Source organism: Nitratireductor basaltis, from assembly GCF_000733725.1.
Classification (GTDB): domain Bacteria; phylum Pseudomonadota; class Alphaproteobacteria; order Rhizobiales; family Rhizobiaceae; genus Chelativorans; species Chelativorans basaltis.
Window position 1 is genome coordinate 851,977 of the sequence record NZ_JMQM01000001.1, and the last position, 57,436, is coordinate 909,412.

Consider the following 57,436-nt stretch of genomic DNA (forward strand, 5'->3'; position numbering starts at 1 on the left):
GATGGCAAAGACGATGTCCAGGAAGTCGAGGCTATCGATGCCGAGATCGTCGATCGTGTGGCTTTCCGGCGTGATGGTATCGCGGTCGATCTCGCTGGTTTCAGCAATGATGTCGGCTACTTTGTCGAACGTGGTGGTCACTGTGCGTCCCCAAACAAGAGGCTACTGAATTAATAAGGGTGAAGGGGGCTCTGTAATCGGTTTTTCGTGGCAGGAAAAGGGCTCGTGGCCACGCGTCAGTTGAACCTTATCCGCGCGGCAACCGATAATTGCTCTGCGCCGCGGGACAGGATCAGCGCTTCACCGTCACGCACGCGCGCGCCCGTCAGTGCCTGGATGACCTGTTCCTGGGTGATGAGAAAGAGATTTCCCGAACCTGAATATGCGTCGATCCTCTCCTTGATTGCGGCGACGTTCTCTTCAGCAGCCGCACTTTCGGGTTCAGAATTGTTCAGGGCCGGCCAAATTTCGATATCCTCATCTCCGAAGGCCAGGAAACCGGTGTCCCTCGAGCGGCAGTGACTGCTTGTCACCACCTCTTCCACCGGGGCCGCGCGTGCGAAGATCAGCGCGCCGATGCGCTTTGCCTGCTGGCGACCGCGTGCGGAAAGGTTTCGCTGGGTCGAGCAGACCTCGATGTCGAAATTGGCGGGTTCCGAAGTGCCGTTGGTGGCTGCGCTGTTCAGGAGGACGACCTGGCCGCCATCGCGCAGCAAGGCCCAGCCGGCTTCGGTTGCCATGACCGGGTGAACGGTCAGAAGGAGAGCGAATAAGGCAATGAGACGGTACATGGCATGTCCTTGTGCAGCAGGACATTCATATAGGTAAGGCTGGCTTAACGAAACAGTCGCTTTAGCCGCAACCGTGGCTTGCCGGTCTTGCGAAGTGAACATATGCAGGCAGACATGTCCTCTCTCGTCGAAACAATCGGATATGTCTTTGGTCTTGTCGCGCTCGGTTATCTGACCGGCTGGCTTCGCCTGTTGCGTGACGATGCCGGCGAGGTGATGACGAGCTTCGCAGTCACGATTGCAGTGCCGCTTCTCCTGTTTCGCACCATGTCCAATGCGCAGTTCGGAGAGGGGCTGCCATGGGGGCTGTGGATTACCTACTTCACGGCCATCGCCATCACCTGGACGGTTTCTCAGCTATCGCTCGTCCACATCTTCAAGCGTGACGGACGCGCAGGCGTCGTTGCCGGATTGGCCGGCAGCTTCTCGAATCTCGTGCTGCTCGGCATCCCCTTCATGCTGGGTGTGCACGGTCAGGCGGCTTTCGAGCAGCTCTCACTCATCGTGACGATCCATCTGCCGATCATGACCGGCGTTTCCATCCTTCTCTACAACCTGCTCGATCCGCAGAAAAAGGGCTCGTTCTCGCTGCTGTCCGTGTTGAAGGGGCTCTTGCAGCGTATGCTGACCAACCCGCTTATCATAGGTATCCTGGGTGGATTGATCTGGCGTGCCGGCGGGCTGGAGCTGCCTTCTCTGGCCGAAAGGCTGGTGGATTCGCTGGCGAATGTGGCGGGGCCCGTCGCACTGTTTGCCATGGGTCTCGGGCTGCGCAGCTACGGTATCAAGGGGGATGTACGCCCAGCCATCCTGATCGCGTTCTACAAGCAGATGCTTATGCCCGCGATTGCGCTGGGACTTGCCATCGCCCTCGACCTTTCGACGATCACCGCCATAGCCGTGGTGACGGCAGCATCGTTCCCTTGCGGTGTTAATCCCTATCTCATCGCATCGCAGTTCGGCACTGGCCAGCGGCTGGCGTCCAACGCCATGACCATCGGAACCGCACTGGCTTTCCTCACCACGGCTTTCTGGATTGCCGTTACGGCGTCTGTCTTCAGCTAGCCCCTTGCCGGTTTCCGCTGGGGTGCTAGCTTTGAGCGTCGGTACCGAAGATGCTTGCAGCCCGGCTGCCGGCTGGAATGCTGCAGAAGGCAGCCGAGGAGGATTTCATGCTTCAGAAAACGAGCCACTTCCTGCGGGAAGCCAATTACATAGATGGCGCCTGGGTCTCTGCTGACAGTGAGGCGGTGATCGATGTCACAAATCCGGCCAACGGTCAGCGTTTGGGCGGCGTGCCCAAATCCGGTCGGGCGGAGACAAAGCGGGCGATTGACGCTGCACAGAAGGCTTTTCAAACCTTCAGCAAGACGACCGCCAACGAACGTGCGCAGATACTTCGGCGCCTGCATGATCTGATCCTGGAGAATCAGGATGCCCTGGCAGAACTTCTGGTTCTGGAACAGGGAAAGCCATTGGCGGAAGCCAAGGGTGAAGTCGGCATGTCAGCGGCCTATGTGCTTTGGTTCGCAGAAGAGGGGCGGCGCATTTACGGCGACACCGTGCCTTCTCCCTGGGCCGACCGGCGCATCTTGGTCACAAAGGAACCGGTGGGCGTGATCGGCGCCATCACACCATGGAATTTCCCTTCTTCCATGCTGGCGCGAAAGATCGGCCCGGCCATTGCCGCTGGCTGTACCGTTGTCGCCAAACCTGCTTCACAGACACCATATTCGGGCCTCGCCTGGGGTGTCCTCGCCGAGGAAGCGGGCATTCCCGCCGGCGTGGTCAATATCATTACGGGTTCGGCCTCGGAAATCGGCAATGAGCTTTGCGAGAACCCGCTGGTGCGCAAGATCACCTTCACGGGTTCGACGGATGTCGGCAAGATCATGATCAAGAAGTGCGCCGACACCGTCAAGAAGGTCTCCATGGAGCTTGGCGGCAATGCTCCATTCATCGTTTTCGATGACGCCGACCTGGATCGTGCGGTCGAGGGCGCGATCGCCGCCAAATATCGCAATTCCGGTCAGACCTGTGTGTGCACGAACCGCTTTTTCGTGCAGGCGGGCATCTATGACCGTTTTGTCGAACGGATGGTTGAAGAAACAAAACGTCTGAAGGTCGGATCGGGCCTGGAGGAGGGGACGCAGCAAGGGCCGCTGATCGACGGCGATGCCGTGGAGAAAGTCGAAGCCTTCATCAAGGACGCAACCTCAAAGGGCGGCAAGGTGGAAGCCGGCGGCAAGCGGCACGAATTGGGCGGTTCGTTTTTCGAACCGACGGTCATATCGCAGGCAACGCCCGACATGGACTTCATGCAGGACGAGATTTTCGGACCTGTCGCCCCGATCTTCCGGTTCGACACGGAAGAAGAGGGGGTTGCGATGGCCAATGACACTGCGTTCGGTCTCGCCTGTTATTTCTATACCAGCGATCTGGGACGCAGTTTTCGCGTCATGGAAGGCCTTAAATATGGGCTGGTCGGGGTGAATGAGGGAATCATCACCACCGTTGAAGCCCCGTTCGGCGGCTTGAAGGAATCCGGCCTTGGCAAGGAAGGCGGGCATCAGGGCATCGAGGACTATCTCGACACCAAATATGTCTGCATCGGCGGGCTCGGCCTGTAGCCAACAAGCCAGCGCCGCCGTCTGCAGGCGGCGCTGCTCATTGTGTTCCTAGCGATCCTTGACCGTCTCCATTGCCACGAATGTGGAGGTGTGGGAGACATGAGGGAGCGTCGAGATGCGCTCGCCCAGAATGCGGCGATAGCTTGAGATGTCGCGGGTGCGAACCTTGAGCAGATAGTCGAAATTTGCCGCGATCATATGGCACTGGTCGATTTCCGGAATTTCCATGATCGCCTTGTTGAACTCGGCCAGCGCGACCGATCGCGTATCTGACAAGGTCACCTGCACAAAGGCGATATGACCTTCGCCCATGCGTTCACGGTCGATGATGGCAGTATAACCGCGGATGAAGCCTTCCTTTTCGAGCCGGCGCAGCCGCGCCTGAACGGGCGTTTTCGAAAGCCCGACCTGTTTTGCCAGGCTGCTGACCGAGAGCCGCCCGTCTTTGGAGAGGGCATCGACGATATTCTGGTCGATTCGGTCCAATTGGGTTGTGGGCATATGAAAACGTCTCCCAATCCGTTCATTGGCGGGCTGAAATATAGATCAAAACGACTTTTGAAATCCATAATTCAGACCGATGCGCTCAGCGCAACATGTTAGAGTCAGTCAGTCCTATTAAAATTTGTACAACTTATAAATGTATCTCTGAGGAGCGCAATTCATGGGTTCTATGGACCTGTCCGTTGTCCGCGCACAAATTCGTGCAAACTACCTGGTGGAGGAGGAGGTCGCGCTGGAGCGGCTGGTTCGGTTGGCGGACCTGTCGGATGCACGGCGTGAAGCGATTAAAACCGACGCGATTCGCCTGGTGAAAAAGGTGCGGGCAAATTCGGACCTGCATCTTATGGAGGCATTTCTGTCCGAATATGGGCTTTCCACCAGTGAAGGTGTCGCGCTCATGTGCCTGGCAGAGGCTTTGCTCCGTGTTCCGGATGCCGAGACCGTTGACGACCTGATCCGCGACAAGATCACACCCCATGACTGGTCGGCGCATTCGGGTGAATCCGCTTCGATATTCGTCAATGCGTCAACATGGGCGCTCATGTTGACCGGGCGTGTTCTTGATGAGCGTGGGGCTGGTGTCGAAGCCGTTCTGCGGGGACTGGTGCGGCGGCTCGGCGAACCGGTCATCCGCACCGCCGTTGGCGCTGCCATGCGCGAAATGGGCGAGCAGTTCGTTCTTGGCCAGACCATCGGTGAGGCCTTGAAGAAGGGCCGCCCGCTCCAGGAAAAGGGCTATACCTATTCCTATGACATGCTCGGGGAAGCGGCGCGCACCGAGGCGGACGCGCTGCGCTACCACAAGGCCTATGCGGATGCGATCTCGGTACTGAAGGCCACGATCAAGAGTAACGACATTCGCGAAAATGCAGGCATTTCCGTGAAATTGTCGGCTCTTCATCCTCGCTATGAGGCGACGCAGAAGGCACGCATGCTTCCTGTAATGCATGATCGACTGCTTGAGCTATGCCAGGCTGCAAAAGCGGCGAATATGGGCCTCAACATCGATGCAGAAGAAGCGGATCGGCTGGACCTTTCACTGGATGTGGTCGAGAGCGTGCTGTCGGATCAAAGCCTTGAGGGCTGGGATGGTTTCGGGGTCGTGGTGCAGGCATACGGACCGCGTGCCGCCTTCGCCATCGACTGGCTATATGCACTGGCAACCAAGCTTGAACGGCGCATTATGGTGCGGCTGGTGAAAGGTGCCTATTGGGACACGGAGATCAAGCGCGCGCAGACGCTGGGGCTAGAGGGGTATCCGGTCTTCACGCGCAAGGAAAATACCGACGTCTCCTATATTGCCTGCGCGCAGAAGCTGCTCTCACTCACGGATCGCATCTATCCGCAGTTTGCCACGCACAACGCACACACGGTTGCTGCCATTCTGAATATGGGAAAGGACAAGAGCCTCTTCGAGTTTCAGCGCCTGCATGGCATGGGCGATGCGCTTCATGAGATCGTGCGCAAGCAGCATGGAACCCGCTGTCGCATCTATGCCCCGGTCGGTGCCCACGAAGACCTTCTGGCCTATCTGGTGCGTCGTCTGCTGGAGAACGGAGCGAACTCCTCCTTCGTGAACCAGATTGTGGACGAGGACGTGCCCGCAGAAGCGATTGCTGCAGATCCGTTCGACAAGATCGCGCGGAATGCGATCGCGCGGAATCCGGCGATCCCGCTGCCTTCCACCATCTTTGCCGAGCGGCGGGAGAATTCGCGTGGCTGGGATATCACGGATACGGTGACGCTTGGAAATATCGAAGCCGCGCGCGCGCCCTTTGCAGCGCCATATCAATGGCATGCGCGACCGCTTACGGGCGCGAAGGCAGAAGGTGCCAAGCGCGAGCTGACAAACCCGGCGCGGCGCGGCGAAGTCGTGGGTACGGTGGTCGAAGGCAACGCGCAGACCGTTGAAGAAGCTATCGGTATTGCCGTAGGGGCGCAGCCGGCCTGGGCCGCCCGACCGGTTTCACAACGCGCGGAAATCCTGCGCAGGATCGCCGCGCTTTACGAAGACAATGCCGGCGAAATCTTCGCGCTGGCAACGCGGGAGGCCGGCAAGTCGCTATTCGATGGCGTGGCGGAAATCCGCGAGGCGGTGGACTTCCTCCACTATTACGCGAATGAGGCTGCCGCAGCCGAGGCGGGTACGGAAGCGCGCGGGGTGATTGCCTGCATTTCGCCCTGGAACTTCCCGCTTGCCATTTTCACCGGCCAGGTGGTCGCGGCGCTGGTGACGGGCAATGCGGTCATCGCCAAGCCTGCCGAGCAGACACCATTGATTGCTGCGCGCGCTGTCGAAATGATGCACGAGGCCGGTATTCCGCGCGAAGTGCTGCATCTCATTCCAGGCGACGGCGAGCAGGTCGGTGCACCGCTTACCGCTGATCCGCGTATTGCCGGTGTCTGTTTCACCGGTTCGACGGAGGTTGCACGCATCATCGAGCGGCAGTTGGCCATGACAGCATCACCTGACGCCATGCTGATCGCCGAGACAGGTGGCCTCAATGCGATGATTGTGGATTCGACGGCCCTGGCCGAGCAGGCCGTGCGGGACATTGTCGCCTCGGCTTTCCAAAGCGCCGGGCAGCGCTGTTCTGCCTTGCGCGTGCTCTATGTTCAAAAGGATGTCGAAGACCGCGTCCTGAAGATGCTGCAGGGTGCAATGCAGGCGCTGGTCATTGATGACCCCTGGCATGTGCATAGCGATGTCGGGCCGGTCATCGACGATGAGGCCTATCGCTCGATCAGCGACTATGTGGAAAGCATGGAGCAGAAGGGGCGCCTGCTTGCCAAGGTGGAAGCGCCTGAGAGCGGCCGCTTCGTTGCACCCAGCGCCTTCAAGGTGAACGGCATTGGTGAGATCGAAAGGGAGATATTCGGTCCGGTTCTGCATGTGGCGAGCTTCGAGGCAGAAGATCTCCACAAGGTCATTGGCGACATCAATGCACGCGGCTTCGGCCTGACCTTCGGACTGCATACGCGCATTGATGCGCGGGTGCAGGATATTGTCGACCGGGTGCATGTCGGCAACATCTATGTGAACCGCAACCAGATTGGCGCGGTGGTTTCGTCACAGCCTTTCGGGGGTGAAGGTCTTTCCGGCACAGGGCCAAAAGCGGGTGGGCCACATTATCTTCGCCGTTTCCGTGCTTCGCGCTCCGTTCCCGCTCAACCTCCACATGGACGTGAGGTGTCTGCGGCCGAGGCCATGAAGCATCTGCCGGATCCGACTGCGAAGAAGTGGGATCAGAAGCTCGATCGGGTCAGCGAGCTTCGGCGCGCGTTGCGCGGGCGCTGGCCAGCTGTGCTCAGGGAAGCTGCCGCGCTCGATCTCGGTCCCATCGATCTCCCGGGACCGACAGGAGAGGCCAATGCCTTGCAGCTGGTTGCGCGCGGACGGGTGCTTTGCCTGGGGTCAGATGCGGAAACGCTGGCCGCGCAAGTGGTCCAGGCGCTCGCATCGGGCAATGGTGTTCTTGCCGTGCATCCTGAAGCCAGCACGGTGCTCAAGCCGCTGATGCGAAGCAATCTGCCACTTGCTGTTGTTGATGGAGTGCTGGAAACCAAGGCGCTCGAAGAGCTGCAGCTCGATCTGGTTGCTGCCAGTGGCGAAGCTGACTGGCTTAAGCAGCTGCGCCGGGCGCTTTCGCGTCGCGAGGGCACGATCGTGCCGCTGGTTACCGAGGTGATCTACCCGCAGGCCTATTGCCATGAGCGGGCGGTTTGCGTGGACACCACGGCTGCGGGTGGGAATGCGAGCCTTTTGGCTGCCGTATGACCTGACCAGGCCCGGCTCCTGCGCCGGGCCTGACTACCTCAGCGCTGGAATGCCAGCGGGATGGTGAAGGGCCAGCTGTTGCGGCCAGCCTGAGCGGGGATCCTGGGGAAGGGGGCCGCGCGCTGCACGGTGGCAATGGCCGCCTGGTCCAGAATGGACGAGCCGGAGCTGCGAACCACGCGGATGCCGCTGACGCCGCCATTGCGGTTGACGGTGAAGGACACACGCACTTCGCCACGCAGCTTCTGACGGCGGGCTTCGCGCGGATATTTCAGCGCGCGCCTTAGCCTGGACGCGACCTTGCCCGGATAATTGGAAACGGCAGCATTGCCTGCCGCAGTGTTGCGCGCTGCCGTTTTCTTGCCGGCGCGGCGTGCCGCTTGTGCCTGGCCCTGCGGTGCAGCCTGTTTTTTCTTCGGCTGAACCTCTGCCTGACGTGTCTTTGCCTGCGTTTGCGCCTGCACCTTCTTCTGTACCTGCTTCGCGCGCACAGCCTTTTTCTGTGGCTTCGGCGGCGGTGTATAGGCCGGACGTGGGGTGGGCAGCGGAATATTGGCAAGCGCTGTCACGGTTTCAGTAGGGGCGGCAGGTGCAATCCCGGTTTCCGGCGCAGGCGCAGTTGCAGTTTCCACCGGCGAGGTGATTGCCGCATCAGCGGTTTCCACTGGTGTCGCGGCGTCAACTGGCTCGGCTGGCTCGACCTCCAGCGGCGCCTCGACAGCTTCTGTCTCAACGGCTTCTTGCAACGCCTGATCGACAGGCGTTTCCACAGCCGCCTCTGCGCCCGAGCTTGCTGCAAGGGTGATCTCGGTCGCTCCGCCGCCTTCGATCCTGGTGCTCGGAGGTTCGCTCAAGAACGCGGCCGCGGTGGTCAAGTGGATGGCCGCGGAGACGACGAGCGCCAGAAGCCATTTCGGTGCTGTCCGGAACCTCATCGGCTACGCTCCGTCACCACAACGACCTTTGCCGCACCTGCCTCACGGAGCTTGGCCGCAACCTCGATCAAGCGTGCGGCGGGCAGATTGCGATCTGCCGCAAGCCTGATGGTGGCGCCCTCGTCCATGCCATCCAGGAAGTCCTCGATCGTTACCGGACCGGAGGCCTGCATCAGTTGGCCATCGCTGTCGACGAAGAGCGTATCCGGTGGCGCCGCGTTCTGCGCTTCTCTGGTCGTTATCAGCTCGAGCTGCTCGGGCTGCGGTGGCACGAGCGTCCCCGCAATAAGGAAGAAGATCAGCATCAGGAACACAATGTTGATCAATGCAATGGTCGGCTCGCCACGGTTGGCGGCTTTGGGGCGTGATAGACGCATGATCAGTTCGCCACGGTGAGTTGGAGCTGGGTTTTCGTGTTGATGGCTTCAACCGCATCAATGAGGGCCTGGGAGGTGACCTCGCCGCGCAACGTCAAGGCCGCTTTTTCTGCACCAGCAGCCTGCAAGTCAGCCAGGCGTGCGATCGCTTCTTCTGCTGCAACGGTAACCCCGTTGATCTGCCATCCATCTGCCATCAACCGGATGATGACGTCCGGCCGATCGGGAGATGCCGATGCGCCCTGTCGGCCTGCCGTCATTTCCACCTGTGCGAAGCGTGTGAAGCTGGACGACAGCATGAAAAACAGCAGCAGCAGAAAGATGACGTCGATCAGAGACGTCAAGCCAATGGGCCGTCTGCGGCGGACAGGTGTATCAATGCGCATGACTGGTCGCACCCGCGGCCGCCACATCGTTTCGCGTGGGGCTGCCGTGAGCATCAGTGCCATTGAGCAGCGCACCCGTGAGGGTCTCGATTTCGACCCGTTCATTCTCCAGGCGCGTTTCGAACCAGGCCAGGATCAGTGAGACGGGCATGGCGATGGCAAGGCCCGTGGCGGTCGTCAGCAGGGCAACCCAGATACCACCCGCAAGCAGCGACGGATCGACGGCATTGCCGGCTTCCTGAAGCTTGCGGAAGGCCTCGATCATCCCGAGCACGGTGCCGAAAAGGCCAAGCAGCGGAGCGACCTGGGAAATGGCGTCGAGCGCGCGAAAGCCGCGCTGCAGGTCGTGAAGCCGTGCGCCGGCCACGCGGGCAACTTCAGCTTCGATCAGGTTGCGCTCTGTCTGTCCGCTGGCGCGCAGCTTCATTGCTGTCGCTATGGCGGCAGATGCGGGTGCTCGATCATCCGCGATGAGCGTGCGTGCGGAAGCGTGTTCACCCGTCTGCCACTGAGCAAGCGCACGACGGGCCCGACCATGACGTCCGACGCGTTCGCGCCAGAACTGGGCCAGCTTCAAGAGAATGATGGCGAAGGCAAACACGGAAAGGACAACGAGAAGTGCCACAACCGGGCCGCCAAGGGCCATGAACGACGATATGGTCTGCAGAAGTTCAGCAGGCATGGGAAAGGCTCCGGTCATTGTCAGGTGCCGAATTCGATTTCGGCTTTGGTTGTTGCTTCCAACTGGTCAAGGCAGGCGGTGGGTTCTGCGCCCTCGCAGCTCTTCGCATCATTCACGAGAATGCGGGAGACGTTCTCGCAGGCGATATTCGCGAGATCGAACTGGCGCACCTTGGTGCGGCCTGAGGGGAGATCCTGGAAATCGAGGACGCTGAGACGTTCGACCAGGCCATCACTGTTGAAGATCGCAAATTCAAATGCGGCTTTGCCGATATCCTGCTCAAGCCCGTTCGTAGCGACGAAGGTCAGTCGGCATGCATTGTCGACAGGGGCGGCTGCGTTCAACTCGATCCTGAGCGCGGTCGATCTTGTCTGTGCGTCCTGTGCGGGTGCAGCACTTGCAACTGCCGACAGGATTGCGGCCGTAATGACAGAGGCATAGGTCCTCACGAATGAAACTCCCCGTTGCACTTACAGATCATGGATGGCGGCGGGTCCGCTGTCCGGCCCACCTGTGGTGAGCCTAGCCGGGCCCGTTCCAAAAAGACATTCTCGGCTGGAGCTATTTGTTGACTCATTTGCTCCAGTAATGCAATTTCTATAAAACATGAGTAACATGGTCAACAATTAGATGCGTTTTCCGGCATCTGGTTCTTGCGACTTTATCAGAGGTGCGAAGGAGGTATTGATGAACGCGATTGTCCAGCCCAACAAGTTTCACAGAAACCGAACCGAGATCGTATTCAAAAATGCCGCCGAGCCCAGGCCACGGCGCCAGAGCCGCGTTCTGAACAGCTCGGATCTTTTCGACGGACTGAAGGAGATCGAAATCGAGCATCATGGCGCGGTCTACCGGCTGAAAATCACCCGCCAAGGCAAGCTGATCCTGAACAAGTAGCCGCGATGTGATCAAACTAAAAGAAAAGGCATGATCGCGTTTTGCAATCATGCCTTTTCAGGTCGTTCGATCAGACTGTAGCTCAGTTGGCGACCGGCACCGCGCCTTCCAGGCTCAGGCCCAGGAGGTTGCGCATGTTTGGACGGGAATCCACCACGTCGCGGATCGTGTATCCAGCCAGCACCTCGAAAAATGCATTGAGCGCCTTGCGCAATGCTTCATTGACGCCGCAGGCATCAATCAGTGGGCACTCGCTGCCATCTTCGAAGCATTCCGCCATTGCGAAATTCTCTTCAGTCACGCGCACCACGTCAAAAAGAGTGATGTCGCCGGCATCCTTGGCCAGGCGCACACCGCCATTACGTCCGCGGACCGTCTCGACGAAACCGTGCTCGACGAGGGGCTGCAGGATCTTGAACAGAAACAGGTCGGACAGCGAATATGCTTTCGCGATGTCCGGCACGCGGCTCAGCTTGCCTTCATTGGCAGCGCAATACATCAGAATGCGGATCGCGTAATTTGTTTGTCGCGTCAGTCGCATATGATTCCTTTCAGCTTCGCAGCTAATATGGCCCATGGATTAGAATAATTCCAGATCAGCTGCGAAATAAGGTGATTAAACCTGTCATATTTTTTTGATTGCCTGCGGCTTTGTGCACCAGTCAGGCCGTCTTGCATTTCATGGTGCGCTGCACAATATTGGGCGGAATGGAGTCGACTGACTTGAGGGAGGAGCCTTGAGGAGTACGACTTGTGAGCAGCACAAGCAGCACAATCAATCATCCTGGACAGGTGCGCGGACTGCGTCCCTCTGAAATGTCGTTGTTTCGCGACCATTTGCTGAGGCTTGATGCAGAAAGTCGCCGGGATCGTTTCAATGGCACGGCCAGCGATCATTTCATCATGCGTTATGCCGAACGTTGCCTCCAGGACGGTACAACGGTTGTCGGTTATGTGGAAAACGGCCGCGTTCTGGGTGCCGCCGAGCTTCACGAACGGCCTGATCTGACGCCACCGACAGGCGAAATCGCATTCAGCGTGGAGCGCGAACTGCAGCATCGCGGTCTTGGCGCCGTGCTCTTTCAGCGCCTCGTCGCTCATGCGCGTGCGCTTGGCTATACGCGGCTGCGTGTCACAACCCATCCCCAGAACAGGGCGATGCGCTCGCTCGCAGCGAAATTCCATGCCCGTCTCACTTTCGAAGAAGGAGAAACGGTGGGACTGATCGAGCTTTCCCAGGATGACGGTGAGCCGGATCTGGTACCGCGTTCCATCGCACCGCTCACCCTGCTGGCACGCGCCACCGAAGCTGCCGCCTGATATTGGTGAGGCTTGACCTGCGCCTTGACGCGTTCCACACCGGATGAAGCAATTTCGGGAGGAACGTGGTGGCGCAGAAAGCTCAATCCATCGAGGACCTGCGAAAGCTGGTTGGGGTCGAACTCGGATGCTCTGATTGGGTCAGGGTTGATCAGGAAATGATCGATGCCTTCGCCAACATCACCGGCGATCATCAATGGATCCATGTAGATGAGGCGCGTGCGCGCGCCGAAAGCCCCTTCGGCGCGACCATCGCGCATGGGTATCTGACCGTCTCGCTTGTGACCCGTCTTTCCTATGAAATCGGCGCATGGCCGGATCATCTTGGCGCGATCATCAATTACGGGATCGACCGGCTGCGATTTCTCGCTCCCGTGAAAGTCGGGTCACAAGTTCGGCTGCGCTCCAGCCTCAAGGCAGTCGAAGACCGTCCCGATGGCTCGTTCCTTCTGCGAAACGACGCCCAGATCGAAATCGAGGGAGTGGAGAAGCCCGCTCTGGTGGTGGAGTCCCTGGTGCTTCTGGTGCCGAAGCCTGACGTTTGACCGCTTACTCATTCGGCATCGGGCTGATTTTCCGGCGCGGCCTTCTGGAAGGCTTCCAGTTTGAAACAAGCCGCGCTGATACGGTTGATTGTGGGATAAGCATCCATTTCAACATGGAAGCGCTTGTTATTCGTCACTTGAGCGGCAAGACAGATATCTGCCATTCCCGGCTCGTCGCCATGACAGAATTTACCGGTGTCCTCGCTTTCGCGCAGCATCCGCTCGAGCGGCTCGAAAGTCTCGTGGACCCAATGGCGAAACCATGACGCTACCGCGCTGTCTCCGGCCCCGAAACGCTCGCGCAGGGCATCGAGAACGCGCAGATTGTTCAGTGGGTGAATGTCACAGGCAATCATCTGGGAAAGCATGCGCACGCGAGCGCGACCTGCCGCGTCCTTTGGCAGGAGTGCCGGCTTGGATACCATCTCGTCGATATATTCGATGATGGCGAGCGACTGCGATATCATCGTGCCATTGCTCCAGACGAGTGCCGGTACAAGGCCCTGCGGATTGACTGCCAGATAGCCTGCCTGACGATGCTCCCCCTCTCGCAAATGATGCGCACGGTACTGGTAGGTGATGCCTTTCATCTCCAGTGCGATACGGACCCGGTAGGACGTGGAAGAGCGGAAATAGCTGTGAAGGACGGGCTTGCTCATGCCTTGCGCGCTCCGATCGTGATGTTGATTGCGCCGACGCCATCTATACCGCCATTCAGTCGATCGCCTTCGACGGTCGCGCCGACACCCTCCGGAGTGCCTGTCAGAATAAGGTCGCCAGGTGCGAGACTGATGCTTTGGCTACAGAAGGCGATGATTTCCGCTGGCTTCCATATCTGGTCGGAAAGGTCACCTTCCTGTCTCAGAGCGCCATTGACGTTGAGCCAGATGCGTCCGCTTTCGGGATGGCCCGTATCGGACACCGGCTTCAAGGCTGCGCAAATGGCCGAATTGTCGAAGCCTTTGGCCCAGTCCCATGGGCGCCCTTTTTTCTTGGCCTCCGCCTGCAGATCACGTCTGGTCATGTCGAGACCGACACCATAGCCCCAGACATGGCCCAGTGCCTGAGCGGCGGGAATGTTGCTGCCGCCTTCGCCGATTGCAATCACGAGCTCGATCTCGTGGTGCAGGTCCTGGGTTAGAGGCGGGTAGGGGATCGTGCCGCCATCGTCGCTGACGGCATCTGCAGGTTTCATGAATATGAAGGGCGGTTCGCGGTCCGGATCCGCGCCCATCTCGCGGGCATGGGCGGCGTAGTTTCGGCCGACGCAGAAGACGCGGCGCACGGGGAAGCGCTTCGTGTCACCTTCTATTGCAATGGATGGCGTTTCAGGTGGATTGATCGCGTATGCAGTCATGAATGTCCCTCCGGAACGCAAGACATGACGCGTTTGCGCGCTCCGCACAATGGGGCGGCGCCGACCTTTTGGACAGCGCCGCCCGATAGGCTTAACCGAAGACCTTTTTTACGGCCTTCGCGGTCGCATCGACAACCTTGTCTGCCTCTTCCCGCGTCAGGCAGAGCGGGGGCGCGAAGCCGAGAATGTCGCCTTGCGGCATGGCGCGGCCAATGACGCCATTCTCCAGGAGGGCGGCGGCCATCTGCGGACCGATCTTCTCGGAGGCGTCGAAGAAGCTGCGCGCGTGCTTGTCCTTGGCAAATTCGACGGCGCAAAGCATGCCTTCGCCGCGCACATCGCCAACATGGGCATGTTCGCCGACAGCATCTTTCATCGCCTGGACGAAGTAGTTGCCGGTCTCGGCTGAGTTCTTCACCAGGTCGAGACTGTCCACCAGCTTCAGATTGGCGATGCCTGCTGCCGCGCCGATCGGGTGGGCGGAATAGGTCCAGCCATGGCCGATGGGGCCGTTTTCATCCGTACCCTTCTCCAGAACTTCCCACATCTTCTTGCCGACGATGGAGCCGGAAAGCGGGGCATAGGCGGAGGTAAGGCCCTTGGCGATGGTGATGAGGTCCGGCTCAATGTCGTAGTGCAGCGAGCCGAACATGGAGCCGAGACGACCGAAGCCGGTCACGACCTCGTCGGCCACGAGCAGGATGTCGTGCTTCTTCAGGACGTTCTGGATCTCCTGCCAGTAACCTGCAGGTGGCGGAACAATGCCGCCCGTGCCAAGCACCGGCTCGCCGATGAAGGCGGCAATCGTGTCGGCGCCTTCGCGTTCGATCAGCGCTTCCAGTTCGGCCACGCAATGGGCGGTGAACTGTTCCTCGCTCATCTCCGCTTTCGGGCGGCGGTAGTAGTAAGGCGCTTCGGTGTGCAGAACCTGTGCGAAGGGCAGATCGAACTTCTTGTGGAAGAGCTCGAGACCGGTCAGCGAACCGGTCATAAGGCCGGAGCCGTGATAGCCGCGCCAGCGCGAGATGATCTTCTTCTTTTCCGGGCGACCCAGAATGTTGTTGTAGTACCAGATCAGCTTGACATTGGTCTCGTTGGCATCCGAGCCGCCAAGGCCGAAATAGACCTTGGACATGCAGTCGGGTGCACGGTCCAGGATCATCTTCGACAGCGTGATGGAGGCTTCCGTGCCGTGGCCCACATAGGCGTGGTAATAGGCCAGCTCCTTGGCCTGTTCGGCAATCGCGTCAGCAATTTCGGTGCGGCCATAGCCCACATTCACGCAGTAGAGGCCGGCAAAGGCGTCGAGCAGACGGTTGCCGTCGCGGTCTTCGATATAGACGCCCGAGCCGCCGGTGACGATGCGGTTGGCGCTTTCGCCGCGCGCATGCTGCGCCAGATGCGTGGACGGATGAAAGAAATTCTCGCGATCCCACTGGTCGAGCTGGTCATTTTTCAAAAGCATGTTTTTTCTCCTTCTCGGTTCCGGCAGGTCAGATCTGACGGCAGACATATTTGATGTTGGTATAGGCCTCCAGCCCGTGGCGCGAGCCTTCGCGGCCAAGTCCGGCCTGTTTCACCCCGCCAAAGGGGATGGGGGCGCCGGTGATCTTGGTACGGTTGACCGCTACCATACCGAATTGAAGGCCGCGCGACAGGCGCGCAATCCGTGACGGATCGGATGTGTGCAGATAGGCGCAAAGTCCGGTTTCGGTGTCATTGGCGCGCTCAAGGACATCATCTTCTGCATCGAAAGGCGTGAAGGCAGCGATGGGGCCGAAGGTTTCTTCACGGAAGATCTGTGCATCCTCCGGCACATCGGCCAGAACCGTTGGCTGGAAGAAATTGGCACCTGCTTCATGACGCTTGCCGCCTGTAACAAGGCGCGCACCGCGTGCCAGAGCATCGGCGACATGCTCCTCCTGCTTGGCAACCGCGCGCTCATGGATGAGTGCGCCGATATCGGGATCGGTCAGGCCGTTGCCGGTCTTCAACTGTTCCACCCTGCGGGTGAAGGCAGCAACGAAGGCATCATAGATGGGGCGTTCGATATAGAAGCGGTTGGCCGCCAGGCAGTCCTGGCCCGATGTGGCGAATTTCGCCGTCATTGCGCTTTCCACCGCGCGCTCCAGATCGCAATCGGCGAAAGCAATGAAGGGGGCATGGCCGCCCAGTTCCATCACCAGCTTTTTCACGGTCGGGGCCGACTGCTTGTAAAGCAGGCGACCGATTTCCGTCGAGCCGGTGAAGGACAGGATGCGCACATGGCGCGAGGCACAGATCGCGCCCACGACTTCGGCAGCTTTGCCGGTGACGATGTTGAAGACGCCTGCGGGAAGACCGGCGCGCTCGCCAAGTTCAGCTAGTGCGAGTGCGGAGAAGGGCGTCTCGGAGGAGGGGTGAGCGACCACCGTACAGCCTGCGGCGAGTGCGGCGGCAGCCTTGCGGGTGAGCATGGCGGACGGGAAGTTCCAAGGCGTCACCAGACCGGCAACACCCACCGGTTCGCGGGTGACCTGCATATCGGCATCGGGCAGGTGAGACGCGACGCTTTCAATTGCCACGCGCTTGGCTTCCTCGGCATAGAATTCGACGAAGGATGCGGCATAATCCATCTCGCCTCGGGCTTCCGACAGGGGTTTGCCCTGTTCGAGCACCATCAGGTGGGCGAGATCTTCGCGCGCTTCGATGATGAGCTGGTGCCAGCGCTTAAGGATGGCCGCGCGCTCCTGCGGTGCCTTTGCAGCCCATGCGGGGAAGGCGCGATTGGCTGCATCAATAGCTTTGAAAGTCTGATCCTCGCTCAGTGCTGGAACGCAGCCGACGCGCATTCCGTCGGCGGGATTGGTGACGTCGATGACTTGGTCATCCTCGCCGGCAACCCAGTGTCCATCCACATAGGCATATTCGCGAAACAGCCGCGGATCGGCCAGTTCTGCAAGCGAGGTCTTCTGCAAGGCTGCAAATGCATTCATGGCTCATCTCCATCGCGGGTGTTTTCGATGGAGCAATGATGGGGCCGGATGCGGCGAAGATTATTCGGGAGTTGAGGCTCGGCGCAGAAGAATCGGAGGAAAAATACCGTCTCGAAGCGCCAGTTCTTCTGCGGCTTCTAGTGCTCCTCGAACAGCACCTGCAGAGGCAGCGCGCCGGGGCGCTTCACGGGCTTCGTCACGATATAGGTGAAATAGCGAACGAGCCCCAGATGCGCCTCGAGAAGATGGTCGACGAGACGCTGATAGGTGTCGATGTCGCGAGCGATGATCTGCAGGATATAGTCGAAGCCGCCGCCAACCGCCCAGCAGCCATGGATCTCGTCGATCTTCTGGACTGCGCGTTCGAAGAGCTGGAAATTCTCCGCGCGATGCCCCTCAAGCTCCACCGCCATGAACACGGTGATGTGGGAGCCGAGTTTGCTCAGCGCCACTTCCGCACGGTAGCCGGTGATGATGCCGGCATTTTCGAGACGCTTCAGCCTTTCCCAGCACGGGGCAGGGGTGAGGTTCACGCGTTCCGCCAGTGCTGCCTTCGAGATGCGCCCCTCAGTCTGGAGAATCTGCAGGATCTTGAGGTCGCGGTCGTCGAGTTTCAGCATGGGCGAATCCGTTTCTAGATGCTGCGAGCCTATCAGCTCTGGATCACGCTGCCGAGTTTCGCCTCGCGCGCCATTTCCAGCGCATGGGTCGCAATCGCCGTGTCCTGTGCGCCGGTGCCCGTGAGGTCGCAGATGGTCACATCCTTTTCAGACCGGCGTCCGCTGGCCGTGCCGTTGATGATCTGGCCGAGCTCTGGAGGCATCGCGCCTTCCCAGAGGCCGGCCTCGATGCTGCTGCGCAATTCGCCAAGCTTCTCGCATTGGCTGACTCGGTCACAGACGAGAAGATCGGCAGCGCTCAATGCGCGCGGGTCAATCTCGTTCTTGCCCGCCTGATCGGAACCCATTGCGGTGATGTGGAGGCCTGGATGCAGCCATTCCGCTTTCAGGATCGGCTCGCGTGCCGGGGTGGTGGTGACGACCAGCTGGCTTTGGGCGACAAGGCGCGCGGGATCAGGTTCGGCAACGGCTTCCACGCCGAGGCGGGCGGCGATATCGGCTGCGCATGCCTCAGCCTTCGCCTCATCGCGTCCCCAGACAAGCACTTTGCGGAACGGGCGCACGAGATGGGCAGCCTCGATCTGCAGGCGGGCCTGGACGCCGGTGCCCATCACGCCTGCAACCTTCACCTCGCGTGGTGCCAGATGGCGCGCAGCAACGGCACCGGCGGCAGCGGTCCGGACATCTGTCAGATAGCCATTGTCGAGCAGCACTGCTTCCACGAGACCGGTGGTGGCCGAGAAAAGCATCATGAGCCCGTTCAGGCTTGGCAAGCCCAGCTTCGGGTTCTCGAAGAAACCTGGGCTGACCTTGATGGCGAAGCCTGCGAAGCCGGGAATATAGGCGGTCTTCACGTCCACTTCGCCATGGGCCTGCGGGATTTCCATGGACAGGATCGGCGGCATGATGACATCGCCCTTGCCGAGGGCGGCGAAAGCCTTCTCCACGACATCGACCGAAGCGCTATCGAGGCACACGCATTTGCGCAGATCCTGCTCGGTGAGGATGAAGATGTCACGCGCCATAAGGCTGCCCTTTCAGAACATCATTGCCCAACATCACGTCGCGACCGCTGACGATGTCGGTAAAGGTCTTCATGTCCACGTTTCGACCGGTGATGAGGGTGGCTGTTGGGCCATCAAGCCTGACCTTGCCGGCGAGAATGGCGGCAGCACCCACGGCGCTTGCACCTTCGCAGACCAGCCGGTCCTCGTAGTAGTGGAACTGCATGGCCCGATAGATCTCGCTTTCGCTGACGAGCACCACATCGTCGAGCAAGTCACGGCAAAGCTGCAGGGTGAGGGTGTTTTCCGTGCCTATTCCTCCGCCCAGCGAGTCGGCAAGGCTTGGCACTTCCTCCACGGAGACCGGCTTGTCGGCTTCGAGCGCGGCATGCATGGCTGCGCCGTTTTGCATGGAAATGCCGATCACGCGGATATTTGGTCTGATTGCCTTTGCAGCAAGGGCGATACCTGCCGCAAGACCGCCGCCGGATAGCGGCACGAGAATTGTGTGCAGGTCGGGCCACTGTTCCAGAAGCTCAAGCCCGATTGTGCCCTGGCCGGAGATGATATCCGCATGATCGAAGGGGGGGATTTCAGCGAAACCCTCTTCCTGCACGAGGCGAGTTGCCTCAATCTGCGCCTCATCCTGGCTGCGGCCGATGATGCGGGCTTCGGCCCCCAAGGCGCGGATGCCGTCAATCTTTGCCTGCGGCACGAGTTCGGACATGCATATGATCGCCTTCAAGCCGCGCCGTGCGGCGGCATAGGCAACGGCTCGCCCGTGATTGCCGGTCGAGCAGCAGGTGACGCCGGGCGCATCTGCCGGCAACCGGCTGGCGGCATTGGCTGCTCCGCGCAATTTGAACGCGCCGGTGTGCTGTCCGATCTCGAGCTTGAGCAGGACATCAAAGCCCGATCTTTCCGTAAGGGTGGGGCTTGGCACCAGTGGCGTGTCCAGCGCGGCCATCGCGCCGATTGCCTGCCGTGCGGCGAGTATGTCAGCCAGAACCGGAATCAATGCTATCTCGCCCTCTTGTATACATCGCATAGGGTATCTTGTTGTACGTGAACCAATCAATCACGAAAACGACCAGAAATGCCGCTATTGTTATGGAAGCGGATCGCGTGTTGTATACAAATGTGGTTGTTACCCATCGCACGGCTCTAGCGGAGATCGCCATGCCATCCACTGCCCTTCCTTTCAGTCAGATTGAATATGCCACCCGTCTTGCCAAGACGCGTGATGCGATGGAAGCAAAGGGGATCGACCTTCTTTTCGTCGAAGACCCATCCAATATGGCCTGGCTCACCGGCTATGACGGCTGGTCCTTCTATGTCCATCAGGGCGTCATCGTCTTCAAGGACCAGGACCCCATCTGGTGGGGGCGCTCCATGGACGGCAATGGGGCGGTGCGCACGGTCTATATGGATGACGACCGCGTGCTGCGTTATCCGGATCACTATGTGCAGGCCAACACGCTGCATCCCATGCAGCATCTGGCCGAGATCATCCGCGCCTATGGCTATCACAACCAGCGGATAGGGGTGGAGCTGGAGAATTATTACTTCTCCGCCAAGGCCTATCTGGTTCTGCAGGAAGAGCTTCCGGATGCGAAATTCGTGGATGCCACGGCACTGGTAAACTGGCAGCGTGCGGTCAAGTCCGACGAGGAGATCACCTTCATGCGCCGTGCGGCGCGCATCTCCGAAAAGATGATCGACGGCATTGTCGAGCGCATTGAGCCGGGCATGAAAAAGAATGATCTTGTGGCCGAAATCTATGCCGATGCGATTCGCGGTGTCGATGACGACTGGGGCGAGTATCCCGCAATCGTTCCGCTTCTGCCGTCAGGCTCGGACGCCGCTGCGCCGCATCTGACCTGGGACGGGCGCCGTTTCGAGGAGGGGCAGGCGACCTTTTTCGAGATCGCCGGGTGTTATCGCCGTTATCACGCGCCGCTGTGCCGGACCGTCTTTCTTGGTCAGCCGCCACAGCACATGCTGGATGCGGAGAAGGCGCTGGTGGAAGGCATCGAGGCTGGGCTGGAGATCGCGCGCCCGGGCAATCGGGCAGGGCAGATCGCCGATGCGCTCTATGGTTCGCTTGAAAAGGCCGGCATCAAGCGCGACGGGCGTTGTGGCTATCCGATCGGCATTTCCTATCCGCCGGACTGGGGCGAACGCACCATCTCCCTGCGTCGCGAGGACGAGACCGTCCTTGAAGCAGGCATGACCTTCCATTTCATGCCGGGTCTCTGGATGGCGGACTGGGGGCTGGAAATCACCGAGAGCATCCTGATCAAGGAAGACGGCCCGGCCGAGGCGCTGTGCCGCCGCCCGCGCGAACTGATCGTGAAGAACTGAGGCAGACATGGACCATCTTGCGCGCGCCAAGGGGATACTGGGCGAACTCATCGCCTTTCCGACGGTCTCGGCGGACAGCAATCTGCAGCTGATTGCCTATGCGTCCGAGTTGTTGTCCCATGTTGGTGCGCGCATCTCCGTGATGCGTGACGAGACCGGCACCAAGGCCAATCTCTTCGCCACACTGGGGCCTGAAGGTGACGGTGGAGTCGTTCTATCGGGCCATTCGGATGTCGTGCCGGTGGATGGGCAGAACTGGACCTCAGATCCCTTCGCCATGCGCGAAGAGGGTGGCCTGCTTTACGGTCGCGGTACCTGTGACATGAAGGGCTTCATCGCCTGTTGTCTCGCCATGGCACCCGAATTTGCCGCGATGGAGCTGAAGCGTCCGCTGCATTTTGCCTTCACCTATGATGAGGAGGTGGGCTGCATGGGCGCGCGTTCGCTCGTGGAAGAGTTGAAGCGCATGGAATTGCGACCGTCTGCTGCAATTATCGGCGAGCCGACATCCATGCGCATCATCGAGGGTCACAAGGGCTGCTTCGAATACACGACCGAGTTCACGGGCCTTGCCGGCCATGCTTCGCGGCCGGAGCTTGGGGTCAATGCGATCGAATACGCCATGCGCTATATCAACCGGCTCATGGCGCTGTCGGAAGAATTGAAGGAGCGCGCACCTTCAAACCGGTTCTCCCCGCCCTGGACCACACTACAGGTCGGGCGCGTGGAAGGAGGTGCGGCGCGCAATGTCATCGCTTCCCATGCGCGTGTCGAATGGGAAATGCGCCCCGTCGTCGATGCAGATGCTTCTTTCGTGAAGGAGAATATCACGTCCTATGTCGATGAGGTGCTGCGGCCGGCCATGCAGGCAATTCATGCAGAGGCGGATATCGTCACGCATGTCATAGGCGAGGTTGAAGGGCTGGAGCCGGTGGAGGAATCCGAGGCCCGGCGTATCGTTTCCGAACTCACGGGTCTGACCGAGGCGGAAGTGGTGGCTTTCGGAACGGAAGCAGGGCTTTTCCAGACCGCAGGCATGTCGGCGGTGATCTGCGGGCCAGGCTCCATCGACCAGGCGCACAAGCCCGACGAGTTCATCTCGCTTGCGCAGATGGACGCCTGTCTGGGGATGCTGGAACGGTTGGGAGCGCGGCTCTCGTGACGCAGGAACCCGGTACCAGTGAAGCTCGCGCCCGCTATGACAGGATCTACGCGACATTGCGCAAGCGCATATGCCTGCTCGACTACCCGCCTGGGCGGCGTTTGCGCGAAGAGGATCTGGCCGAGGAATTTCACGTCAGCCGCACGCCCATTCGCCGCGTGCTGGCACGGCTCGAGGATGAGGGGCTTGTGCAATCGGTTCATGGTGTCGGCACCATCGTCACCGACTTCGACATCGAGAGCCTGAGCGAAGTGTACCGCCTGCGCATCGAGCTTGCCGAATTGACGGGCAAACTGTCACCTGTTGCGCCTGACGAGGCGCTCATCCGGGAACTGGCGGAACTTGAGGGGCGGGCTCAGGACCTTCTGCGACTGCCCGACGCGCGGGAGTTCGCGCGTCTCAACATGGAATTCTTTCATCTCCTTCAGTCGCTGACTTCCAATGAGCCTCTGCGCCAGGTCAGCGAACGCCTCTATTTTCAGACCACTCGTATCTGGTTGAAAACGGCCTCTCGCCTTGGTCACTATCGCAATGTCCTTCGCGAGGAGGTGGATGCCTTCATCCGCGAGATGCGCGACGTTTCACTCGCATTGGAAAGCGGTGATCTGGCCGCGGTCGGCCACATCCGTCGCGCGCATATCTCGATGAGCTATTCACGCCTGCTGGCCAAGGCGCAGTCCTCGGCAGCACCTCCGGCAGCCAATAGTATTTGAGCAGGCTTGGTTTCTTGCGTGATTGCTGAAAAAATCAGCAGAAGATAGTGCATGGCGCATAAATGTGCATCAATATCGCGGTGTGGTGCTGCAGTGCAGCAGCCGAAACGCAGGAAAGTTCAGCAGTTTCGAGTTTGGCACGCTTCCTGCATGGTTATTGGCGAGGGTCCAGAGGGGACAACTCGAAGCGCCGGAAACAAGGCGCGATTGACCGCAAACAGGCTGCCGGAACCTCCTCCCTCCGGCAGCCTGTTTTTTCAGCTGCACCATGATTGCTTGTGGCCCCGCCATTTGTGGGCAAGGCCCTCGGCGACCAGATAATCGCCGACGGATCGACCCTTGTGAGTGATTTTCCTCAGCTTGCGGCCATAGACGTCCCTGTCCCGTCCGACACCGCTCTGCAGCTTTATCGGTCCCTGATTCATCAACTCCTGCAGCCGCTTTTGCGCGCGCGCGGCCAGTTCCGCCTCTCTCCTGCATTGGGGGCTGAAAAGCTCGGGAGTATTGATGTCGGAAAGCCTGATCTTGTCTCCACGCACATATACCGTATCGCCGTCCACGATACAGTTGACCCGCGGGCCGTGGCCGCAGATCCCGAAACGGGCATGGGTGGTATCTTCGGGCGTTGGTGCATAGGCGAGGAACGGCACGAAACGTGCGAGCTCGCCTGGCACGGAAAGATAGTAACCTGCGGCGAAGGCCATGCATGCGGCAAGCACGGCAAGGCCATAGAAGTCCTTCAGAATGCGCAATATGCCACTCTGGCTGCGCTTTCTATACCGACCTGCTTCTGGTTGGCGACCACGGCCCATCAACTCGCCCCTCCTTCACGAGGGGATGATGAGGCAGACCTTTTTCTGTTTGGTTCAGGAAACACGTGGAATTTTAACGACGCGGTCGGGCAGGGATAACCTCGTTACGCTTGTTCATTGGACGCGCTTCACCAGAGCGCCTAGAGTTTGGTGGCAATGCTGTTTGGGAGGCAGCTTCCATGATCAAGATCTATATTTCGGCCATACTCATCGTCTTTGGCGGCGTGGCAGCCTGGGCGGATGCCCACAAATCCGCTGATGATGACACCGAGACCTTTGAACTGTCGCTGAATGCGGAGGATGTGGATCTGGAGGCGGCGGAGGCGATCTTCAAGAAGAGCTGCCGCGCCTGCCACGGGAACAAGGCGCAGGGCGTCGCCAGCTATCCGAAGCTGACCGACAAGGAGCCCGAGCATATTGCCGACAGGCTCGTCACCTATCGTGCGCGGGAGCGGGTTGGCCCGAACTCCGCGCTCATGTTCCAGCCAGCGAAGAAGCTGAGCAACGAAGATATTGCCGGTCTCGCGGTCTATGTAACGAGCGCTTTCGACTGATCGCTACAAGTGCATGATCGGCGATGGCCGAACTGACTCGCTAGATTTTCCGGATGGGACTACACTGATGCCGGGCTTCGGTGCGGCAACGAACGTGAGTTCAAGAGCCCGGTCACGTTTGGAAAAATCCAAGGGAGGATAACATGGCTCATCTCAAGCCGTGGGTCGCATCACTATTCGCCGGTACAGCAATGATCATTGCGCCGGCCTTTGCCCAAAATGGAATGAACACAACCAGCCTTCAGCATGAAGTCGTGGTGGAGGGGTTGGAAAATCCGTGGGACATGGCGTTCCTCGATGATGGCACAATGCTCTTCACCGAGAAATGCAAAGGCCTTTCCGTGCGGTTGCCAGATGGCACCGTCAATGCCCTATACGGGATGGGCGACACCGAAGGATATGCTGCGAGCGGTACTGATCTCTTCTGTGAAGGTCAGGCCGGAATGATGGGTGTGGCGTTCGACCCGGACTTTGAAAACAATCGCCGCATCTATGTCTATGCCACCTCGAACATGTCCGACCCGCATACCAACCGGCTGATGCGGTTCACACTCAATGAGGACTTCACTGCCGTTTCCGACCGAACCGATATCGTGGACGATGTCCCGTACAAGATGGAGGCCTCTGATCACCCCTTCGGCGGGGCGGGGGCTCACAATGGCGGGCGCGTGCGCTTCGGGCCTGATGGTGCGCTCTGGCTGACGACCGGCGACAACCACAATGAGGAAGTGCCGCAAAGCCCGACGCTCATGGGATCCAAGGTGTTGCGCATTGACACGGACGGCAATGCCCACCCTGACAACAATCCGCCAGAAGGCTTTGACAAGCGCACCTACACCTATGGTCACCGCAATGTTCAGGGCATCGCCTTCCATCCCGAGACCGGTCAGGCGATCACTGCCGAGCATGGTCCCTGGCATTCGGATGAAATCACCGTGCTCGAGAATGGCGGCAATGCCGGGTGGGATCCGCGTCCGAACATGGCGGGCAGGGGCGATTGTCCCGATGACTATTGCGGGTACATGCCCAACCAGAACGAGGGCATGAACCGCTATGAGCGGGCCGCTTTCATGCCGATGACGGATCTCGAGACCTATCCGGATGCCATGCCACCGGTCTGGACGAACAATGGTTGGTCGCAGGGCACCTCATCGGCTGTCTTCCTGGAAGGCGAGCAGTGGGGTGACTGGAACGGTGCCATGGTCGTTGGCATCATGGGGATCGGCTTTGGCGGTACTCCGATCGGGCAGCGGATCGATGTCATCGAGTTCGCGGAGGAAGATGGCAGTCTTGTTGTCGAAGATGTCACCGAGATGACGCTTCCCATGGAAGCAGGGCGTTTCCGCTCGGTCGTGCTCGGTCCGGATGGCAGTCTGTATACTGCAGTGGATGAAGGCATGATCCACAAGCTTACGCCCGGAAGCTGATCAATCCTTTGGCCGCGCTATTCAGTTGGCGCGGCCATATCGCTCCGGATCATGCTCTGAGGGATCTCGAAACGCTGGTCGTCGACGCGAATTCGGTATGTGCCGTCGTCGAGCCGCCAGTCCGAATCCGTGCCCACACCCGACATGGTGGCGTTGCCGCGGACAAATCTCCCGTCAGTAAATGTCAGCATCCGCCTGAAGCCGCTCGGGAAGGTCACCACGATTGCCGCCGAATTCTGCACATGAGCGACTGCGGCCTTGCAGGTCGCCAGGGCATCGCCGGCATTCTGCGCACAGAATAAATCGCCGCGTCGATCGAAATCTCCGGACCTGGCCCTCTGTGAGGCAGCCATCGGGTCTGCAATTGCTGGGAACGACAGTAAAGACAATGTGAGGCTTGCGACCAGTCTTGTGAAGCGCATGGTTCTGCTTCTCCTAGGCATCAGGCACATCACGAAGCCTAACCCCACAAGGTGCCTGAAGGCGAAGCAATAATGTGTGGCAGCAAGCGGCCGCGCACAACGCGACGAGCGGCTACAAGGAAGCGCTGCTCAAAGAAAATGAGGAGGCGTGAGCCTCCTCATTTTTCACCCTAAGACCGTTGGACTGCGCGTACCTCAGCTACAGCCGCTCGTCGCGCCGCAGGTGTCGCATTTCTCGCAGGTGCCGTTTCTCACCATGGTGAAGTTCTGGCATTCCGAGCACATATTGCCGGTATAGCCCTGCATGATTGCAGCCTGGCGGCGGTGGGCTTCTACCTTCTTGGCGTCGGCGGCTTCGGTGGCTGCTTCGTCGGTGAAGACGGCATTGATGCCTTCTTCTTCGGCGATTTCCTCCGCCATCTCCTTCGCACGCTCCTCATAGTCGCGGCGGAAGGCGGTTGCTTCCTCGGCCATGCCGGAAGGCTTGAGTGCCGTGGCCCCGATGGAGGTGACATTGGAGGCCGTGGTGGCCTGCCGCTTCGGCTGGTCGGTGTTGGCGGCCTGGCCTTTCGGTTCGGCCTTGCCGGTCACGACCTTGAAGGGGGCCGCACCACGGGTGAGGCCGCGTGAGAAGGGCGTTGCCTTGCCTTCATTGATGCCGCGGCCAAGGGCCGTGTTGGTGAAGTCGGTCGTGTCGACATGGGCCAGATCAGAACGTCCCAGATAGGAGACGGCCAGTTCGCGGAACACATAGTCGAGGATCGACGTGGCGTTCTTGATCGCGTCATTGCCCTGCACCATGCCGGCCGGCTCGAACTTGGTGAAGGTGAAGGCCTCCACATATTCCTCAAGCGGCACGCCATATTGCAGGCCGAGCGAAATGGCGATGGCGAAGTTGTTCATCATCGCACGGAAGGCGGCACCTTCCTTGTGCATGTCGATGAAGATCTCGCCCAGACGCCCGTCATCGAATTCGCCCGTGCGCAGATAGACCTTGTGGCCACCCACCACAGCCTTCTGGGTATAACCCTTGCGGCGGTTGGGCAGTTTTTCGCGGTCGCGCACGACTTTCTCGACGATGCGCTCGACGATCTTTTCGGAAACCTTTGCGGCCTGGGCAGCCGTTGGCGCTGCTGCCAGTTCCTCGATCAGATCGTCCTCGTCATCATCCTCATCGGCCAGAAGCGAGGCGTTGAGCGGCTGGGAGAGCTTGGAGCCATCGCGGTAAAGCGCATTGGCCTTCAGCGCCAGCTTCCAGGACAGCATGTAGGCCGCCTTGCAGTCCTCAACCGTTGCATCATTGGGCATGTTGATCGTCTTGGAGATCGCGCCGGAGATGAAGGGCTGTGCTGCCGCCATCATGCGGATGTGGCTTTCCACCGAGAGATAGCGCTTGCCGATCTTGCCACACGGATTGGCGCAATCGAAGACAGGCAGGTGCTCGTCCTTCAGATGCGGTGCACCTTCAAGCGTCATCGCTCCGCAGACATGGATGTTGGCGGCCTCGATGTCCTTCTTGGAGAAGCCCAGAGCCGGCAGCATCTCGAAGGAGAAGTCGTCGAGCTGCTCATCCGTGAAACCCAGCGCTTCCTTGCAGAATGCTTCGCCCAGCGTCCACTTGTTGAAGACAAACTTGATGTCGAAGGCCGACTTCAGGGCGGTGTTAAGCGTCTCGATGACCTCGTCGGTAAAGCCCTTGGCCTTCAGGCTGGTCGGGTTGATGCCCGGTGCCTGGTTCAGATTGCCGTGGCCGACAGCATAAGCCTCGATTTCCGCGATCTGTGCCTCGGAATAGCCCAGCGTGCGCAAGGCTTCGGGGACGGCACGGTTGATGATCTTGAAGTAGCCACCTCCGGCAAGCTTCTTGAACTTCACCAGCGCGAAGTCTGGCTCGATGCCGGTCGTGTCGCAGTCCATGACCAGCCCGATCGTGCCGGTGGGCGCGATGACGGTCGCCTGCGCATTGCGGTAGCCGTGCTTCTCGCCAAGCTCGATGGCGCGATCCCAGGCAGCCTTCGCATGCTCCACGAGATCGGAGTAGGGGCAATCCTCTGCCTTGATCGGCACCGGATTGACCGCGAGCTTCTCGTAGCCGTCTGCCTCGCCATATGCGGCGCGGCGATGATTGCGCATGACGCGCAGCATGTTGTCCGCGTTGCGCTCATAGTCGGGGAAGGGGCCAAGCTCACCGGCCATCTCGGCCGAGGTGGCATAGGCAACGCCCGTCATGATTGCCGTCAGCGTCGCGCCAATCGCGCGGCCCTCGTCGGAATCGTAAGGGATACCCGACGTCATCAGGAGGCCGCCGATATTGGCATAGCCCAGGCCCAGCGTGCGGTACTCATAGGAGAGCCTGGCGATTTCCTTGGAGGGGAACTGAGCCATCATCACCGAGATTTCGAGCACCATGGTCCACAGGCGGACCGTGTGCTCATAGGCGGCGATGTCGATGGAACCATCCTTGTTGCGGTATTGCAGCAGGTTCATCGACGCCAGATTGCAGGCCGTGTCGTCGAGGAACATGTATTCCGAACAGGGGTTGGATGCGCGGATCGGACCGGCGGCCGGCGAAGTGTGCCAGTCGTTCATGGTCGTGTTGAAGTGCAGGCCCGGGTCAGCGGAAGCCCATGCGGCATAGCCGATCTTGTCCCACAGATCGCGCGCCTTCACGGTCTTGGCGACCTTGCCGTCGATGCGGTTGATGAGGTTCCACTCGCCGTCGGCCTCGACGGCACGCAGGAAGTCATCCTTGATGGAGACGGAATTGTTGGAGTTCTGGCCGGAAACGGTGAGATAGGCTTCCGAATCCCAATCCGTGTCGTAGGTCTTGAACTCGATATCCGTATAGCCCTGCCTGGCGAACTGGATGACGCGCTTGATGTAGTTCTCTGGAACGGCGGCCTTCTTGGCAGCCTTCACCTCGCGCTTGAGGGCAGGGTTCTTGGTGGGCTCGAAGCAATCGTCATTTGCGCCTTCGCAGTTAACGCAGGCCTTCATGATGGCTTCAAGATGCTTCTTGACGATCTTGGAGCCGGTGACGAGGGCAGCAACCTTCTGCTCTTCCTTCACCTTCCACTCGATATAGTCCTCGATATCGGGATGGTCGGCATCCACGACGACCATCTTGGCCGCGCGGCGGGTCGTGCCGCCGGACTTGATGGCGCCTGCAGCGCGGTCGCCGATCTTGAGAAAGGACATGAGGCCTGAGGACTTGCCGCCACCGGACAGCTTTTCGCCTTCACCGCGCAGATGCGAGAAGTTGGAGCCCGTGCCGGAGCCATATTTGAACAGGCGCGCCTCGCGGACCCAAAGATCCATGATGCCGCCTTCATTGACCAGATCGTCCCCGACGGACTGGATGAAGCAGGCATGGGGCTGCGGGTGTTCGTAGGAGGATTTCGACTTGGTCAGCTTGCCGGTGAACGGGTCCACATAATAATGACCCTGGCCGGGCCCATCGATGCCATAGGCCCAATGCAGACCGGTGTTGAACCACTGCGGAGAATTCGGCGCGACGCGCTGGGTTGCGAGCATGTAGCAAAGCTCGTCCATGAAGGTCTGTGCATCGGCTTCCGAATTGAAATAGCCGCCCTTCCAGCCCCAATAGGTCCAGGTGCCGGCAAGACGGTTGAAGACCTGAGCAGCACTGGTCTCCGAGCCGTAGCGTTCGTCTTCAGGCAGTTCCGCAAGCGCTTCCTCATCGGCTACCGAACGCCACAGGAAGGAGGGGACGGAGTTTTCCTCGACCTTCTTCAGGCGTGCGGGCACGCCGGCCTTGCGGAAATATTTCTGCGCAAGAATGTCGCTTGCGACCTGGCTGAACTGCGCCGGCACATCGATGTCGGCAAGGCGGAAAACCACCGAGCCGTCCGGGTTCTTGATTTCGCTCGTCGCCTTGCGGAAGGGAACCTCCGCATAAGGTGACTGGCCTTCCTTGGTGAACCGCCGTTCGATGCGCATGATCGTCCCTTTTCCGTCCTACTGTTGAGCGTTCAGGCTGCTGCTCAAGCTTGTGCCCAAATGCCCGGTCCGCCTATCGATGCCGACAGCTTTCCGCCGGCTGATCCGTGAAGCCAATCCGCAATCCATCCCACGAATCGAGACCCGGAACGGGGTCAATTCGTGAAGAAGGCCTCGACATGCGGGCCGGCATTGTCCTGACGCTGCTGGTGAAGCTCTGTTCAAGAGAATTCACACTATCTAGTATCAAGGCTAATCGCTACCGCTAAATATAGTATTAACAGATTGCTAGTGCCAGCCCTGATGCATGCGCCCCCGCCGCAATTTTCCACCTTCGCCAGGGACGAAGGCACCCGGCTGCCGGCTGCGACAAAACCGGCAGTTTTACAATAACTCTGTTGTACGGGATGACCGACTGCTTGACTTCCGGTCGCGCCCCCCAATCGAGCGCATCTTTATAAAAAGCGACTCGATTGGAAGCGTCAAGGGATCGTTTTATCTCGATTCTATGACGCTAGATGTTGTGTGTAGCCTATGTGGATATCGGGGACGGAGTGCTTCTGAGCTTGCTCGTGTAAAAAGCGCACCACCCCGCAGCGCATCATCTTCAGGAAACCGCGTTGAGGCCAAGGAATATGATGGCTGCTAGTATCGCGGCTGCCGGCACTGTCGTCACCCATGCAGCAACAATGGTTGTCACATGGGCACGGCGGACAAGCTTGCGCCGCACCACTTCTTCACGGGACATCTTCCCGTTGGTGGCCTCATCATCCCCCAGGATGATGGTGGCAGCACCGACGCTCTGCTCGGGAACACGCAAACCCTTGCGTTCCATGTAGCGGCGGCGGCGTTTGGACTTGGCGGTGTACCATTCGCGGAAAAATCCAACGCCGAAGATTGCGCCCACTGCCGTGTGGGTCGAGCTGACCGGGAGGCCAAGGCCGGAAGCGATGATGACAGTGATCGAGGCCGAAAGGGCAACGCAGAAGGCGCGCATCGGATTGAGCTTGGTGATCTGCTCGCCAACCATGCGGATCAGTTTCGGGCCGAACAGGATGAGACCGAACGAGATACCGGCAGCACCGATCACCATGACCCAGATCGGGATGGCGACTTCTGCACTTACGGTGTCCGCCTGCGCCGTGAAAACGATGGCGGCCAGCGGACCGACCGCATTCGCAACATCGTTCGCACCATGAGCGAAGGACAGGAGACAAGCCGATATCACAAGCGGCATCTTGAACAGCTTGCGCAGTGACTGGTTGCGGTTTTCCATGCCCCGCGACTGGTTGCGCACCCGGAAGTGGGAAACAAACCAGGTCAGCAGGAAACAGATCAACCCGATCAGAATAATCGTCAGCTGATCGATCTTGACGATTTTCTTCAGTCCCTTGGTCGCCAGATAGGCACTGAACGCACCTGCCATGATGGCGATCAGGAGGGGTACCCACCGACGCGCTGCGGCAATCTTGTCATCCTGATAGATGATGAAGGTCTTGATGAAGGCCAGGAAAATGGCGGCCACGACACCACCCATGACGGGCGAGACGACCCAGCTTGCCGCAATCTGCGACATGGTTCCCCAATCAACGGCAGAGAATCCGGCAGCAGCAATGCCAGCGCCCATGACGCCGCCGACCACCGAGTGTGTGGTGGAAACAGGCGCGCCGATCCAGGTCGCAAGATTGATCCACAAGGCCGAGGATATAAGTGCGGCCATCATCGCGCGAATGAAGACAGCCGGCGTACTGACGGCTTCGGGAGACACGATACCTTTGGATATCGTCCCGACCACGTCGCCGCCGGCAATCAACGCGCCTGCACTTTCAAAGACGGCAGCGATGATGAGCGCACCGGTAAGGCTCAATGCGCGGGAGCCCACTGCCGGGCCGACATTGTTGGCGACATCGTTCGCGCCAATATTCAAGGCCATATAGGCGCCGATTGCAGCCGCAGCGATGATGATGACCGCCTTCGGCTCGCCAATCACGTAGATGGAGGCGAACACACCAGCCAGCGCCAGGAAGAGAAGGCCGAGACCCGGCGCGACCAGGCCGCGAGCGACAAGGCTGGTTGCCTCTTCAACATGGACGAGCTTGTCGAGATCCTTGTCGAGGGTCTGCTTTCTAGGTGTCGTCGAACTTTCGGTCATTGTACTACGTCGCGCGCCTGAGAATTGTTTGCTAGTCGCCTAAGTATTGTGAAGCCGAGACTCAAGACGCCAGGGCCGACAAGTTGCTTCAGGCCGCGATTTTCCGTGGAGAACCCTTGAAATTGCAGAGTATGGCGGCGAGATCGGCTTCGCGAACCATCTCGCCGGCTTCCTTCGGGGTGACCCAGCGGCGTTCCCGCTCGTTCTTTTCCGGCCAGATATCGGCGACGGAGGAGACCTGAAGAGCAAACACGGCGACTTCGCATCGCAGTTGGAGGCCGTTTGACCGCTTCTTGCGATATATGTAGCGCCCGGTCTCGTGACGCGATACGGCACCGGAAACGCCTGCTTCTTCCGCCGCTTCCCGTGCAGCGGCCTCCGCGAGGGTCTCGCGTCCCTCAGGCCAGCCTTTTGGCAGGACCCAACGCCCAGTATCACGGCTGGTGATGAGCAGGATTTCCACGACATCATCGCGCAGGCGCCAGGGCAAGGCTGCGGTCTGCACACGTGGAGGATTTCCGCCAAACAAGCGCCGAAGCTGCTCGGCGATGTTCAGGCGCCGCATGCTTTCAATCAAATCTCTACCCATCCCCATTCGCTACATGCTCCGTCAATGCGCCTGTCTCTGGCAGATGTCGTGAAGCAGTCTTGATGAGGAAAGTAGGGCTTCAGGCGAAATAAGCAAATGTCATGCGGTAGCAGGCTTGTCGGACCGGTCAGCCTGCCTCGCCTTCGGCGATCGGCTTCTGGTAGGAAAAGCCGAGATCCCATGGGAAATAGATCCAGGTATCCTGGGACACTTCCGTAATGAAGGTGTCCACGAGGGGACGGCCTTTAGGCTTCGCATATACGGTCGCGAAATGTGCCTTGGGCATCATGGCGCGCACGATGGCTGCCGTTTTGCCGGTATCGGTGAGATCGTCGACGATCAGGACGTCCTTGCCTTCATCTTCGAGTAGCTCAGGCGTGATGTCTTTCAAGACCTTGAGCTCACCTTGCGAAGAATAGTCGTGATAGGACGCAACGCAGACGGTTTCGATCAGGCGGATGCCCAATTCCCGCGAGATGATGGCTGCTGGAACGAGGCCGCCGCGCGTGATGCAGACAATTGCCTTCCATTTGCCGTTGACGCCCGCAAGGCGCCAGGCAAGCGCACGGGCATCGCGATGGAACTGGTCCCAGGAAACGGGAAAGGCTTTTTCGGGCAGGGCTGGCATCTTGTTGCTCCGGTACTTTCAGGCAGGGCGGGCCGGGTGCGGGGGAATTACCCGCAAAGTGCCGGAGAGGCAAGTAAGGTCGGCCTCAATGCGCCATCAAAGTGGGGACCGTCATGTTGCGCAGCATGTCGTGGGTCAGGCCGCCGAATATCATCTCGCTGATGCGCCCGCGAGCGAACGCACCCATTACGAGCAGGTCCGCGCCGCTTTCGGCCACGCAGTCGTTCATGGCCTGATACTGGCTGCGCCCCGCGCTCTCCTCTGTACGGACGGTGACATCGATGCGGTGGCGTGACAGCGCCTCGGCGATGGCCGTGCCCGCCATCGAAGCATCCTGCCTCAACGTGTCCATCGTATCCAAGACAAGAACTTCCACATTTTGTGCTTCCCGCATCAGCGGAAGCGCGTCGAATGCCGCACGCGTTGCCTGACGGCTGCCGTTCCAGGCGAGCATGATGCGCTTCGGCGCCGCTGTCTTTGCCGGCTTCATTCCGTGCGGAACAAGGAGGACCGGGCGACCGGTCTCGAACAGAAGCGCTTCCAGATCTGACTTTTCCTGCGCATCCGCATCCGGATCATTCTGGGCCGCCATTACCAGGTCGCAGCTTCGCGCGCTTTCGATGCCTGAGATGGCAGCGTCTCCAGCCACGGTTTCATAGGAGCGCCATTCGTGAAGAACGCCCTCGGCCTTCGCGCGGCGCTCGAAAAGCTCGCGAAGCTCGCCGTCATCTTCAGGATGCATCAGACCGGGGTCGATGATCGGCATGCCCAGCGGCGAAGCCGCCGTGATTGGCAGTGCACGTGCATGCAGTCCGATGAGATGCGCCTCGTGGCGCGCCACGAATGGAAGTGCATAGTCCAGCAATCCAGAGGCCGAGCCCTGGCGGTGAAGAATGCCTAGAATAGTGCGGTAGCTCATACGCCCCTCCTGTCGTCGCGATGAGGGAAGAACGGCGGCAAGCGCAAAGAGTTCAGAGCTTTTTCAGCATCTCTTCAACGGCTGCAGCTGCAGCTTCCATCTTTGCCTGGTCACGAGAACGTATCACAATCTCAGTCCAGAAACTGCCGTCCTGGTATTTCGGATAGGAACCGATGATCGTCTCGGGATGCGCAGCCTGTATCTCGCCCAAAGCTTCGCCGATAGTGCCTTCGCCGTGCTTGCAGGGCACGGTTGCGGACAGCAGTCTGGTTCCGGTCTTCAGCTGAGGTATCACATTGTCGAGCATGGCCTGGAAGATCGCAGGCACACCGGCCATCACATAGACATTGCCGATATTGAAGCCCGGGGCGACGGAGACCGGATTGGGAATATGTTTCGCCCCCTGCGGCATGCGCGCCATGCGCCGGCGGGCGGACGTATATTCGATCTCGCGCTTCGCATAGTGCTCACCAAGAAGGGCATCAGCCTTTTCATCAAACTCGCATGGCAGGCCGAAGGCGGCAGAAATGGCATCCGCGGTGATGTCGTCGTGGGTCGGACCGATACCGCCCGTCGTGAAGACATAGCTGTTGCGCGCGCGAAGTGCATTCACGGCCTCAACGATGGCATCCTGGTCGTCAGATACGATGCGCACTTCACGCAGATCGATGCCAACGGCCGTGAGCATCTCGGCCAAATGCCCGATATTTCTGTCTTTTGTTCTGCCTGAAAGGATCTCGTCGCCGATCACCACCATGGCTGCCGTGATTATGTCGCTCATAGCTCATCCCATTGTTCCGCCAAGCAAGTAGCGGGCTATATGTGATCCGGCAATGGGCGACGAACAGTGAACAGTGTGTGCTCGTTTCAGACCGTTGGTTGAACACTGTCGCTGCCCTAGCTGTGTCTGGTCAGTTTCATCAGCCGGGAAAGGCAAGGCATGACCAAGATACTCGTTCTCTACTATTCAAGCTGGGGCCATATGGAAGCCATGGCACGCTCCGCAGCAGAAGGCGCGCGTGAAGCCGGTGCCGATGTCACTATCAAGCGGGTCCCGGAACTTGTTCCGCAGGAGGTTGCGGAGAAGGCAGGTTACAAGCTCGACCAGGATGCACCTGTGGCAGAGCCTCTTGAGCTGGCCGACTATGACGGTTTCATCTTCGGCGTATCCACCCGGTTTGGCATGATGGCTTCCCAGATCAAGAATTTTCTCGACCAGACAGGTCCGCTGTGGGCCGAAGGCAAGTTGATCGACAAGCCCGCCACCGTCATCGCATCGACCGCCACGCAGCATGGCGGTGCGGAGATCGCGCTGGCTTCCACCCAGCTCGCCCTGCAGCATCACGGCATGCTCATCGTACCGCTGTCCTATGCCTATCAGGGGCAGATGGGGAATGATGTGGTCCGCGGCGGCGCACCCTACGGCATGACGACCACCAGCAACAGCGATGGTTCGCGCATGCCTTCGGAGCAGGAGCTTGAGGGCGCGAAATTCCAGGGCGAGCGTCTGGCGCGCATCACGGCCAAGCTGAAAGCCTGACAGTTCGCTGTCATTGTGAATATCCGGGCGGGCGGCCGAATGCAGCTGCCCGCCCCATTTGACCCTTGATTAGCATGCTTCAAGCGGCTACCGCTCTTGCCCGTGCGGACGTGGCGGAACTGGTAGACGCAAGGGACTTAAAATCCCTCGATCCTCGATCGTGCGGGTTCGATTCCCGCCGTCCGCACCAACATCATTCAAGGAACCGGAGCCGCGTGTTCGGCGATGACGCTCAGGAATGCGGGGCCGTAGCGGTCGAGCTTGGTTTCACCGATGCCGGCAATCCTGCTCAACTCTGCCCGTGAAGCCGGCCGGGTGGTCGCCATCTCGATCAGCACCTTGTCGTGGAAGATGACATAGGGCGGAATGTTCTGCTCCCTGGCGATCTGGCGGCGCTTTTCGCGTAGCGCCTGGAACACCAATTCGTGCTTTTCGGGGAGGGCCGAACGCTTGGACCTCGCCGCGCTCTCGTTCGTGACGGGCTTGGGACGCGGTTTGCGCAGCATGAGGGTCGGGCGCTCTTTCAGGAATTGAACTCCTTTTTCGGTCAGATGGAGCCCGCCATGGCCGGCACTGTCCGTCGCGATCAGACGCAATGCGATGATCTGGCGGAGGATGTCGCGCCAGATGGGGCGGGTGTAATCCTTGCCGATACCATAGGTCGAAAGCTTGTCGTGGCCGTTGGCCAAAACCTTCTCGTTCCTGGAACCCAGCAGAATATCGATGATGTGCGCCTGGCCGAAGCGTTCGCCGCTGCGATACATGCAGGATAGCGCCATCTGTGCAGGGATGCTCGCATCGAACATTTCCGGCGGGTTGAGGCATGTGTCGCAATTGCCGCAGGGCTCGCAGTCATCGTCGAAATAGTTCAGCAGCGCCTTGCGCCTACAATGGCCGGTCTCTGCCAGTCCCAGAAGCGCATCGAGCTTCTGTCGCTCCACATGCTTGCGAGCTTCAGGCGCGTCCGATTCCTCTATGAAGCGATTGCGCTGCATCACATCGCCCATGCCATAGAGCATCATGGCTTCGGCAGGCAGACCGTCACGGCCCGCGCGGCCGGTTTCCTGGTAGTAGGCCTCAATCGAACCGGGTAGATCGAGATGGGCCACAAAGCGGACATCGGGCTTGTCGATGCCCATGCCGAACGCGATCGTCGCGACAACCACCACGCCGTCTTCACGCTGGAAGCGGTGCTGCGCCTTCTCACGTGCGGCGCGGTCCATGCCCCCGTGATAGGCGATGGCCTCATAGCCCTGCTCACCCAGCCACTCGGCTGTTTCTTCCGTCTTGCGTTTGGAGAGGCAGTAGACAATGCCGCTCTCCTCCCGATGCTCGTTGAGGAAGGCGAGGAGTTGGCGGCGCGGGTCCGCTTTTTCGGTGATCGTGTAGCGGATATTGGGGCGGTCGAAGCCGGCCACGAAGCAGTCCTGCTCATCGATCTGCAGCAGTGACCGGATCTCTGCGCGCGTGGGCGTGTCGGCTGTTGCGGTCAAGGCCATGCGCGGTGTCGCGGGAAATATCTGTCCCAGATCGGCCAGGGCGCGATAATGGGGCCTGAAGTCATGTCCCCACTGAGACAGGCAGTGGGCCTCGTCGACTGCAACCAGCGACAAGGGCACATTGCGCAAGCCTTCCAGCGTGGCATCGCGCATGAGCGTTTCCGGTGCGACATAGAGAAGATCGAGCTCACCGGCATGGATCTGGCGCCAAAGGGCGCGTCTTGCTTCCCCGTCGAGGTCCGAGTTCAGCGCGGCGGCACGCACGCCGGCTTCACCCAGAGCCGTAACCTGATCCAGCATCAGGGCGATGAGGGGCGAAATCACGAGCCCCATGCCCGGGCGCGCCAGAGCGGGGATCTGATAGCACAGAGACTTCCCGCCACCGGTCGGCATGAGGACGAAGGCGTTATTGCCCTCGATCACATGGCGGATGATCTTCTCCTGCTGTCCGCGAAACGCGTCGTAACCATAGACGCTTCTCAGGATTTTCAGTGGATCGCCCGCCATTGCTCCGCCTGCATTCGAATCAGATCATGGTTTGCAATAGCAGGTCGTGCGTTCCGGTTCAGCCCGACGCATTGGCGCAGAGCATGTTGCTCCACCAACAAAGTGTTTCATCCAGTTTGCGCGCTGCTATTGGCTTTATTTGCGAATGGAGCGCTGGCACAGTGCCTCCAGACCTCTGGAGGGACAGGAATGAACAACAAGAAGCAGCATCGCAACGCCATGAAATCCTGGAGTGAGGTTGCCACAAGACTGGTTGACGTGGCGATGGGGCGGCAGCCAGCGGATCTGGTGGTGCGCAACGGCCGGTGGGTGAATGTGCACTCCGGTGAAATCATTCCCGGCACCGATCTGGCCATTGTTGAAGGCCGATTCGCCTATTGCGGATCGGACGCCAGCCACGCCATTGGCGAGAAGACGAAGGTCGTGGATGCGCGCGGGCGCTATCTCGTGCCAGGTCTTTGCGATGCGCATATGCATGTCGAGAGCGGTATGGTCACGGTGACGGAATTTTGCCGCGCCGTCATTCCGCACGGCACCACATCCATGTTCATCGACCCGCATGAGATCGCAAATGTGCTGGGTCTCGAAGGGGTGCGGCTGATGCATGACGAAGCCCTGGCGCAGCCTGTGAATGTCTTCGTGCAGATGCCTTCGTGCGTACCCTCCGCACCCGGCCTTGAAAATGCCGGTGCATCCCTCGGCCCTGACGATGTGGCGGATGCGATGCAATGGGAGAACATCATCGGGCTCGGTGAGGTGATGAATTTCCCCGGCGTGGCAGGCAATGACGGCACCATGGTCGGTGAGATCGCAGCCACGGTGAATGCAGGCAAGACCGTGGGCGGCCATTATGCATCACCGGAGCTGGGGCGCGCCTTCCACGGCTATGTGGCTGGTGGTGCGGAAGACGACCACGAAGGCACGCGCATGGAAGATGCCATCGCGCGGGTGAGGCAGGGCATGAAAGCCATGCTGCGGCTCGGTTCGGCCTGGTATGATGTGGCGAGCCAGATAAAGGCGGTCACGGAGCAGGGGCTTGATCCGCGCAACTTCATCCTGTGCACCGATGACAGCCATTCCGGAACGCTGGTGAACGAAGGTCATATGGACCGGGTCGTGCGCCACGCGATTGCGCAGGGTCTTGCTCCCGTTACCGCGATCCAGATGGCGACCATCAATACGGCAGAACATTTTCGCCTGCAGCGGGAACTGGGCTCGATCGCGCCGGGGCGTCGCGCCGACCTCCTCATCGTGTCTGACCTTGCCAGCCTGCAGATCGACGAGGTCTATGGGCGAGGGGTGCGGCTTGCGCAGTCAGGCAAGCTTGAGGCGGACATGCCAGCCTATCCCTATCCTTCAAGCGCGCGAGACACCGTGCGGATGGGCAAGACGCTTCAAAAGAGCGATTTCGATATCCCGGCACCGGAAGGCAGTCGCAGCGTCAAGGCGCGGGTTATCGGTGTGATCGAAAACCAGGCGCCCACGCGGGCGCTGACTGCTGAGCTCGGCGTGGCCAAGGGTATCGTCTCCATGGATCGCAGGAACGATGTCTGCCAGATCGCACTTGTCGAGCGACACCGCGGTACTGGTGCCGTCACCAACGGCTTCGTGTCCGGCTTCGGCTACACGCAGGATTGCGCGATGGCCTCGACGGTTGCCCATGATTCCCACCACATGATCGTGGTCGGAACCAACAAGGAAGACATGGCCATTGCCGCAAATCGCCTCGGTGAGGTGGGCGGCGGTGTTGTCATGATCTCCAGAGGCAAGGAACTCGCGCTGGTGGAGATGCCCATCGCCGGTCTGATGTCTGAGGAACGGGCCGAGATCGTTGCGGAAAAGGCTTCACGGCTGGCCGAGGCCATGCGCGACATGGGCTGCACCTTGAACAACGCCTATATGCAACACTCACTGCTGGCACTTGTCGTGATCCCGGAGCTTCGCATTTCCGATATCGGATTGATCGACGTCACGCGCTTCGAGAAGGTGGACCTGTTCCTCGACGACTAGCGCAGCGTCAGTCCAAGAACCTCGAATGGCGTGGTGATGATGATGTCCGCGGTGGTGCCGATCGTCTGGCCCACGCCGGAGCCAAGCGTCGAGATCCGTCCAGCGAGGTCGTCCTCGAAATCACCGTCCGTCTGGTCACGCAACAGACCCTGTCCCAGGAGCCGGACAAGAGCAGGGTTTTCCGCGAATGTCGTGTGGTTGAGCGCATCTCCACCGCTGACCGAGGTGACATCGATGACCGTGACCCCGAATTGCGCGAGGTCTTCAGCATAGGTGTAATCCCCAACCCTTGGCTTGTTGCCCGCGATCAGGCCGGACACGCTCAGTGCGCGGTCGCGCCGGGAGGTCAGCACGTAGAACGGCTTTTCAGGCGTGCCATAGCGGCGCATCTGGCTTTTGAAGACGTCGACATCGATATCGGGTGAGGCCAAGACCACATCGCCCAGGCGCCCCTGAAGTGTGGGGTCGCCGGCAATGGCCAACTGGCGCAGCGTTTCCATCATGAGCCAGCTGCCCATGGAATGGGCGACCAGATCGATGCGCTCCGCACCGGCCTCCACCACAAGGTTCAAGGTCTCTTCCAGCCGGTCACGTGCGGTCGTTGCGCTGTTGTTGTCATAGACATAGTCGATGGTTCGCGCTGCCGAGGCCCAGGTGAAGAGTATCGGGCTGCCTTTGTAGTCCGCGTCATGGACGACCTGCGTCATGCGATAGATGGCCTCATCGAAAGCCGTGTTGAAACCATGCACGAAGATGAGAGCGCGTCCGCCGCGCGCCTTGATGGAGCGGGAGAGGTCACGCTTGAAATCGCCCTTTGCGGGGAAGATGCCGATACTGTCGGCCGCGAAATAGCGCGCAGGGTCGGCGACAATCGGATTCGGGGCCTTCTCGATCATGCCCGCTTCATGAACGGCGGGAACCGTGACGCTGACCTTCGCGAAGGTCGTCTCATCCGCTCGATCGCCGGCATAGATGACGCCGGGTTGCGAGGAAAAGCCGCGGGATGTCGCGACGTAGAGATCGTGGCGCGCGGCAATGTCGCTATCGCTGGCGGGCGCGATGGTTTTTGCGATCAGCCGGTGCTGCTCGATGGTGCTGCATCCAGCCAGAAGGGTCGCAAGTGCAAAAAGCGTCGTCACGAGAGATGCGGAAGAAGAGGCCATCGGCCTATCGACCCCAGAAAACAGGCGTGAAGATGACGAGGACCGCAAGAATTTCAAGGCGTCCCAAGAGCATTGCGAGAGCCATGATCCATTTTGCCGCATCCGACAGCGGGGCAAAGGTGCCGGCAGGGCCGATGATGGGACCCAGACCCGGGCCTACATTCGTCAAGCCGGTCAGGGCGGCCGATATCGCGGTCACGAGATCGAGGCCCGTTGCAGCCAGCATCAGAATGATTACCGCCCAGATGACGAGGAAGGCCGACATGAACAGGACGACAGCGCGCTGCAGATCGTCTTCGACCGGGCGATCACCATAGCGCACGGTCAGCACGGTGTTCGGATAAACAAAGCGACGCAGACCATTGGCCAGAAGCTCGAACAGTATGAGGAACCGGTAAGCCTTGATGCCGCCCGTGGTGGAGCCAGAGCAGCCGCCAAGGAACATCGCCACGAAGGCAGCGGCAACGGCAAATGGTCCCCATTGACCGTAATCCTCGGTCGCATAGCCGGTCGTCGTGATGATCGAGACGAAGTTGAAGGCCGCGTGGGTCAGTGCATCGAGGAACGGTCTCTCGTCAGTGATGCGCAGATAAATGGCAACCGTCAGAACGAAAACCAGCACGTAGCCGCCATAGACCCTGATCTGCGGGTCGCGCAGGGAATCAAGACGACCCCGCACCAGAAAGAGTATCAGGATCGAAAAGGGCAGGGCCGCCAGGAACATGAAGAAGGTGCCGACCCAGAGGATGGCATAGTTGTCGGCGTAAAAGCCCATGGACGCGTCATGGGTGGAGAAGCCGGCGGTCGCAACAGTTGTCAGTGCATGGTTCAGGGCATCGAAGGCGGTCATGCCAGCCGCCGCATAGGCAAAGCCACAGGCAACGGTCAGTGCCGCATAGATGCTGACGAGCGCTACTGCAAAGGTGGAGAAGCGGTCGAAGGGTCGATCCTCGATGTCGGAGGATTCGATCTTGAAGTAGGAAACGCCGCCAACATTCAGGAATGGCAGGATGAACAGACCCAGGGCGATCACGCCTAGGCCGCCGATCCACTGAAGGATTGATCGCCACAGAAGCAGGCCCGGCGGAAGAGCATCCAGCCCCACAATCACGGTTCCGCCCGTTGCTGTTGCCGCCGAGACGGATTCGAATACCGCGTCGGCAAGCTTCAGCTCAAGCGAAGATGCTATCAGTGGGATCGAGCCGACGAGACAGGCGGTGAACCACAGCATGTTCACCACGAGAAAGCCGAAGCGGGAGGATATGGCCGGTGCGCGACCGCGCGTCGCCAGCGAGACCGCAAGTGCCAGGCCACCGGTAAAAAAGGACGAGAAGGCGAATACGCGCCAATCCTCGTTGCCATAATACAGATCGACCACGGCCGGAATGAGCATGGCAACGGACAGATAGATGGCGAAGACCGAGGCGATGTGGAGCGCAGTCCTGACAGCCAGATATTGCACGAATTATTGACCCCTAATCCCCAAAGCGCCAAGTGGCCTCGTCGCCCGCTTGAGCGCGACAGTGGCTTCAACCCGGTTGATATGCAATAGCAGCCTCTAAATTGGAATGACCATGGCCGTTATGGTCACAGAAGAAGAAAGAGGGCCGATCATGAGCCTCAAACCGGCACAGGTACTGGAAGCGGGAGAAGCGTTGCGCGGATTGTTCGAGCCGACACCGCTCCAGCTCAATGACTATCTCTCCAAGAAGACCGGCGCACGCGTCTATCTGAAGCGGGAGGACCTGACGCCGGTGCGCTCATACAAGCTGCGCGGCGCCTTCAACTTTCTTCGCAAGGCCGTGGAGCGCGATCCGGGGCAGAAGCATTTCGTCTGTGCGTCTGCAGGAAATCATGCGCAGGGCTTTGCTTATGTCTGTCGGCATTTTTCGCGCAAGGGCGTGGTGTTCATGCCCGTCACCACACCTCAACAGAAAATCGACAAGACCCGCATTTTCGGCGGCGAGTTCATCGAGGTGCGCCTGGTGGGCGACTATTTCGATGCCTGTTATCGCGCCGCCGAGGATTATGCAGGTGAGCACGGTGCGCTGATGGTGCCTCCATTCGATCATGCCGACATCATCGAGGGGCAGGCGACCGTTGCTGCGGAAATCGAGGAGCAGCTTGGGCCGGCTCTTGATGATGCGCTTATGATACTTCCGGTTGGCGGTGGGGGGCTTTCTGCGGGTGTCACCGGCTATCTGGACGCAGCCGGCAAGGCCACACGATTCGCATTCGCGGAACCGGCTGGTGCTCCAAGCCTTCACGCGAGCCTGGAAAATGGCAAACGTCAGAGGCTTGAGAAGGTGGACACCTTCGTTGACGGTGCGGCTGTCGCGGAGATCGGACGGGAGAATTTCAAGCGGCTGAAGCATTTCAGCGCTGAAGATGTGCATCTTGTGCCCGAAAACCGGCTCTGCGCCACCATAGTCGAGATGCTGAATATCGAAGGTGTGGTGCTCGAGCCGGCGGGTGCATTGTCCATTGATACTCTCAAGGACTATTCGCGGCAGGTCCTCAAGGGCAAGACTGTCGTTGCTGTCGTTTCCGGAGGCAATTTCGATTTCGAACGCCTGCCGGAGGTGAAGGAAAGGGCGCTTCGATTCGAGGGGCTGAAGAAGTACTTCATCTTCAGGTTCCCTCAACGTCCCGGCGCCCTGCGCGACTTTCTCGATCTCCTCGGTCCGGATGACGACATCACCCGCTTTGAATATCTGAAGAAGTCTGCACGCAATTTTGGCTCGGTGCTGATCGGGCTGGAAACCAAAGATGCGCGCAATTTCCCGGCGCTCATGAAGAAGTTCGAGAAGGCTGGCTGGTCGTTCCAGGACATTACCGAGAACGACACGATTGCCAGCCTCCTGGTATAGCTGCAACGGGCACTTGTTGCTGCGACGCACAATTCATTTGCTATTTGTGCGTTCAGGCTCCATATGGGGGCGGTAAGGCGCATGGGCCGGCGAACTGTTTCGGCCTTCCCACAACAAGAGATTTCTCTTCAGGACTGGTTGCGTCTGCTTTCCGCTCAGCAATGAGGCGGGAAAAGCCCCGGAGTTTTGTGCTTCGGGCGCGACAGCGCAGCCGACCGGTGCATGAGCGCCGGCGCCTTGTCGTTCACGAATATATTCGGAAGCAGGTTGCGCCCTGCTCATGATTTTTGCTGTGCCGTTCGGGCGCGGCACAAGAAGAGTTATCGATTTGACCGAAGAAACAACAATCACCCCGGCCAACTTTGACGAGCTGGGTATCGATGGAACACTGCTCGCAGCAACCAAGGCTGCTGGCATGGATCAGGCAAAGCCTATCCAGGCCAAGGCCATCCCCCCGTTCCTCGAAGGACGCGACATTCTGGGTGTGGCGCAAACGGGGTCGGGCAAGACTGCCGCATTCTCCCTGCCAATCCTTTCACGCATTATCGGGCTTGGCACCAAACGCCGCCCGCGCACTGCCCGCGCCCTCATACTCGTGCCGACGCGTGAGCTGGCCGTGCAGATAGAGACAGTGGTGAAGTCCCTTGCCAAAGGTGCTCACATCTCGACCTGCCTCGTACTCGGGGGTGTATCTCGCAATTCGCAGGTGCGTCGCATGCAGCAGGGCGTGGACGTTCTGATCGCAACGCCGGGCCGCCTGACGGACCTTGTGCGCGAGAAGGAAGTCGTACTTTCCGACACGACATGGCTCGTTCTCGACGAAGCTGATCGCATGCTGGACATGGGCTTCATCAATGACGTCCGTCGTATTGCGAAGGCCACGCATCCCGCCCGCCAGACAGCGCTTTTCTCCGCGACCATGCCGAAGGAGATCGAGCAGCTGGCCAACACGCTGCTGCGTGATCCAGTTCGCATCGAAATCGCGAAGCAGAGCACGACTGCGGCGGAAATCGAGCAAAGCGTGATCATTGCGCGTACCAAGCAGAAGCGCAAATATCTCTCCGACCTGCTTGCCGATGACAGCATGAAGCAGGTTATCGTGTTCGCACGCACCAAGCACGGCGCAGACCGTGTGACGCGTGATCTGGAGCGCGACGGCTTCAACGCCGCTGTCATCCACGGCAACAAGTCTCAGAATGCCCGCCAGCGCGCGCTGAATGGTTTCCGCGACGGCTCGGTTCGCATTCTGGTGGCGACCGATATTGCCGCGCGTGGCATCGATGTTCCCGGCATCAGCCATGTGGTGAATTTCGATCTGCCGGACGAAGCAGAAAGCTATGTACACCGCATTGGCCGCACGGGCCGCAACGGTGCCGACGGCGTGGCCATCACGCTGTGCGATCCTGCGGAAAGCTCCAAGCTGCGCCAGGTGGAACGCATCATTCGCATGAAGCTTCCCGTGGCTGCCGATATCACCGACCAGCCTGATCCGGTTCGTGCTGCACAGCCTCGCAATGATGCGGGCAACACGAACAACGGCCAGAAGCCGGCACAGCCACATCGTCAGCATGCAAAGCGCAAGGGCAATGGACCTGCGCAGCGTGAGGGCGAGCGACAGGAGGGTCAGCAGCAGCGCCGTTCCCGTCGCGGTCGTAGTGGACAAGGCGGTCGCGCACGCAGCCGCGCAGCCTGATTTTCTGAAGCGATCGAGTTTCCTGACAAGGGGCATGGCCGAAAGGCCGTGCCCCTCATTGTTATATGGGTGATCCGCTTCTGGCCCAATGGCATGGCAGTGAGAGGTGCGTTATCGGATCGAAGATGGGATGCGCCGTACTGGTGCAGGAGGAGATTTTGCATGGCAGGCATAGCGGCGCTGGCTACAGCCTATATTCTTTCGCAGTTCTATCGTTCGTTCATGGCAGTGCTGACGCCGGTCCTGACAAGCGAACTGGGTGCGACGAAGGCTGAACTGTCGACGGCTTCGGGCGTCTGGTTTGCCGTATTCGCCTCAATGCAGTTCGCCGTGGGTGTGTCGCTCGACCGTTTCGGGCCGCGCAAGACAGCTTCGATCATGCTGGCCATAGGCGGCGGGGGCGGGGCATTGCTGTTTGCCGCTGCCAGCGAGCCCTGGATGGTCATTGCCGCCATGGCCCTGATCGGTTTCGGCTGCTCGCCCGTGCTGATGGCCTCGATATACATCTTCGCCAATGCGTATCCACCGGCACGTCTGTCCATTCTGGCTTCCACGATCCTGGGCATCGGCATGCTTGGCAACGTCATCGGTGCCTCGCCTCTTGCAGCAGCTGCCGAAGCCTTCGGATGGCGAACCGTTCTCACCGGATTGGCTGCTGTCACCCTCGTCGTGGCGGTTGCGATCTTTGCCCTCGTACGTGACCCGCACATTGCAGAGGAGAATCGCGCGACCAGTGGCTTCTCCGGCTATCTCGATCTGATGCGGCTCAAGGCACTATGGCCGATCCTGCCGCTGGTCGCGGTCAACTATGCTGCGGCTGCCAGCATTCGCGGGCTTTGGGCCGGTCCTTATCTTGCCGATGTCTATGGTGCGACCGCTCTTGCCATCGGCAATGCCACGCTTTTCATGGCACTTGCCATGTCGGCAGGTTCATTTATCTATGGGCCGCTCGACAATGTTTTCGGAACGCGCAAGTGGGTTGCGGTTGCGGGCACATCCATCAGCCTGAGTGCATTGACATTCATGTCATTCGTGCCACAGAGCAGCTTTGTGACCACGACCTGGCTTCTCGTGGTGCTTGGGCTTTGCGGCAGCGCGTATGGGCTACTTATGGCACATGGCAAAGCGTATATTCCCGCTCACCTGACCGGTCGCGGTGTGACGCTTCTCAACTTCTTCTCGATCGGCGGCGTGGGCGCGACCCAATTTGCGACCGGGGCTGTCGTGACGGCTTCATCGGTCCCAAGCGATCCGGTCGTCGGTTATCGCGCCTTGTTCATGTTCTACACGGCACTTCTGGCTGCCGCGCTTTTGATCTATCTGTTCTCAAGGGATGCAAAGCCGCAACGAGGCGAGGACGGTGCGGGTCTGAATGTCTCAAGCCGCATGTCGAAGACCGGCTGAGGAGTGCGCGTGGAATAAAATTTCGCCAAAGTCGCATCCGCACCCGCTGAATGCGTGCAGTTTCGCAGCAGGGAGAAAAACGCGCCTTGCAAGCGCGTGGTGCGATTTCTACGCTGAGCGGAACATGCCGGCGTCGCAGCCGAGGATACAAGCGAGGAATACATGCAGCCTTCCGTCATAGAAACAATCGGCAACACGCCGCTGATCCGCCTCAAGCGCGCTTCCGAGGAAACGGGCTGCGAGATTTACGGCAAGGCAGAGTTCCTCAACCCTGGGCAATCGGTGAAGGATCGGGCGGGACTGTTCATCATCCGTGATGCGGAAAAGCGTGGTCTGCTCCGGCCCGGTGGCGTGATCGTGGAAGGGACCGCAGGCAATACCGGAATAGGGCTTACGGTTGTTGCCAAAGCTCTCGGCTACCGAACGGTCATCGTCATTCCGGAGACGCAGAGCCAGGAAAAGAAGGATGCGCTGCGCGTCATGGGTGCGGAGCTCATCGAGGTCCCGGCAGTGCCCTACAAGAACCCGAACAATTACGTGAAGCTTTCCGGCCGGTTGGCGGAGAAGTTGGCGCAGAAAGAAGCGAACGGCGCGGTCTGGGCAAATCAGTTCGACAACACTGCCAATCGTGAAGGCCATATCCAGACGACCGCTCAGGAGATCTGGGAACAGACGGGCGGCAAGGTCGACGGTTTTGTCGCTGCGGTGGGAACCGGCGGGACGTTGGCCGGCACGGGATTTGGTCTCAAGGAGAAGAATTCCGGGATCAAGATCGCGATTGCTGACCCGATGGGGGCCGCGCTCTACAACTATTACGCCAATGGCGAATTGAAATCGGAGGGCGGCTCGATCACCGAAGGTATCGGGCAGGGTCGCATCACCGCCAATCTTGATGGCTTCCAACCCGATTTCGCCTTCCAGGTGCCTGACGAGGAGGCGCTGCCGATCGTGTTTGATCTCGTGCAGGAGGAAGGTCTTTGCCTGGGCGGATCGTCCGGTATCAATATTGCAGGTGCCAAGCGGCTTGCGCGGGAACTGGGACCTGGCCACACCATCGTGACGATACTGTGCGACTACGGCACGCGCTACCAGTCGAAGATGTTCAATCCGGACTTCCTGCGCTCCAAGAACCTGCCAGTGCCGCATTGGATGGAAGAGACGCCGGACATCGAGGTGCCTTTCGAGGCTGTATCCTGATGGCGCATCGGGTTGAAGCGCTGTTTCGAGATGATGCCTATCGGAAGGACGCCGAAGCAACCGTGGTTTCGGTCACCGACGAGGGCGGTGTGATCCTCGACCGAACGATCTTCTACGCAACATCCGGCGGCCAGCCGGGTGACACAGGTGCGCTTGCGACTGAAGACGGCCGAAGCTTCGAAGTATCGGATACGGTCTGTGGAGCATCCAAGGAAGAGATCATCCACCGCCTTTCCGAAGGTTCTGTGCCGCCAGCGGTGGGGACCAGGTTGAAGCTCACCATCGATTGGGATCGTCGATACCGGTTGATGCGCATGCACACGGCCTGCCACTTGTTGAGTGTCGTATGTCCGCAGCCGATCACCGGCGCGTCCGTCAGCGAAAGCGACTCGCGGGTTGATTTCGACATGCCCGAGGGTGCTCCTTCCAAGGAAGAGGTGACGGCGAAGCTGATGGAGCTTGTGGAGGCCGACCATCCGGTCTTCACGCGACTGATCAGCCAAGAAGAGCTTGCCGCCAATCCGGGACTGGTGAAATCGAAGAATGTACGACCACCGACGGGTGCCGGACAGGTTCGGCTGGTATGCATTGGAGAGGATGCCGCCATCGACAGTCAACCTTGTGGGGGGACCCACGTGGCGCGCACTGGCGAAATCGGAGAGATCCATATCGGCAAGATCGAGAAGAAGGGTCGGGAAAACCGGCGTTTTCGCATTCGCTTCGGTCAATTGTCGCAGTGATATATGTTGCGGTGACCGGCGGAAGGTGAAACCACTTGTGTCCGCAGGCATTGTCTGAGCAAACAGGCCCGGAGGACATATGGAAGAGCAACGTCGGTTCATCGTTTCTGCAGATTGGCTTGAGAAGCGTATCGGGGAGCCGGGGCTCTCCATAATCGATGCGTCGTGGTATCTGCCCGCTCAAAACCGTGATGCAGAAGCCGAATATGATGCTGCGCACATCCCCGGAGCAGTTTTCTTCGATCACGAGCTTGTCTGTGATGCGGGTTCGAAACTGCCTCACACGATGCCCGAGCCACTGACCTTCGAACGCCACGCCAGCTCCATGGGTGTCACGCGCAATGACACGATCGTCGTCTATGACGGACCCGGATTTTTCACAGCTCCACGTGCCTGGTGGATGTTCCGTGTGATGGGCGCTGAAAAGGTTTATGTGCTTGACGGTGGATTCTACCGCTGGCGGACGCAAGGCCGTCCGGTGACGTCCGAGCCGACGAAAATCGCGTCTGCGGTCTTCGACCCGAAGGTCGACAGGAATGCCGTGGTTGGGTTTGACGAGATGTTGCAGCTCGTCCGGGAAGGTGGGGCACAGATTGCGGATGCGCGGTCATCAGGTCGCTACAAGGGCGTCGAAGCCGAGCCCCGCAAAGGAATGCGATCCGGTCACATGCCGGGTGCGGTGAGCGTCCCGGTCACGTCTCTCTCCCGGGATGGCAGCCTCCTGTCACGCCAGGCCCTGGAGGAGCATCTGCGCGGCTGCGGATTGGATCCTGAAAAGCCGGTTGTCGCCACTTGCGGATCCGGGATCACGGCCGCTGCGATCGTTCTTGCACTTGCTGAGACGGGACACGACCATGCTCGGCTCTACGACGGTTCCTGGAGTGAATGGGGCGGGCGCGACGATACGCCTGTTGAAACGTCCGATTGATGTCCGTGGCAGATGACACGAATAAGAGACTGCAGGCTGTGGTGACACGGCTTCAGATGGAACATGAGCCCGCACGTTACCCGCCCATGCCACTGGGACAGCATCTGGCGCTCATGAGGGTCGATAACATCCCGACCCATTTCTATCGCTATCTCTATGACCGTGTAGGGCGCGACTGGCATTGGACCGCTGCGCTGCAGTTGAGTGATAGCGAACTGGAACAGCGGCTTTCCAGCGAAGCCAATGATGTGCAAGTCCTCTATCTGGATGGTGCTCCTTCAGGTTTCTTCGAGCTTCGTGACGAGGATGACAGCTGCAGGCTGGTGCATTTCGGACTTATGAAACACGCGATTGGCAGAGGGCTTTCAGGGTGGTTCCTGGGGTGTGCCATTCGTGCGGCATGGTCGCGTTCGAAATCCCGCGTGACAGTTGAAACCTGCACCCTCGATCATCCCGCCGCCCTACCACTTTATCAGCGGGCGGGGTTCATGCCTGTTGAAAGGCGCGATGAGAGCCTTATACCTCTCAGCGAAGAGGCACGGCGACGCGCCTTGTACCGTTGAAGATGGAATGGCGCGATCGAGCGCTGCAGTTCAGGTTCCAGCTTCACCTGCGGGAGCGAGCAATACGACGCCAGAGAGGCAAATGACTGATCGACCTTCGGATAATCAGAAGCCTTCGGAAGATTTCCTGTCACTCATTCCAACCGGTGCGTTGCTGGAGGTCTTGCCGATCGGTGTCTATGCCTGCGATACCGATGGGCGCATCATCTTCTTCAACAAGCGTGCAGCCGAGATCTGGGGTGGAGCGCCGGATTTGGGCGAGAACGTGGCCCGGTTCTGCGGCGCGCATCGGCTCCGCGATGCCGACGGCGCCGTGATACGCCACGAAGACAGTCCCATGGCACAAGTGCTCCAGGAGCGAACGCCCTTCCGTGATGGGAAAGTCATTATCGAAAAGCCCGACGGAAGTCGGGTCGCCGCGCTGGTCAATATCGATCCGGTTTTCGAAGCCGGGGGAAAATTTCGCGGCGCCGTGAACTGTTTTCAGGACATCAGTTCCGTCGAGCGCGTACAAGACCAGATCGCCCGCAAGGAGCGTGAACTGGAAGATACACTCGCGGTTCTGCCCGCCGCCATCTACCGGACCGATGCGGACGGCCGTATCATCTTCTACAATGACACGGCTTGCGAACTTGCCGGCAGAACGCCCGAAATCGGCAAGGAGCGCTGGTGTGTTTCATGGCGGTTGCGCACGCCGGATGGTCTTGAACTGCCCCATGGGGAATGTCCCATGGCCATAGCCTTGCGTACGCAGGAGCCGATATTCGGTCAGGAGATTTTGCTGGAGCGGCCCGACGGCGAGCAGATACCGTGCCTGGCCTACCCGACTCCGCTCTTCTCCGAGGGTGAGATGATCGGTGCCGTCAACATGCTGGTCGATATCACCGAGCGCAAGCGGGCCGAAGAGCATCAGGTGCTTCTCATAAACGAACTGAACCATCGCGTGAAGAACACGCTTGCGATGGTACAATCCATCGCAAGTCATACACTTCGCTCGAACAGCGAGCCGAAGGCCTTCGTATCGAGCCTGAGCGGTCGCATCCAGGCGTTTGCCCGCGCGCACAACATGTTGATCAAGGGGCCAAGCGGTACGGAACTGGCGGACCTCATCAATGATCAGGTATTGCTCGCCAAGGGGCTTGAAAACCGCGTTATGTCAGGCGGCCCGACCGTGTTTCTGGAGCCGCAGCTTGCCCTGCATCTGGCACTGGTGCTTTATGAGTTGGGAAGCAATGCGCGTCAGCATGGTTCGCTCTCAAGCGAACATGGCTGTGTCTCCATCCAATGGGACATCGAGGAAGACAATCAATCGCGCAATCTTCGACTGACATGGAGGGAAACCGGCGGCCCATCACCTTCTGCCGAGCAGGCGCGCGGGTTCGGTCGCTCGCTTATCGAGAAGAGCCTGCGGGCTCACGGGGCGGAAGCGCATATGCAGTTCCTGCATGACGGATTGCTCCTCACGATCGATCTGCCGTTGCCGAGATTCGCGCTCGGTGCGAAATTCGTCAATCCGCTGGAGGTGAACGCCCGGAAAGTTGCCGCTGCAAGCGAAGCGATCTCGTTGAAGGGCATGCGTGTCCTTATCATCGAAGATGAGCCGCTGGTGGCGCTCGACATCGAAAACATGCTGCAGGAACATGGCTGCGAGACTCTGGGTCCGGCCAATACGGTCGAGAATGCGCTGAAGCAGGTGGCACATGGAGGCTTTGACGTCGCGTTGCTGGACGCTAATCTGCAAGGCAAAGGCGTCGATGAAGTTGCTGCCGCCCTAACCAAATCCGGCATCGGATTCGCTTTCGTCTCGGGCTATGGCAGCGACGGTCTGCCGGAAGAATTCAGGCACGCGCCATTGTTGTCGAAACCGTTCAGCGCGGAATCGCTGATCGCCTGCATCAACACGGTGGTGGAGGGCAGCCCGACCAGAGACACTGCGTCCTCGATAAAGTCGAATGGCCACTAGCACATCACGTACACCTCTGCCGGGCCAATAAAAATGCCCGCCAGACATGCTGGCGGGCATCGATCTTGTGCTGAAGTAAATATCAGGCAGCGATGACGGAAGCCGGCTCGGCCATCTCGTAGCCGAGAGCCTCGGCGACTGCAGAATTGGTGATGCGGCCACGATGTACATTGAGGCCGTTGCGCAAGTTCCTGTCGTCCGCGAGTGCCTTCAGGCCCTTGTCGGCAAGTTGCAGGCCGTAGTGAAGCGTTGCATTGTTCAGGGCATGCGCGGAGGTCACAGGTACCGCTCCCGGCATGTTCGCCACGCAATAGTGGATTACCCCGTCGACCTCATAGGTCGGTTCGGAATGGGTGGTCGCCCGGGATGTTTCGAAGCAACCGCCCTGATCGATGGCCACATCGACAAGAACCGCGCCCTGTTTCATGCCCGAAAGCATCTCGCGGGTGACCAGCTTCGGTGCGGCGGCGCCGGGTATGAGGACAGCTCCGACGATAACATCTGAGGAGAAGCACTCTTCTTCAAGCGCTTCGACGGTGGAATAGCGCGTATGGACGCGGCCATTGAAGATGTCGTCGAGCTGGCGGAGGCGCGGGATGGAACGGTCGAGGATGGTAACATCCGCGCCGAGGCCCACTGCCATCTTCGCAGCGTTGAGGCCGACGACACCGCCGCCAATCACCGTGACCTTGCCGGGAAGCACGCCCGGTACACCGCCGAGCAGCACACCGCGCCCGCCATTGGCTTTCTGCAGCGCTGTTGCTCCTGCCTGGATGGCCAGCCTGCCGGCCACTTCCGACATTGGCGCGAGAAGGGGCAGGCCGCCGCGATCGTCGGTGACCGTCTCATAGGCGACGGCGGTCACGCCGGAATCCACCAGCCCCTTTGTCTGGTCGGGATCGGGTGCAAGATGGAGATAGGTATAGAGGATCTGGCCTTCGCGGAGCTGCACCCATTCGGAAGGTTGAGGCTCCTTGACCTTCACGATCATGTCCGACTTTTCAAACACTTCTGCTGCGGTGCGTGCGATGGCCGCACCGGCCGAGCGATAGGCATTGTCGTCTGCGCCGATACCAGCGCCGGCGCCTGTCTCAACCAGGACCTCATGACCGTGAGCGACATATTCACGAACTGCGCCCGGCGTCAGGCCGACGCGATATTCGTGGTTCTTTATTTCCTTTGGACAACCGACACGCATGACCGTTCCTTTGGCCGTTGAAAAGTGAGCGATTTCTGATGGAAGCACGAAAATCCGGGAAATGTCCTTGCGAAGATCGTTGTGCAGACTTTGCTTTTTCGCATATCCTTGCAGCAAAAAGAGGGTTCGGGAGGAATATATGCGATCTTCGGCGATGGATCGAATTGATGTTGCGATTTTGGATGCGCTTCAGCAGGACGGGCGCATTTCCAATGCGGCATTGGCGGAAAAGGTGGGGCTGTCTCAATCGGCCTGCTCCCGCCGGCTCGACAATCTGGAGAAAACCGGCGTCATCAAGGGTTACCATGCGCAACTCTCCAATGCCGCGCTTGGTCATCGCATGACCGTGATTGTCCATATTTCCCTAAGCGGGCAGTTCGAAAAAACGCTTAGCGAGTTCGAGGCCGCAGTGAAGCGCTGTCCCAATGTGTTGTCCTGCCATCTGATGTCGGGCGACTACGATTATATTCTGCGGATCGCCGCGCGTGACCTGGAAGATTACGAGCGTATTCACAAGGAGTGGCTTACGGGCATGCCACATGTGATCAAGATCAACTCGGCTTTCGCCTTGAGAGAAGTGATCGACCGCACGGCTATCGGGCTACGGCCCGAACTGGCCTGACGCCGGCAAAAGGGCTTCACCCGGCTGTCATGAAATCCTGCTTGTTTGCGCGCCGGTAGCAGCGCAAACTCTGCCTGCGCAACTGCAGATATCAGGAGATCTTCATGACAATTCGTGCAGCTTTCAGCAGACGCCAGTTCATCCGCGGTGCGGCAGCGGCGGGAGCCCTCGTGGCGCTGCACCCCTTCTCAGCACGTGCTTCTGCCAATCAGGCGCATCTTCGTATCATGGAGACGACCGATCTGCATGTTCACGTTTTTCCCTACGACTACTACGCCGACAAACCGAATGACACGATGGGGCTTGCCCGCACTGCCTCCATCATCGATTCCATCCGTGCCGAGGCGACAAATGCAATTCTGGTCGACAACGGAGACTTCCTGCAGGGCAATCCCATGGGCGACTACATTGCCTATGAGCGTGGCATGAAGGAAGGTGACGTCCATCCTGTCATCAAGGCCATGAACACCCTTGGCTATGACTGTTCGACACTTGGCAATCACGAGTTCAACTATGGGCTCGACTTCATGTTCAAGGTTCTGGATGGCGCGAATTTCCCCTTTGTCTGCGCAAATCTCACCAAGGGCACTCTTGCTTCCAATCCGCGGCAGGATGATCTTTTCCTGAAGCCCTACGTCATCGTGGACCGGAAAGTGATGGACGGTGAGGGCAATGAGCATGTGGTAAAGGTCGGCCTCATCGGTTTCGTCCCGCCACAGATCATGAACTGGGATTCCAAGCATCTGGAAGGCAAGGCCATGGCGCGCGATATCGTCAAGGCGGCCAAAGCCTGGGTGCCGCAGATGCGCGAGGAGGGTGCAGACATTGTCGTGGCGCTGTCTCACTCCGGTGTAGGACCCGCGCAATATGAAGAAAATCTCGAGAATGCTTCGCTTCTCGTCGCCGGGATCGATGGCGTGGACGCAATCGTCACCGGCCACAGCCATCTTGATTTTCCCGGGCCCAAATTTGCCGGCATCGAAGGGGTGGACAATGACAAGGGTCTCCTCAACGGCAAGCCAGCAGTGATGGGCGGTTTCTGGGGTTCGCATCTCGGCCTGATCGACCTGATGCTCGAGCGCGACGGCAAAAGCTGGCGTGTGATAGATTCCTCAAGCGAAGCGAGGCCCATCTTCGAACGCGTCGAGCGCGAGACCAAGCCGCTCGTGGAAAGCAAGGCAGAGGTCGAAGAGGCCGTTCGCGCCGACCACGAGGCGACACTGGAATATGTGCGCACGGCAGTGGGCAAGACATCGGCACCGCTGCACTCCTATTTCGCACTGGTTGCCGATGATCCATCGGTGCAGATCGTGGCCCAGGCACAGACCTGGTATATCAGCCAGATGATAAAGGACACGGCCTACATGGATCTTCCTGTCCTTTCAGCCGCTGCACCATTCAAGGCAGGTGGGCGCGGTGGCCCGGACTACTACACTGACGTGCCGGCTGGTGATGTTGCCATCAAGCATGTGGCGGATCTCTATCTTTATCCAAACACCGTTCAGGCCGTGAAGGTGACGGGAGCGGATGTGAAGGAATGGCTGGAAATGTCGGCAGGCATCTTCAACCAGGTGACGCCGGGAGAAGCGGATCAGCCACTCATCAATGACAGCTTTCCCTCCTACAATTTCGACGTGATCGATGGCGTCACCTACAAGATCGATCTCAGCCAACCGACGAAATATGACCCGAAGGGTGAACTCCTAAACCCAGAAGCCAGCCGCATTGTCGAGCTGCAGTTCAACGGTGAGCCAATCGACCCGGATGCGGAATTTGTGGTTGCGACAAACAATTATCGCGCGGGCGGTGGGGGAAACTTCCCGGGCATCACGCCGGACAAGGTCATCTTCCAGGCACCAGACACAAACCGCGATGTCATCGTGCGCTATATCGTGGAGCAGGGTACCATCAATCCCTCGGCGGATGCGAACTGGACCTTCAAGCCGCTCGAGGGCACCAGCGTGACCTTCCAGACCGGGCCGAAGGGCGAGCGGTTCGCTGGCGATGTGGCAGGTGTTTCCATCACGCCGGCAGGCGAGGGCGACGAAGGTTTCGCGATCTATCGCATCGGACTGTAACTGTTCTGCCCGTCTTGACAGAGTGAGCTATTATCCGGCTCCTGCCGGCGATCAGAACAGCAGGAGCCGGTGCATGATTCGCCACATTGTTTTCTTCAGCGCCAAGGATCCGCAGGATGTCGAGAAAATCGCGAGTGACCTCGCGATGCTTGGGCAGATACCCCACAGCCAGTTCTTCGAAGTCGGCATAAACCGCAAGGTCGACCGGCTTGGCAGTGACGTGGATGTCATTGTCTACGGTGAATTCGAGAACGAAGAGAAGCTTGAAGCCTACAAGCAGCACCCGATCTATGAGGAATGCATCCGTCTCGTGCGCCCATTGCGTGAAATGCGCGTTGCAGCCGACTTCGATTCGATAGCACCACGGCCCTTGCCGGGCAGCGCATCAGCGGATTGAACGGTACGCTGCCAGGGCGCTGTCACGTGCCTGAGTGTGCTCCACGATCGGGCGCGGATAACCTGTTTTCCCACGCAATTCGGCGGAGGGATCATGTATCTGCTTGCCGGAGATATCAGACAGTTCCGGGACATAGCTGCGGATATAATCGCCGTTCTGATCGAATTTCCGGCTCTGAAGTGTCGGGTTGAACACCCTGAAAAACGGAGCTGCATCAGCGCCCGTGCCCGCAACCCATTGCCAGTTGGCGGGGTTGTTCGCTGCGTCTGCATCAACCAGCGTATCCCAGAACCACCGTTCTCCTTCACGCCAATGAAGACCAAGATGTTTCACCAGAAAAGATGCGACGACCATTCGCGCGCGGTTGTGCATCCATCCGGTTTCCCATAGATGGCGCATCGCTGCATCGACCAGAGGGTAGCCGGTGCGGCCTTCTTGCCAGTTTTTCAGCGCCATCGCGTCATCGCGCCAGGGAAAACCGTTGAAACTCTTGTTGAAGTTGGCCTGCGCCAGATCCTTGTTGTTTGCCAGAAGATGCCAGCAGAATTCGCGCCAGCCAAT

53 protein-coding genes and 1 tRNA gene (2 of these 54 running past the window's edge) are annotated in these 57,436 nt (G+C 59.5%); 25 read left to right on the top strand and 29 right to left on the bottom strand.

All coding sequences use genetic code 11. The annotated features are described in order from the left end of the window. Positions 1–141, bottom strand: the start of a protein-coding gene (locus tag EL18_RS04035) for an acyl carrier protein (protein ID WP_036480024.1). The gene continues 141 nt to the left of window position 1, outside the view; the window shows 141 of its 282 coding nt (coding positions 1–141); the start codon lies at positions 139–141; its stop codon lies beyond the left edge, outside the window. 95 nt (positions 142–236) lie between these two features. Further along, complete coding sequence (locus EL18_RS04040; protein WP_036480026.1) at positions 237–791, bottom strand: histidine phosphatase family protein; 555 nt, start codon at positions 789–791, stop codon at positions 237–239. Between the two features lie 114 nt (positions 792–905). Here EL18_RS04040 and EL18_RS04045 point away from each other — a divergent pair, with 114 nt between their 5' ends. Next, a complete protein-coding gene (locus EL18_RS04045; protein ID WP_036483942.1) occupies positions 906–1,856 on the top strand; it encodes an AEC family transporter in 951 nt (316 codons plus the stop codon). Positions 1,857–1,963: 107 nt separating this feature from the next. Then, positions 1,964–3,421 (top strand): NAD-dependent succinate-semialdehyde dehydrogenase, encoded by a 1,458-nt coding sequence (locus tag EL18_RS04050; protein WP_036483943.1) that lies wholly within the window; start codon positions 1,964–1,966, stop codon positions 3,419–3,421. Between the two features lie 48 nt (positions 3,422–3,469). On the opposite strand, the gene EL18_RS04055 is transcribed toward EL18_RS04050, so the two are convergent. Beyond that, the gene (locus tag EL18_RS04055; protein ID WP_036480029.1) at positions 3,470–3,922 is read right to left on the bottom strand and encodes an Lrp/AsnC family transcriptional regulator; all 453 of its coding nucleotides are present in this window, start codon (positions 3,920–3,922) and stop codon (positions 3,470–3,472) included. 172 nt (positions 3,923–4,094) lie between these two features. On the opposite strand from EL18_RS04055, the gene putA reads away from it, so the two are divergent. Then, positions 4,095–7,703, top strand: a complete 3,609-nt coding sequence (gene putA, locus EL18_RS04060) for a bifunctional proline dehydrogenase/L-glutamate gamma-semialdehyde dehydrogenase PutA (protein ID WP_425277147.1) — start codon at positions 4,095–4,097, stop codon at positions 7,701–7,703. Between the two features lie 38 nt (positions 7,704–7,741). On the opposite strand, the gene EL18_RS04065 is transcribed toward putA, so the two are convergent. From EL18_RS04065 to EL18_RS04085, 5 genes are read right to left on the bottom strand one after another with little or no spacing between them, the layout of a single operon-like run. Beyond that, on the bottom strand, positions 7,742–8,638 hold the full coding sequence (locus tag EL18_RS04065; protein ID WP_036480033.1) for a TonB family protein: 897 nt from the start codon (positions 8,636–8,638) through the stop codon (positions 7,742–7,744). Next, entirely contained in the window at positions 8,635–9,015 is a 381-nt protein-coding gene (locus EL18_RS04070) for an ExbD/TolR family protein (protein WP_036480035.1), read from the bottom strand. The genes EL18_RS04065 and EL18_RS04070 overlap by 4 nt, the downstream gene beginning before the upstream one ends. Positions 9,016–9,017: 2 nt before the next feature. Next, positions 9,018–9,401 carry a biopolymer transporter ExbD gene (locus tag EL18_RS04075; RefSeq protein ID WP_036480037.1) on the bottom strand — a complete coding sequence of 128 codons (384 nt, stop codon included), beginning with the start codon at positions 9,399–9,401 and terminating at the stop codon, positions 9,018–9,020. Beyond that, positions 9,391–10,083: a MotA/TolQ/ExbB proton channel family protein gene (locus EL18_RS04080; protein ID WP_036483944.1), complete on the bottom strand. Its 693-nt coding sequence runs from the start codon at positions 10,081–10,083 to the stop codon at positions 9,391–9,393. The genes EL18_RS04075 and EL18_RS04080 overlap by 11 nt, the downstream gene beginning before the upstream one ends. Positions 10,084–10,103: 20 nt before the next feature. Then, positions 10,104–10,532 (bottom strand): hypothetical protein, encoded by a 429-nt coding sequence (locus tag EL18_RS04085; RefSeq protein WP_036480039.1) that lies wholly within the window; start codon positions 10,530–10,532, stop codon positions 10,104–10,106. Between the two features lie 238 nt (positions 10,533–10,770). On the opposite strand from EL18_RS04085, the gene hemP reads away from it, so the two are divergent. Further along, positions 10,771–10,980 (top strand): hemin uptake protein HemP, encoded by a 210-nt coding sequence (gene hemP / locus EL18_RS04090; RefSeq protein ID WP_036480041.1) that lies wholly within the window; start codon positions 10,771–10,773, stop codon positions 10,978–10,980. Between the two features lie 82 nt (positions 10,981–11,062). Here hemP and rirA read toward each other — a convergent pair whose 3' ends face one another. Then, positions 11,063–11,521 carry an iron-responsive transcriptional regulator RirA gene (rirA, locus tag EL18_RS04095; protein WP_036480043.1) on the bottom strand — a complete coding sequence of 153 codons (459 nt, stop codon included), beginning with the start codon at positions 11,519–11,521 and terminating at the stop codon, positions 11,063–11,065. A gap of 212 nt (positions 11,522–11,733) precedes the next feature. Here rirA and EL18_RS04100 point away from each other — a divergent pair, with 212 nt between their 5' ends. Together EL18_RS04100 and EL18_RS04105 are read left to right on the top strand one after the other, a co-directional pair. Then, on the top strand, positions 11,734–12,300 hold the full coding sequence (locus EL18_RS04100; protein ID WP_244444510.1) for a GNAT family N-acetyltransferase: 567 nt from the start codon (positions 11,734–11,736) through the stop codon (positions 12,298–12,300). A 68-nt stretch (positions 12,301–12,368) separates the two neighbouring features. Further along, complete coding sequence (locus EL18_RS04105; protein WP_036480046.1) at positions 12,369–12,845, top strand: MaoC family dehydratase; 477 nt, start codon at positions 12,369–12,371, stop codon at positions 12,843–12,845. Between the two features lie 8 nt (positions 12,846–12,853). On the opposite strand, the gene maiA is transcribed toward EL18_RS04105, so the two are convergent. The 7 genes from maiA to eutB all read right to left on the bottom strand — a co-directional run bounded on the left by maiA (position 12,854) and on the right by eutB (position 19,849). Next, positions 12,854–13,504 carry a maleylacetoacetate isomerase gene (gene maiA / locus EL18_RS04110; protein WP_036480048.1) on the bottom strand — a complete coding sequence of 217 codons (651 nt, stop codon included), beginning with the start codon at positions 13,502–13,504 and terminating at the stop codon, positions 12,854–12,856. Continuing rightward, on the bottom strand, positions 13,501–14,202 hold the full coding sequence (locus tag EL18_RS04115) for a fumarylacetoacetate hydrolase family protein (protein WP_036480051.1): 702 nt from the start codon (positions 14,200–14,202) through the stop codon (positions 13,501–13,503). Before EL18_RS04115 ends, maiA begins: the two co-directional genes overlap by 4 nt. 91 nt (positions 14,203–14,293) lie before the next feature. Further along, complete coding sequence (locus tag EL18_RS04120) at positions 14,294–15,667, bottom strand: aspartate aminotransferase family protein (RefSeq protein WP_036480054.1); 1,374 nt, start codon at positions 15,665–15,667, stop codon at positions 14,294–14,296. A 28-nt stretch (positions 15,668–15,695) separates the two neighbouring features. Next, positions 15,696–17,177 (bottom strand): NAD-dependent succinate-semialdehyde dehydrogenase, encoded by a 1,482-nt coding sequence (locus EL18_RS04125; RefSeq protein ID WP_036480057.1) that lies wholly within the window; start codon positions 17,175–17,177, stop codon positions 15,696–15,698. Between the two features lie 137 nt (positions 17,178–17,314). Further along, positions 17,315–17,797: an Lrp/AsnC family transcriptional regulator gene (locus tag EL18_RS04130; RefSeq protein ID WP_036480060.1), complete on the bottom strand. Its 483-nt coding sequence runs from the start codon at positions 17,795–17,797 to the stop codon at positions 17,315–17,317. A 32-nt stretch (positions 17,798–17,829) separates the two neighbouring features. Next, positions 17,830–18,822 carry a cyclodeaminase gene (locus EL18_RS04135; RefSeq protein ID WP_036480063.1) on the bottom strand — a complete coding sequence of 331 codons (993 nt, stop codon included), beginning with the start codon at positions 18,820–18,822 and terminating at the stop codon, positions 17,830–17,832. Beyond that, the gene (gene eutB / locus EL18_RS04140) at positions 18,812–19,849 is read right to left on the bottom strand and encodes a hydroxyectoine utilization dehydratase EutB (RefSeq protein ID WP_051913756.1); all 1,038 of its coding nucleotides are present in this window, start codon (positions 19,847–19,849) and stop codon (positions 18,812–18,814) included. The genes EL18_RS04135 and eutB overlap by 11 nt, the downstream gene beginning before the upstream one ends. Positions 19,850–19,980: 131 nt before the next feature. On the opposite strand from eutB, the gene doeA reads away from it, so the two are divergent. The 3 genes from doeA to EL18_RS04155 are packed head-to-tail and all read left to right on the top strand — an operon-like array spanning position 19,981 to position 23,040. After that, complete coding sequence (gene doeA / locus EL18_RS04145; RefSeq protein WP_036483947.1) at positions 19,981–21,165, top strand: ectoine hydrolase DoeA; 1,185 nt, start codon at positions 19,981–19,983, stop codon at positions 21,163–21,165. 7 nt (positions 21,166–21,172) lie between these two features. Then, on the top strand, positions 21,173–22,327 hold the full coding sequence (gene argE, locus EL18_RS04150) for an acetylornithine deacetylase (protein WP_036480069.1): 1,155 nt from the start codon (positions 21,173–21,175) through the stop codon (positions 22,325–22,327). Then, entirely contained in the window at positions 22,324–23,040 is a 717-nt protein-coding gene (locus EL18_RS04155) for a GntR family transcriptional regulator (protein WP_036480072.1), read from the top strand. Before argE ends, EL18_RS04155 begins: the two co-directional genes overlap by 4 nt. A gap of 257 nt (positions 23,041–23,297) precedes the next feature. Here EL18_RS04155 and EL18_RS04160 read toward each other — a convergent pair whose 3' ends face one another. Continuing rightward, on the bottom strand, positions 23,298–23,792 hold the full coding sequence (locus tag EL18_RS04160; RefSeq protein WP_244444511.1) for a thermonuclease family protein: 495 nt from the start codon (positions 23,790–23,792) through the stop codon (positions 23,298–23,300). A gap of 239 nt (positions 23,793–24,031) precedes the next feature. Here EL18_RS04160 and EL18_RS04165 point away from each other — a divergent pair, with 239 nt between their 5' ends. Continuing rightward, positions 24,032–24,406, top strand: a complete 375-nt coding sequence (locus tag EL18_RS04165) for a c-type cytochrome (protein WP_081871086.1) — start codon at positions 24,032–24,034, stop codon at positions 24,404–24,406. Positions 24,407–24,549: 143 nt separating this feature from the next. Further along, positions 24,550–25,833 carry a PQQ-dependent sugar dehydrogenase gene (locus EL18_RS04170; protein ID WP_036480075.1) on the top strand — a complete coding sequence of 428 codons (1,284 nt, stop codon included), beginning with the start codon at positions 24,550–24,552 and terminating at the stop codon, positions 25,831–25,833. A gap of 17 nt (positions 25,834–25,850) precedes the next feature. On the opposite strand, the gene EL18_RS04175 is transcribed toward EL18_RS04170, so the two are convergent. The 7 genes from EL18_RS04175 to EL18_RS04205 form a co-directional block, all read right to left on the bottom strand. Beyond that, the gene (locus tag EL18_RS04175) at positions 25,851–26,255 is read right to left on the bottom strand and encodes a hypothetical protein (RefSeq protein WP_036480077.1); all 405 of its coding nucleotides are present in this window, start codon (positions 26,253–26,255) and stop codon (positions 25,851–25,853) included. 195 nt (positions 26,256–26,450) lie between these two features. Then, the gene (locus EL18_RS04180; protein ID WP_036480080.1) at positions 26,451–30,215 is read right to left on the bottom strand and encodes a vitamin B12-dependent ribonucleotide reductase; all 3,765 of its coding nucleotides are present in this window, start codon (positions 30,213–30,215) and stop codon (positions 26,451–26,453) included. A 607-nt stretch (positions 30,216–30,822) separates the two neighbouring features. Further along, entirely contained in the window at positions 30,823–32,367 is a 1,545-nt protein-coding gene (locus tag EL18_RS04185) for an inorganic phosphate transporter (RefSeq protein ID WP_036480083.1), read from the bottom strand. 88 nt (positions 32,368–32,455) lie between these two features. After that, positions 32,456–32,932, bottom strand: a complete 477-nt coding sequence (locus EL18_RS04190; protein WP_036480086.1) for an NUDIX hydrolase — start codon at positions 32,930–32,932, stop codon at positions 32,456–32,458. Positions 32,933–33,083: 151 nt separating this feature from the next. Further along, on the bottom strand, positions 33,084–33,584 hold the full coding sequence (gene gpt, locus EL18_RS04195) for a xanthine phosphoribosyltransferase (RefSeq protein ID WP_036480089.1): 501 nt from the start codon (positions 33,582–33,584) through the stop codon (positions 33,084–33,086). Between the two features lie 85 nt (positions 33,585–33,669). Further along, the gene (locus tag EL18_RS04200; RefSeq protein ID WP_036480092.1) at positions 33,670–34,503 is read right to left on the bottom strand and encodes a universal stress protein; all 834 of its coding nucleotides are present in this window, start codon (positions 34,501–34,503) and stop codon (positions 33,670–33,672) included. A gap of 52 nt (positions 34,504–34,555) precedes the next feature. Beyond that, on the bottom strand, positions 34,556–35,284 hold the full coding sequence (locus EL18_RS04205; protein ID WP_036480095.1) for a competence/damage-inducible protein A: 729 nt from the start codon (positions 35,282–35,284) through the stop codon (positions 34,556–34,558). 159 nt (positions 35,285–35,443) lie between these two features. Here EL18_RS04205 and wrbA point away from each other — a divergent pair, with 159 nt between their 5' ends. After that, the gene (gene wrbA / locus EL18_RS04210; protein ID WP_036480098.1) at positions 35,444–36,043 is read left to right on the top strand and encodes an NAD(P)H:quinone oxidoreductase; all 600 of its coding nucleotides are present in this window, start codon (positions 35,444–35,446) and stop codon (positions 36,041–36,043) included. Between the two features lie 104 nt (positions 36,044–36,147). Further along, positions 36,148–36,233, top strand: a tRNA-Leu gene (locus EL18_RS04215). Positions 36,234–36,240: 7 nt separating this feature from the next. Here the strand turns inward: EL18_RS04215 and recQ are convergent. Then, complete coding sequence (recQ, locus tag EL18_RS04220) at positions 36,241–38,049, bottom strand: DNA helicase RecQ (RefSeq protein WP_036480101.1); 1,809 nt, start codon at positions 38,047–38,049, stop codon at positions 36,241–36,243. A gap of 189 nt (positions 38,050–38,238) precedes the next feature. On the opposite strand from recQ, the gene ade reads away from it, so the two are divergent. Next, the gene (gene ade / locus EL18_RS04225; protein WP_036480103.1) at positions 38,239–40,059 is read left to right on the top strand and encodes an adenine deaminase; all 1,821 of its coding nucleotides are present in this window, start codon (positions 38,239–38,241) and stop codon (positions 40,057–40,059) included. Here the strand turns inward: ade and EL18_RS04230 are convergent. Beyond that, positions 40,056–41,222 (bottom strand): alpha/beta hydrolase, encoded by a 1,167-nt coding sequence (locus EL18_RS04230; protein ID WP_036480106.1) that lies wholly within the window; start codon positions 41,220–41,222, stop codon positions 40,056–40,058. The genes ade and EL18_RS04230 overlap by 4 nt on opposite strands. Before the next feature lie 4 nt (positions 41,223–41,226). After that, positions 41,227–42,684, bottom strand: coding sequence for a TrkH family potassium uptake protein (locus EL18_RS04235; RefSeq protein ID WP_036480109.1), 1,458 nt, complete (start codon positions 42,682–42,684; stop codon positions 41,227–41,229). 151 nt (positions 42,685–42,835) lie between these two features. Here EL18_RS04235 and ilvA point away from each other — a divergent pair, with 151 nt between their 5' ends. The 8 genes from ilvA to EL18_RS17230 all read left to right on the top strand — a co-directional run bounded on the left by ilvA (position 42,836) and on the right by EL18_RS17230 (position 52,580). Then, entirely contained in the window at positions 42,836–44,092 is a 1,257-nt protein-coding gene (ilvA, locus tag EL18_RS04240; protein WP_036483955.1) for a threonine ammonia-lyase IlvA, read from the top strand. Positions 44,093–44,420: 328 nt separating this feature from the next. Continuing rightward, a complete protein-coding gene (locus EL18_RS04245) occupies positions 44,421–45,785 on the top strand; it encodes a DEAD/DEAH box helicase (protein ID WP_036483958.1) in 1,365 nt (454 codons plus the stop codon). Between the two features lie 162 nt (positions 45,786–45,947). Further along, positions 45,948–47,189, top strand: coding sequence for an MFS transporter (locus tag EL18_RS04250; RefSeq protein ID WP_051913758.1), 1,242 nt, complete (start codon positions 45,948–45,950; stop codon positions 47,187–47,189). Positions 47,190–47,351: 162 nt separating this feature from the next. Continuing rightward, complete coding sequence (locus tag EL18_RS04255) at positions 47,352–48,386, top strand: cysteine synthase A (protein WP_036480112.1); 1,035 nt, start codon at positions 47,352–47,354, stop codon at positions 48,384–48,386. Further along, positions 48,386–49,126 (top strand): alanyl-tRNA editing protein, encoded by a 741-nt coding sequence (locus EL18_RS04260; protein ID WP_036480114.1) that lies wholly within the window; start codon positions 48,386–48,388, stop codon positions 49,124–49,126. The genes EL18_RS04255 and EL18_RS04260 overlap by 1 nt, the downstream gene beginning before the upstream one ends. Before the next feature lie 79 nt (positions 49,127–49,205). Further along, on the top strand, positions 49,206–50,054 hold the full coding sequence (sseA, locus tag EL18_RS04265; protein WP_036480116.1) for a 3-mercaptopyruvate sulfurtransferase: 849 nt from the start codon (positions 49,206–49,208) through the stop codon (positions 50,052–50,054). Positions 50,055–50,095: 41 nt separating this feature from the next. After that, positions 50,096–50,617 (top strand): N-acetyltransferase, encoded by a 522-nt coding sequence (locus EL18_RS04270; protein WP_425277131.1) that lies wholly within the window; start codon positions 50,096–50,098, stop codon positions 50,615–50,617. An 82-nt stretch (positions 50,618–50,699) separates the two neighbouring features. Then, positions 50,700–52,580, top strand: coding sequence for a PAS domain-containing protein (locus EL18_RS17230; RefSeq protein ID WP_051913761.1), 1,881 nt, complete (start codon positions 50,700–50,702; stop codon positions 52,578–52,580). A gap of 82 nt (positions 52,581–52,662) precedes the next feature. On the opposite strand, the gene ald is transcribed toward EL18_RS17230, so the two are convergent. Beyond that, entirely contained in the window at positions 52,663–53,778 is a 1,116-nt protein-coding gene (gene ald / locus EL18_RS04280) for an alanine dehydrogenase (RefSeq protein WP_036483969.1), read from the bottom strand. Between the two features lie 139 nt (positions 53,779–53,917). Here ald and EL18_RS04285 point away from each other — a divergent pair, with 139 nt between their 5' ends. From EL18_RS04285 to EL18_RS04295, 3 genes are all read left to right on the top strand, one after another. Next, positions 53,918–54,400 carry an Lrp/AsnC family transcriptional regulator gene (locus tag EL18_RS04285; RefSeq protein ID WP_200875499.1) on the top strand — a complete coding sequence of 161 codons (483 nt, stop codon included), beginning with the start codon at positions 53,918–53,920 and terminating at the stop codon, positions 54,398–54,400. Positions 54,401–54,504: 104 nt separating this feature from the next. After that, entirely contained in the window at positions 54,505–56,478 is a 1,974-nt protein-coding gene (locus EL18_RS04290; RefSeq protein ID WP_036480120.1) for a bifunctional 2',3'-cyclic-nucleotide 2'-phosphodiesterase/3'-nucleotidase, read from the top strand. A gap of 73 nt (positions 56,479–56,551) precedes the next feature. Continuing rightward, positions 56,552–56,875, top strand: a complete 324-nt coding sequence (locus tag EL18_RS04295; RefSeq protein ID WP_036480122.1) for a Dabb family protein — start codon at positions 56,552–56,554, stop codon at positions 56,873–56,875. On the opposite strand, the gene EL18_RS04300 is transcribed toward EL18_RS04295, so the two are convergent. Beyond that, positions 56,864–57,436, bottom strand: partial view of a cryptochrome/photolyase family protein gene (locus EL18_RS04300; RefSeq protein ID WP_036480124.1) — the 3' portion only. 825 nt of this gene lie beyond the right edge of the window; the window shows 573 of its 1,398 coding nt (coding positions 826–1,398); its start codon lies off the right edge, out of view; the stop codon is at positions 56,864–56,866. The genes EL18_RS04295 and EL18_RS04300 overlap by 12 nt on opposite strands.

Bases quoted from the DNA above. Each gene is read 5' to 3' on its own strand.
- wrbA (WP_036480098.1), top strand. From the start codon at position 35,444: ATGACCAAGATACTCGTTCTCTACTATTCAAGCTGGGGCCATATGGAA.
- EL18_RS04290 (WP_036480120.1), top strand. From the start codon at position 54,505: ATGACAATTCGTGCAGCTTTCAGCAGACGCCAGTTCATCCGCGGTGCG.
- doeA (WP_036483947.1), top strand. From the start codon at position 19,981: ATGCCATCCACTGCCCTTCCTTTCAGTCAGATTGAATATGCCACCCGT.
- ilvA (WP_036483955.1), top strand. From the start codon at position 42,836: ATGAGCCTCAAACCGGCACAGGTACTGGAAGCGGGAGAAGCGTTGCGC.
- EL18_RS04115 (WP_036480051.1), bottom strand. From the start codon at position 14,202: ATGACTGCATACGCGATCAATCCACCTGAAACGCCATCCATTGCAATA.
- EL18_RS04045 (WP_036483942.1), top strand. From the start codon at position 906: ATGTCCTCTCTCGTCGAAACAATCGGATATGTCTTTGGTCTTGTCGCG.
- EL18_RS04170 (WP_036480075.1), top strand. From the start codon at position 24,550: ATGGCTCATCTCAAGCCGTGGGTCGCATCACTATTCGCCGGTACAGCA.
- sseA (WP_036480116.1), top strand. From the start codon at position 49,206: ATGGAAGAGCAACGTCGGTTCATCGTTTCTGCAGATTGGCTTGAGAAG.
- EL18_RS04285 (WP_200875499.1), top strand. From the start codon at position 53,918: ATGCGATCTTCGGCGATGGATCGAATTGATGTTGCGATTTTGGATGCG.
- EL18_RS04180 (WP_036480080.1), bottom strand. From the start codon at position 30,215: ATGCGCATCGAACGGCGGTTCACCAAGGAAGGCCAGTCACCTTATGCG.
- EL18_RS04075 (WP_036480037.1), bottom strand. From the start codon at position 9,401: ATGCGCATTGATACACCTGTCCGCCGCAGACGGCCCATTGGCTTGACG.
- EL18_RS04250 (WP_051913758.1), top strand. From the start codon at position 45,948: ATGGCAGGCATAGCGGCGCTGGCTACAGCCTATATTCTTTCGCAGTTC.
- EL18_RS04260 (WP_036480114.1), top strand. From the start codon at position 48,386: ATGGCGCATCGGGTTGAAGCGCTGTTTCGAGATGATGCCTATCGGAAG.
- hemP (WP_036480041.1), top strand. From the start codon at position 10,771: ATGAACGCGATTGTCCAGCCCAACAAGTTTCACAGAAACCGAACCGAG.
- rirA (WP_036480043.1), bottom strand. From the start codon at position 11,521: ATGCGACTGACGCGACAAACAAATTACGCGATCCGCATTCTGATGTAT.
- maiA (WP_036480048.1), bottom strand. From the start codon at position 13,504: ATGAGCAAGCCCGTCCTTCACAGCTATTTCCGCTCTTCCACGTCCTAC.
- EL18_RS04070 (WP_036480035.1), bottom strand. From the start codon at position 9,015: ATGCGTCTATCACGCCCCAAAGCCGCCAACCGTGGCGAGCCGACCATT.
- gpt (WP_036480089.1), bottom strand. From the start codon at position 33,584: ATGCCAGCCCTGCCCGAAAAAGCCTTTCCCGTTTCCTGGGACCAGTTC.
- ald (WP_036483969.1), bottom strand. From the start codon at position 53,778: ATGCGTGTCGGTTGTCCAAAGGAAATAAAGAACCACGAATATCGCGTC.
- eutB (WP_051913756.1), bottom strand. From the start codon at position 19,849: ATGCGATGTATACAAGAGGGCGAGATAGCATTGATTCCGGTTCTGGCT.
- EL18_RS17230 (WP_051913761.1), top strand. From the start codon at position 50,700: ATGACTGATCGACCTTCGGATAATCAGAAGCCTTCGGAAGATTTCCTG.
- EL18_RS04135 (WP_036480063.1), bottom strand. From the start codon at position 18,822: ATGGCGCGTGACATCTTCATCCTCACCGAGCAGGATCTGCGCAAATGC.
- EL18_RS04120 (WP_036480054.1), bottom strand. From the start codon at position 15,667: ATGCTTTTGAAAAATGACCAGCTCGACCAGTGGGATCGCGAGAATTTC.
- putA (WP_425277147.1), top strand. From the start codon at position 4,095: ATGGACCTGTCCGTTGTCCGCGCACAAATTCGTGCAAACTACCTGGTG.
- EL18_RS04190 (WP_036480086.1), bottom strand. From the start codon at position 32,932: ATGCGGCGCCTGAACATCGCCGAGCAGCTTCGGCGCTTGTTTGGCGGA.
- EL18_RS04295 (WP_036480122.1), top strand. From the start codon at position 56,552: ATGATTCGCCACATTGTTTTCTTCAGCGCCAAGGATCCGCAGGATGTC.
- EL18_RS04130 (WP_036480060.1), bottom strand. From the start codon at position 17,797: ATGCTGAAACTCGACGACCGCGACCTCAAGATCCTGCAGATTCTCCAG.
- EL18_RS04230 (WP_036480106.1), bottom strand. From the start codon at position 41,222: ATGGCCTCTTCTTCCGCATCTCTCGTGACGACGCTTTTTGCACTTGCG.
- EL18_RS04125 (WP_036480057.1), bottom strand. From the start codon at position 17,177: ATGAATGCATTTGCAGCCTTGCAGAAGACCTCGCTTGCAGAACTGGCC.
- EL18_RS04050 (WP_036483943.1), top strand. From the start codon at position 1,964: ATGCTTCAGAAAACGAGCCACTTCCTGCGGGAAGCCAATTACATAGAT.
- EL18_RS04255 (WP_036480112.1), top strand. From the start codon at position 47,352: ATGCAGCCTTCCGTCATAGAAACAATCGGCAACACGCCGCTGATCCGC.
- EL18_RS04065 (WP_036480033.1), bottom strand. From the start codon at position 8,638: ATGAGGTTCCGGACAGCACCGAAATGGCTTCTGGCGCTCGTCGTCTCC.
- EL18_RS04165 (WP_081871086.1), top strand. From the start codon at position 24,032: ATGATCAAGATCTATATTTCGGCCATACTCATCGTCTTTGGCGGCGTG.
- EL18_RS04175 (WP_036480077.1), bottom strand. From the start codon at position 26,255: ATGCGCTTCACAAGACTGGTCGCAAGCCTCACATTGTCTTTACTGTCG.
- EL18_RS04055 (WP_036480029.1), bottom strand. From the start codon at position 3,922: ATGCCCACAACCCAATTGGACCGAATCGACCAGAATATCGTCGATGCC.
- EL18_RS04080 (WP_036483944.1), bottom strand. From the start codon at position 10,083: ATGCCTGCTGAACTTCTGCAGACCATATCGTCGTTCATGGCCCTTGGC.
- EL18_RS04200 (WP_036480092.1), bottom strand. From the start codon at position 34,503: ATGAGCTACCGCACTATTCTAGGCATTCTTCACCGCCAGGGCTCGGCC.
- EL18_RS04185 (WP_036480083.1), bottom strand. From the start codon at position 32,367: ATGACCGAAAGTTCGACGACACCTAGAAAGCAGACCCTCGACAAGGAT.
- recQ (WP_036480101.1), bottom strand. From the start codon at position 38,049: ATGGCGGGCGATCCACTGAAAATCCTGAGAAGCGTCTATGGTTACGAC.
- ade (WP_036480103.1), top strand. From the start codon at position 38,239: ATGAACAACAAGAAGCAGCATCGCAACGCCATGAAATCCTGGAGTGAG.
- EL18_RS04205 (WP_036480095.1), bottom strand. From the start codon at position 35,284: ATGAGCGACATAATCACGGCAGCCATGGTGGTGATCGGCGACGAGATC.
- argE (WP_036480069.1), top strand. From the start codon at position 21,173: ATGGACCATCTTGCGCGCGCCAAGGGGATACTGGGCGAACTCATCGCC.
- EL18_RS04040 (WP_036480026.1), bottom strand. From the start codon at position 791: ATGTACCGTCTCATTGCCTTATTCGCTCTCCTTCTGACCGTTCACCCG.